Raw genomic sequence first — 57,671 nt, 5'->3', positions numbered from 1 at the left:
GACCCTTCTGTCGCCTTCAGCGCCCACTCCAGCATCTGCACGTTCATCGCGGCATTCGGCTGGGTGAAGCTGTTTTCCACCTGACGATAAACCATCTCTTTACCCGCCACAGGCAGGCGCTCGTCTACGTAGTCCTGATCCAGCATGATTTTGGTTTTTGTCGCCCGGCCAATCAGGTGAACGTTGATGTTCTGCGCCCGTAGCGCATCGCGCAGCGCTTCTGCCTGCTCGCGCCACTCGTCGTTCAGGGCTTTGTGGTACAGCAGGGAAACAATCGCCTGATTGCTTTGCGTGGTCAGGTAGTCAATCTGGAACAGCTTGTTACGCAGCATCGGATTGTTGCGCACGCCGTCCATTATCAGCGTCATCAGCTGGTTGATAAGCTCACTCGCTGCCGGGAAGCTGTCCACGCGGATACGGGACTTCGTCTGCTGATCGAAAATGATGTGGTACAGGTCGTCACCGTCGTGCCAGATGCGGAATTCGGCGCGCATGCGGTAGTGGCTGACTGGAGAGCGGAACACCTCGGGAACGGGCGCGTTGAAAGGCGTCATCATACTTTGCAGGCGGACAACTTTTTCTGCCAGCTGCGCGTCGTACTGTTCTGTCGGGAGGTGTTCTGGGGTCATGATGCGTCCTGAGTGATAAAGAATTACGCGGCGATTGTAGGCATTGTTCAGGGGATGTCCAGATTTAATGGCCAATAGCTGTCTGGACATCCATACGTGTCTAATTGTAGCATTCTGTTTCCGGTCTCCTGAGAGTGAAAAGGGAATCCAGTGTAAATCTGGAGCTGACGCGCAGCGGTAAAGACTGGCGGGATGAGCGTTGTAGACACTGTGAAAATGGGAAGTCTTCATCCTTATATAGCCACCTAGCCCGAAGACCTGCCGGGATCACGTCGCATTTGGTTTCATCATCGCGTGCTATCGATGAGGCCTGCGGCATCCTTCTTATATTGTGGATGCTTTAACAATGATTAAAAAAGTATCGCTGTTGACGGCGTTGTCCGTCACGGCATTTTCGGGCTGGGCGCAGGATAGCGCAGACTCGTTGGTGGTGACGGCAAATCGTTTTGAACAACCGGCAAAAACTGTTCTGGCACCGACGTCCGTGGTGACGCGCGAAGATATTGAACGCTGGCAGGCCAGAAGCGTGGTGGAAATCATGTCACGTCTGCCTGGCGTGGATATCGCGCAAAGCGGTGGAATGGGCTCGAACTCTTCGACTTTTATTCGCGGAACGGAATCTCGCCATGTGCTGGTGCTGATTGACGGTATTCCTTTGAATAACGCCGGGATCAGCAACGTTCCCGATCTGAGCCAAATCCCGACCTCGCTGATTCAGCGTATTGAGTACATCCGTGGTCCGCGTTCGGCCCTGTATGGCTCCGATGCGATTGGCGGCGTGATCAACATCATCACCGGACGTGACAAGCCGGGTGCGGAAATCTCAGCGGGCGTCGGCTCTAAGGGTTATCAGACCTATGACGGCGCTTTCCAGCAGGTGCTGGATAAAACCAAAATCACCATGGCGGGTAACTACACCTATACCCGTGGTTTTGATATTGATGCCAAAGATGCTCCGCGCCAGCCGGACCGCGATGGCTTTATGAGTAAATCGCTGTACGGCTCTGTGGAACAGCAGATTACCGACAGCGTGAGCGGCTTTTTCCGTGGCTTTGGTTATGACAACCGCACCGCGTACGACGGTTACGATCACTACGACGACAACTTTATGGTGGATGGACGACCTGATACTCGCCAGCTCTATAGCCAGAACTGGGATACCGGTCTGCGTTACAACCAGGGGATTTTCCAGTCACAGCTGGTCGCGGGTTACGGTCGCAGTAAAGATCAGAACTATGATCCGAAGAAAGGGCGTTACGCTGATTCCGCCACCATGGATGACGTGAAGCAGTACACCACCCAATGGCTCAATACCGTGGAGGTCGGTCACGGCAACATTGGCGCAGGTCTGGACTGGCTAAAGCAGAAGACGCAGGCCGGAACGGGCTACCTGGATAAAGGTTACGAGCAACGCAATACCGGCGTGTTTGTTTCGGCAATGCAGCAGTTCAGCAGCGTGACGCTGGAAGCGGCGGCGCGTAATGACGACAACTCCAACTTTGGTAACCATGGCACATGGCAAACCAGCGCGGCGTGGGAGTTTGTGGATGGCTATCGCGTGATTGCCTCCTACGGTACCGCATTTAAAGCACCAACCATGAGCCAGATCCACAGCGCTTCTTACGGTAATCCGGACCTCAAACCGGAGGAGAGTAAACAGTGGGAAGGGGGCTTTGAAGGTCTGACGGGACCGGTCAACTGGCGTATCACCGGCTATCGCAATGACATTGATAATCTTATTAACAGCGATCCGCATACGTATCGTTACTACAACGTCGACGAAGCACGTATTAAAGGTGTGGAAGCGACGGCACAGTTCGATACTGGCCCGGTCGGACATCAGATTTCCTATGATTATGTCGACCCGCGTAATGCCAAAACCAACGAAGTACTGGCCCGCCGTTCTAAGCAGCAGGTTAAGTACCAGCTTGACTGGCAGGTATGGGATCTCGACTGGAACCTTGCCTACCGTTATCTGGGCACCCGCTATGATGTCGCGATTGATCCTGACACCTATTCGTCAGAACGCGTGAAAATGGGCGGTGTAAGCCTGTGGGATGTCGCAGTTTCGTATCCTGTCACCTCACACCTTACAGTTCGTGGTAAAATAGCCAACCTGTTCGATAAAGATTACGAGACAGTTTATGGCTACCAAACTGCAGGACGGGAATACACCTTGTCTGGCAGCTACACCTTCTAATCCGCGTCCCACCGTGCTGGTGTTTGATTCCGGCGTCGGTGGGCTTTCGGTCTATGATGAGATTCGGCATCTCCTGCCGGATCTCCATTACATCTACGCCTTCGATAACGTCGCTTTCCCGTATGGGGAAAAGAGCGAAGATTTTATTGTTGAGCGTGTAGTTGAAATCGTCACTGCGGTACAAAAACGCTATCCCCTTGCGCTGGCCGTCATCGCCTGTAATACGGCGAGCACCGTTTCTCTTCCCGCCCTGCGTGAAAAATTCCAGTTCCCGGTTGTGGGCGTCGTCCCTGCAATAAAGCCTGCCGCGCGTCTGACGGCGAACGGCATAGTGGGTTTGCTGGCAACGCGAGGCACGGTAAAGCGTCCTTATACCCGCGAGCTGATCGACCGTTTTGCTAACGAATGTCAGATTGCGATGCTGGGCTCGGCCGAGCTGGTGGAGATGGCCGAAGCGAAGCTGCATGGAAAGGCGGTATCACTCGACGAGCTGCGTCGTATTCTTCGTCCGTGGCTGCGGATGCCCGAACCTCCGGATACCGTTGTGCTGGGCTGTACCCACTTCCCGCTATTACAGGAAGAGTTATTGGAGGTGTTACCGGAGGGGACGCGCCTGGTGGATTCGGGTGCGGCTATCGCTCGTCGTACTGCCTGGCTGCTGGAACACGAAGCGCCGGATGCGAAATCTACCGATGCGAATATCGCGTTTTGTATGGCTATCACGAAAGAGACTGAGCAACTTTTACCCGTTTTACGCCGTTATGGCTTTGAAACGCTCGAAAAACTGGCGCTATAGCACGGTTTTGAGCAAAAAAGAGACGGTTGAAAGTTTTTTTTAAAAGAGGGGTTGTCAACGTCTGAGAACTCCCTATAATGCGCCTCCACTGACACGGAACAACGGCTTACAGGCCGCCGGGTTAGCGGGGTTCAGAGATGAACCCCAGCAGAGAAAAGCGAAAATAATCACTTGACTCTGAACGAGGAAAACGTAATATACGGGACCTCGCAACGGTGAGCGAAAGCCGCGTTGCACTGCTCTTTAACAATTTATCAGACAATCTGTGTGGGCACTCAAAGTGACATGGATTCTTAATGTCTTCGGACAATAAATGAATACCAAGTCTCTGAGTGAACATACGTAATTCATTACGAAGTTTAATTCACGAGCATCAAACTTAAATTGAAGAGTTTGATCATGGCTCAGATTGAACGCTGGCGGCAGGCCTAACACATGCAAGTCGAGCGGTAGCACAGGGAGCTTGCTCCTGGGTGACGAGCGGCGGACGGGTGAGTAATGTCTGGGAAACTGCCTGATGGAGGGGGATAACTACTGGAAACGGTAGCTAATACCGCATAACGTCGCAAGACCAAAGAGGGGGACCTTCGGGCCTCTTGCCATCAGATGTGCCCAGATGGGATTAGCTAGTAGGTGGGGTAACGGCTCACCTAGGCGACGATCCCTAGCTGGTCTGAGAGGATGACCAGCCACACTGGAACTGAGACACGGTCCAGACTCCTACGGGAGGCAGCAGTGGGGAATATTGCACAATGGGCGCAAGCCTGATGCAGCCATGCCGCGTGTATGAAGAAGGCCTTCGGGTTGTAAAGTACTTTCAGCGGGGAGGAAGGCGTTGTGGTTAATAACCACAGCGATTGACGTTACCCGCAGAAGAAGCACCGGCTAACTCCGTGCCAGCAGCCGCGGTAATACGGAGGGTGCAAGCGTTAATCGGAATTACTGGGCGTAAAGCGCACGCAGGCGGTCTGTCAAGTCGGATGTGAAATCCCCGGGCTCAACCTGGGAACTGCATTCGAAACTGGCAGGCTAGAGTCTTGTAGAGGGGGGTAGAATTCCAGGTGTAGCGGTGAAATGCGTAGAGATCTGGAGGAATACCGGTGGCGAAGGCGGCCCCCTGGACAAAGACTGACGCTCAGGTGCGAAAGCGTGGGGAGCAAACAGGATTAGATACCCTGGTAGTCCACGCCGTAAACGATGTCGACTTGGAGGTTGTGCCCTTGAGGCGTGGCTTCCGGAGCTAACGCGTTAAGTCGACCGCCTGGGGAGTACGGCCGCAAGGTTAAAACTCAAATGAATTGACGGGGGCCCGCACAAGCGGTGGAGCATGTGGTTTAATTCGATGCAACGCGAAGAACCTTACCTACTCTTGACATCCAGAGAACTTTCCAGAGATGGATTGGTGCCTTCGGGAACTCTGAGACAGGTGCTGCATGGCTGTCGTCAGCTCGTGTTGTGAAATGTTGGGTTAAGTCCCGCAACGAGCGCAACCCTTATCCTTTGTTGCCAGCGGTTAGGCCGGGAACTCAAAGGAGACTGCCAGTGATAAACTGGAGGAAGGTGGGGATGACGTCAAGTCATCATGGCCCTTACGAGTAGGGCTACACACGTGCTACAATGGCGCATACAAAGAGAAGCGACCTCGCGAGAGCAAGCGGACCTCATAAAGTGCGTCGTAGTCCGGATTGGAGTCTGCAACTCGACTCCATGAAGTCGGAATCGCTAGTAATCGTAGATCAGAATGCTACGGTGAATACGTTCCCGGGCCTTGTACACACCGCCCGTCACACCATGGGAGTGGGTTGCAAAAGAAGTAGGTAGCTTAACCTTCGGGAGGGCGCTTACCACTTTGTGATTCATGACTGGGGTGAAGTCGTAACAAGGTAACCGTAGGGGAACCTGCGGTTGGATCACCTCCTTACCTTAAAGAACCTGCCTTTGCAGTGCTCACACAGATTGTCTGATGAAAAACAGCAGTAAAAATCTCTGCAGGCTTGTAGCTCAGGTGGTTAGAGCGCACCCCTGATAAGGGTGAGGTCGGTGGTTCAAGTCCACTCAGGCCTACCAAACTCCTTTTAAAGGATGAGCGGTACAGAGATTGCAAAACGATGGGGCTATAGCTCAGCTGGGAGAGCGCCTGCTTTGCACGCAGGAGGTCTGCGGTTCGATCCCGCATAGCTCCACCATCTTTTACTGCAAACACAAGAAAACTTCAGAGTGAACCTGAAAAGGTGCACTGCGAAGTTTTGCTCTTTAAAAATCTGGATCAAGCTGAAAATTGAAACGACACATCTTAATGGTGTGTTCGAGTCTCTCAAATTTTCGCAATCAGAAGTGAAACATCTTCGGGTTGTGAGGTTAAGCGACTAAGCGTACACGGTGGATGCCCTGGCAGTCAGAGGCGATGAAGGACGTGCTAATCTGCGAAAAGCGCCGGCGAGGTGATATGAACCTTTGACCCGGCGATGTCCGAATGGGGAAACCCAGTGCAATTCGTTGCACTATCGTTAACTGAATACATAGGTTAACGAGGCGAACCGGGGGAACTGAAACATCTAAGTACCCCGAGGAAAAGAAATCAACCGAGATTCCCCCAGTAGCGGCGAGCGAACGGGGAGCAGCCCAGAGTCTGAATCAGCTTGTGTGTTAGTGGAAGCGTCTGGAAAGTCGCACGGTACAGGGTGACAGTCCCGTACACGAAAGCACACAGGCTGTGAACTCGAAGAGTAGGGCGGGACACGTGGTATCCTGTCTGAATATGGGGGGACCATCCTCCAAGGCTAAATACTCCTGACTGACCGATAGTGAACCAGTACCGTGAGGGAAAGGCGAAAAGAACCCCGGCGAGGGGAGTGAAAAAGAACCTGAAACCGTGTACGTACAAGCAGTGGGAGCACCTTCGTGGTGTGACTGCGTACCTTTTGTATAATGGGTCAGCGACTTATATTCTGTAGCAAGGTTAACCGTATAGGGGAGCCGAAGGGAAACCGAGTCTTAACTGGGCGTTAAGTTGCAGGGTATAGACCCGAAACCCGGTGATCTAGCCATGGGCAGGTTGAAGGTTGGGTAACACTAACTGGAGGACCGAACCGACTAATGTTGAAAAATTAGCGGATGACTTGTGGCTGGGGGTGAAAGGCCAATCAAACCGGGAGATAGCTGGTTCTCCCCGAAAGCTATTTAGGTAGCGCCTCGTGAACTCATCTTCGGGGGTAGAGCACTGTTTCGGCTAGGGGGCCATCCCGGCTTACCAACCCGATGCAAACTACGAATACCGAAGAATGTTATCACGGGAGACACACGGCGGGTGCTAACGTCCGTCGTGAAGAGGGAAACAACCCAGACCGCCAGCTAAGGTCCCAAAGTCATGGTTAAGTGGGAAACGATGTGGGAAGGCACAGACAGCCAGGATGTTGGCTTAGAAGCAGCCATCATTTAAAGAAAGCGTAATAGCTCACTGGTCGAGTCGGCCTGCGCGGAAGATGTAACGGGGCTAAACCATGCACCGAAGCTGCGGCAGCGACGCTTATGCGTTGTTGGGTAGGGGAGCGTTCTGTAAGCCGTTGAAGGTGTGCTGTGAGGCATGCTGGAGGTATCAGAAGTGCGAATGCTGACATAAGTAACGATAAAGCGGGTGAAAAGCCCGCTCGCCGGAAGACCAAGGGTTCCTGTCCAACGTTAATCGGGGCAGGGTGAGTCGACCCCTAAGGCGAGGCCGAAAGGCGTAGTCGATGGGAAACAGGTTAATATTCCTGTACTTGGTGTTACTGCGAAGGGGGGACGGAGAAGGCTATGTTAGCCGGGCGACGGTTGTCCCGGTTTAAGCATGTAGGCGGAACGATTAGGTAAATCCGGTCGTTTTTTAACGCTGAGGTGTGATGACGAGGCACTACGGTGCTGAAGTAACAAATGCCCTGCTTCCAGGAAAAGCCTCTAAGCATCAGGTAACATCAAATCGTACCCCAAACCGACACAGGTGGTCAGGTAGAGAATACCAAGGCGCTTGAGAGAACTCGGGTGAAGGAACTAGGCAAAATGGTGCCGTAACTTCGGGAGAAGGCACGCTGATATGTAGGTGAAGCCCCTGCGGGTGGAGCTGAAATCAGTCGAAGATACCAGCTGGCTGCAACTGTTTATTAAAAACACAGCACTGTGCAAACACGAAAGTGGACGTATACGGTGTGACGCCTGCCCGGTGCCGGAAGGTTAATTGATGGGGTTAGCGGTAACGCGAAGCTCTTGATCGAAGCCCCGGTAAACGGCGGCCGTAACTATAACGGTCCTAAGGTAGCGAAATTCCTTGTCGGGTAAGTTCCGACCTGCACGAATGGCGTAATGATGGCCAGGCTGTCTCCACCCGAGACTCAGTGAAATTGAACTCGCTGTGAAGATGCAGTGTACCCGCGGCAAGACGGAAAGACCCCGTGAACCTTTACTATAGCTTGACACTGAACACTGGTCCTTGATGTGTAGGATAGGTGGGAGGCTTTGAAGCGTGGACGCCAGTCTGCGTGGAGCCGTCCTTGAAATACCACCCTTTAATGGCTGGTGTTCTAACGTAGACCCGTGATCCGGGTTGCGGACAGTGTCTGGTGGGTAGTTTGACTGGGGCGGTCTCCTCCCAAAGAGTAACGGAGGAGCACGAAGGTTAGCTAATCCTGGTCGGACATCAGGAGGTTAGTGCAATGGCATAAGCTAGCTTGACTGCGAGAGTGACGGCTCGAGCAGGTGCGAAAGCAGGTCATAGTGATCCGGTGGTTCTGAATGGAAGGGCCATCGCTCAACGGATAAAAGGTACTCCGGGGATAACAGGCTGATACCGCCCAAGAGTTCATATCGACGGCGGTGTTTGGCACCTCGATGTCGGCTCATCACATCCTGGGGCTGAAGTAGGTCCCAAGGGTATGGCTGTTCGCCATTTAAAGTGGTACGCGAGCTGGGTTTAGAACGTCGTGAGACAGTTCGGTCCCTATCTGCCGTGGGCGCTGGAGAATTGAGGGGGGCTGCTCCTAGTACGAGAGGACCGGAGTGGACGCATCACTGGTGTTCGGGTTGTCATGCCAATGGCACTGCCCGGTAGCTAAATGCGGAAAAGATAAGTGCTGAAAGCATCTAAGCACGAAACTTGCCCCGAGATGAGTTCTCCCTGACCCTTTAAGGGTCCTGAAGGAACGTTGAAGACGACGACGTTGATAGGTCGGGTGTGTAAGCGCAGCGATGCGTTGAGCTAACCGATACTAATGAACCGTGAGGCTTAACCTTACAACGCCGAAGATGTTTTGGCGAAGAGACAAAACAATCAAATTTCAGCTTTGATACAGATTAACAGAATTTGCCTGGCGGCTTTAGCGCGGTGGTCCCACCTGACCCCATGCCGAACTCAGAAGTGAAACGCCGTAGCGCCGATGGTAGTGTGGGGTCTCCCCATGTGAGAGTAGGGAACTGCCAGGCATCAAATTAAGTAGTAAGCCGGTGCATAAATCCGGTGTTTACAGCAGTCTTCGGTGGAGCGGTAGTTCAGTCGGTTAGAATACCTGCCTGTCACGCAGGGGGTCGCGGGTTCGAGTCCCGTCCGTTCCGCCACTTATTAAGACATTAAGCCTGCCTTTTTGGCAGGCTTAATGGCAAAAAACTTTAGGGGCGTAGCTCAGTTGGTAGAGCACCGGTCTCCAAAACCGGGTGTCGCGAGTTCGAGTCTCTCCGCCCCTGCCATATATAATCCTTTGCTTCGGCAAAGGATTTTTTTTGCCTGAAATCCTGCAAAAACGTCTCTTCTTAATATTCAGCCAGCATTCCTGCTGGCTGATGTATCAGTCCATTACATTGATTTTTAACAGATCTTTTATCTGTGCTTGCTTATCACTGTTTTGCAGCCAAATCGCATACAGCGGTCTGGTAAGCGTGGTGGAATCCATCACCGTATGCAGCCCCGCTTTAGCGTCTGCCCAGCGAACAGGTAACCAGGTACAACCTCTCAGCAAGGGCAGTTGCTGGCAGGCGATCTCCGCAGAGCTGGTTGTTAACTGTGGAACATCATCAGGTGCAATCAATCCAGTCTCATGCTGCTGAAAATCTGGCCCCCATTCCAGGCGCAAATAGGTCAGGTCTGCCTTCATCATCAAAGGCTCAGAGGCATAAAGCGCCAGACCAAACTGGCCTACAATCTGGCTGCTAAATTCGTCCATCTTGGGGGCTTCAGTTGTGATCAGAAGATCAAGCTGACGCTCATGAAGTTGCTTAACCAGCGACTGCCGTTGCGCAATTCTCGCTTCAAATTGCAGGTGGCCGTGTGAATGATACAGCCGGGTAAGCCACTGACTTAGCATACATTCCCACAGAGAAGCGCTGGCCCCTATCGAGAACTCATTATGCCTCGAAGTATGCGCCACCTCTTTACGTGCTGCCTGCCAGGTATTCATGAGCGTTTCTGCGTACGGCAGCAGTTTCTCACCGGCAGGCGTTAAGCGAATATTGTTGCGATGGCGGGTAAAAAGATTCACACCCAGTTGATTTTCCAGCTGTCGAATACGAAAACTGACTGCTGACTGCGTCAGGTAAAGGGCTTCAGCTGCTCGCCCAAAGTGGCGTGTTCTGCTCACTTCAAGGAAAGTTTTAAGCAATTCCGTATCCACATCTTTCTCCGCAAAATTATTTGTCGTTATGATTTAAATGTTTTGTTTTACACTCTGTCAAGCGTAACTAATACTCCGCGCCATAAATAGCTCGGCCAAAGAATTAGGAGCGTGTAGGATGGCGGAAAGCTTTACGACGACTAATCGTTTTTTCGACAATAAACATTATCCGCGCGGGTTCTCTCGTCACGGCGATTTCACCATCAAAGAAGCTCAACTGCTTGAGCGCCATGGTTATGCCTTTAACGAGCTGGATCTGGGTAAGCGTGAACCTGCAACCGAAGACGAAAAACAGTTTGTTTCTGTTTGCCGTGGTGAGCGTGAGCCTCAGTCTGAAGCGGAACGTGTGTGGATCAAGTATATGGCACGCATTAAGCGTCCAAAGCGCTTCCATACGCTGTCTGGCGGCAAGCCGCAGATGGAAGGTGCAGAAGACTACACCGAGTCTGATGACTAAGATGATAAGAAGGGGCTATGGCCCCTTTTTTTATGCTAGCAACTTCTGCAAATGCAGCAGCAAACGATCGATAGCGCGATAGCTCAGCGCCTCCTGCAAATGCTTTCTCTCAATGTCAGTGCACCCCTCCACGTCAGCAATGGTTCTGGCCACTTTTAGCAAACGCTGCCACGCACGTATAGACAGCCCAAAACGGGTCAACGTCTCCTCTAGCCATCCCGCATCCTCACTGTTAAGGGAACAAAACTGCCGGATCCCGGCATTATCCAGCCGCGCATTTAGCCTGTTCTGACGAGCATACTGCCGCGTCTGGGCCGCAATCACCCGCTCGCGTACATCCGCTGAGCTTTCACCCGTGATACCCGTCTGCCTGAGCAGACCCGGCGGAGGAAGGGGGATTTCGAGGGATAAATCGAAACGGTCGAGGAACGGGCCGGATAACTTACCCAGATAGCGCAACGTTTGCTCCGGCGTACAGCGGTTATGGTTGCCCTGGTAGTGGCCCGTGGGGCTGGGGTTCATCGCAGCGACCAGTTGAAACTGCGCGGGATAGCTTATTTTGGCCCGCGTGCGCGAGATATGTATTTCGCCAGATTCAATAGGTTCTCTCAGTGCATCCAGCACGCGGCGCTCAAACTCGGGCAGCTCATCGAGAAATAGAATTCCATTATGGGCCAGTGAGATTTCTCCCGGCCCGGGGATAGACCCGCCGCCGACCATTGCCGTCAGTGAAGCGCTATGATGCGGGGAACGAAAAGGGCGACGGCGCCACTGTTTTTGCAACGATGCAGAACTGATGAGGCTATATATGGCAGCGCTTTCCAGCGCTTCATGATTATTGAGCGGTGGAAGCAATCCACTCAACCTGCTCGCCAGCATCGTTTTCCCCGTACCCGGCGGGCCAATCAACAGAAGATTGTGTTCACCTGCGGCCGTAATCTCCAGCGCCCGTTTCCCTTGCTCCTGCCCCATAATCTCGCTGAGATCCTCCGGGACGTCGGTTATAACATCGTCACACTCCTCTGGCTCGGACAGTTCATGTCGTCCTTCCAGCCAGGCACAAACTTCCTGTAAATGTCCCGCGATGAGGCATCCTTTCTCGGCGATAAGACTCACTTCTGATGCGTTTTCATTTGCGACAATGATTTGCCGCCCGGCACGTATGGCCTCCAGCGCTCCTGATATCGCACCGGGAACGCCTCTTAACGCGCCTGTGAGCGCGAGTTCACCCACGAACTCATACGAGCCTAGCCTTGTCGTATTAAGCTGCTCAGAAGCCGCGAGAAGGGCAATTGCGATAGGTAAATCGTATCGTCCCCCCTCTTTAGGCAGATCGGCGGGAGCAAGGTTGATGGTGATCTTCTTCGCAGGGAAGGTATAACCGCTATTTATTATTGCGCTGCGAACGCGATCCCTGGCCTCTTTAACCGTCGTTTCAGGTAAACCGACAAGCGTGAGTCCGGGTAGCCCATTACTCAAATGAACCTCAACGGAAACAAACGGTGCCTTTACCCCGAGAGCCGCACGCGTATAAACAACTGACAGTGACATTTGCACTACCTCCTGGTGTGACTATGCCAGCGCCTTTTTTGTCTGTTTAGCGTCATTTTGCTGATTTACGCCGCCTGTTCAGAGATTTTAAGCGCACGCTGAAACAATTGCATAACCGTGGAAGCTTCCTCGCAGAATGTAAAAAGCCCCGTTTTGACGTTAAGAACTGCAGTAAAAAAATGAAAAATATTCATTTTCTAATTTCTTTATATAAAACAAAGATTTTAAGAAATATGATTCGCTGCCTAATCAAATCCGTCATAAATAAATCTTGTGTTTGATTTAAAAACTGTGATAACTCTTTAGGTATTCCTTCGAACAAGATGCAAAAAGAACTGAAAATGACAGCCCTTCTACGAGTGATTAGCCTGGTCGTGATTAGCGTGGTGGTGATTATTATCCCACCGTGCGGGGCTGCACTTGGACGAGGAAAGGCTTAGAAATCAAGCCTTAACGAACTAAGACCCCCGCACCGAAAGGTCCGGGGGTTTTTTTATGACTAAAAAACGCAAATGAGGAGCAGAGAATGACGACTAGCACAAAATTCTGTTTCTCCCGATTTATGACGGGGAACTAACTATGAATGGGGCACAGTGGGTAGTACATGCGTTGCGCGCGCAGGGAGTCGAGACAGTATTCGGTTATCCAGGTGGCGCAATTATGCCGATTTACGATGCACTGTATGACGGCGGCGTGGAACATCTCTTGTGCCGACACGAGCAGGGCGCAGTGATGGCGGCCATTGGCTACGCCCGCGCGACCGGCAAAACCGGCGTGTGTATGGCAACGTCAGGCCCGGGCGCAACTAACCTCATCACCGGCCTGGCTGACGCGCTGCTGGACTCTGTTCCCGTTGTTGCCATCACCGGGCAGGTGGCGTCTCCGTTCATCGGTACCGACGCTTTTCAGGAAGTCGATGTACTGGGTTTATCGCTGGCCTGCACCAAACACAGTTTCCTCGTTCAGTCTCTGGAAGAGCTGCCGCGCGTAATGGCAGAAGCGTTCGAAGTGGCCAGCTCAGGCCGTCCTGGTCCGGTTCTGGTCGATATCCCGAAAGATATCCAGGTTGCACCTGGCGATCTGGAACCCCACTTCTCCACCGTTGAAAGCAACGACGCGTTTCCGCATGCGGAAGTTGAAGAGGCCCGTCAGATGCTGGCTCAGGCGAAACAGCCGATGCTGTACGTCGGCGGTGGCGTCGGGATGGCGCAGGCCGTTCCCGCCCTGCGTGAATTTATCGCGGTAACGCAAATACCAGCCACCTGCACGCTGAAAGGGTTGGGTGCGGTAGATGCAGACTATCCGTACTATCTGGGCATGCTGGGGATGCACGGCACCAAAGCGGCAAACCTGGCGGTGCAGGAGTGCGATCTGCTCATCGCCGTAGGTGCCCGTTTTGACGACCGCGTCACCGGCAAGCTGAATACCTTTGCGCCGAACGCTAAAGTCATCCATATGGATATCGACCCGGCGGAGATGAACAAGCTGCGTCAGGCGCACGTTGCGCTGCAGGGCGATCTCAACGCGCTGTTACCGGCATTGCAGAAGCCGCTGGATATCAACGCATGGCGTCAGCACACCGCCGATATGCGCGCCGAGCACGCATGGCGTTACGATCACCCCGGCGAGGCCATCTACGCGCCGCTGCTGTTGAAGCAGTTGTCGGATCGCAAACCTGCTGATAGCGTCGTCACCACCGACGTCGGCCAGCACCAGATGTGGTCCGCGCAGCATATGACCTACACCCGCCCGGAAAATTTCATCACCTCCAGCGGGTTAGGGACGATGGGCTTCGGTCTGCCAGCAGCCGTTGGCGCGCAGGTCGCCCGCCCGAACGATACCGTTATCTGTATCTCCGGTGACGGCTCCTTCATGATGAACGTCCAGGAGCTCGGCACCGTTAAACGCAAGCAGTTGCCGCTGAAAATCGTCTTGCTCGACAACCAGCGTTTAGGGATGGTTCGCCAGTGGCAACAGCTGTTCTTCCAGGAGCGCTACAGCGAAACGACTCTCACCGATAACCCCGATTTCCTCACCCTGGCCAGCGCCTTTGGCATCCCTGGCCAGCACATCACCCGTAAAGATCAGGTTGAAGCGGCGCTCGACACCATGCTGAACAGCGATGGGCCTTACCTGCTTCATGTCTCAATCGATGAACTCGAGAACGTCTGGCCGCTGGTACCGCCTGGTGCCAGTAACTCACAAATGATGGAGAAATTATCATGATGCAGCATCAGGTCGCCGTACAGGCTCGCTTCAACCCGGAAACTTTAGAACGCGTTTTGCGTGTGGTGCGTCATCGTGGTTTTCAGATTTGCTCTATGAATATGGAGACAGCCACTGACGCCCGGAATATCAGTATCGAATTAACCGTTGCCAGCCCGCGGTCGGTCGACTTACTGTTTAGTCAGTTATCAAAGCTGGTAGATGTTGCCCATGTTGCCATCTGCCAGAGCACAACCACATCACAACAAATCCGCGCTTAAGCGTGACAGGACGAAAAAATGACGACAAAAAAAGCTGATTACATTTGGTTCAACGGTGAGATGGTTCGCTGGGAGGACGCGAAGGTCCACGTGATGTCCCACGCGCTGCATTACGGTACCTCCGTGTTTGAAGGCATCCGCTGCTACGATTCTCACAAAGGGCCAGTGGTGTTCCGCCATCGCGAACACATGCAGCGTCTGCATGACTCAGCCAAAATTTATCGTTTCCCGGTATCTCAGAGCGTTGATGAGCTGATGGAAGCCTGCCGCGACGTGATCCGTAAGAACAACCTCACCAGCGCCTATATTCGTCCGCTGGTCTTCGTGGGTGACGTCGGTATGGGCGTGAACCCGCCGGCCGGCTATACCACTGATGTGATCATTGCCGCGTTCCCGTGGGGTGCTTACCTGGGTGCTGAAGCCCTGGAGCAGGGGATCGACGCAATGGTCTCTTCCTGGAACCGCGTTGCGCCAAACACCATCCCGACCGCCGCGAAAGCGGGCGGTAACTACCTCTCTTCATTGCTGGTCGGTAGCGAAGCGCGCCGTCACGGTTACCAGGAAGGTATCGCGCTCGATGTGAATGGCTACATCTCCGAAGGCGCAGGTGAAAACCTGTTTGAAGTGAAAGACGGCATTCTGTTTACGCCACCATTCACCTCCTCCGCGCTGCCGGGCATCACCCGTGACGCCATCATCAAGCTGGCGAAAGACCTGGGTATCGAAGTGCGCGAGCAGGTGCTGTCCCGTGAATCCCTGTATCTGGCCGATGAAGTGTTTATGTCCGGTACCGCGGCTGAAATCACCCCGGTGCGCAGCGTAGACGGTATTCAGGTGGGCGAAGGCCGCTGTGGCCCGGTCACCAAACGCATTCAGAAAGCGTTCTTTGGCCTCTTCACCGGCGAAACAGAAGATAAATACGGCTGGTTGGATCAGGTTAATCACTAAGCATAAATTTGGGACGGCACGCACCGTCCCATTACATAGTCAGACGGGAGTCAATAAAGCATGCCTAAGTATCGTTCAGCCACCACCACCCACGGCCGCAACATGGCGGGTGCCCGCGCGCTGTGGCGCGCCACTGGAATGACCGACGCCGATTTCGGTAAGCCGATTATCGCCGTGGTGAACTCCTTCACCCAGTTCGTACCGGGCCACGTGCACCTGCGCGATCTGGGTAAACTGGTAGCCGAGCAAATCGAAGCCTCCGGCGGCGTGGCGAAAGAGTTCAACACCATTGCGGTCGATGACGGTATCGCGATGGGTCACGGGGGCATGCTCTATTCACTGCCGTCGCGCGAGCTCATCGCCGACTCCGTAGAGTACATGGTTAACGCCCACTGCGCCGATGCCATGGTCTGTATCTCCAACTGCGACAAAATCACCCCGGGGATGCTGATGGCTTCCCTGCGTCTGAATATTCCGGTGATCTTCGTCTCCGGTGGCCCAATGGAAGCGGGGAAAACCAAGCTCTCCGACAAAATCATCAAGCTCGACCTGGTCGATGCGATGATCCAGGGCGCGGACCCGAAAGTCTCTGACGAGCAGAGCGATCAGGTGGAACGCTCCGCGTGTCCGACCTGCGGCTCCTGTTCCGGTATGTTCACGGCGAACTCCATGAACTGCCTGACCGAAGCGCTGGGTCTGTCTCAGCCGGGCAACGGCTCGCTGCTGGCGACCCACGCCGACCGTAAGCAGCTGTTCCTCAACGCCGGTAAACGTATCGTTGAGCTGACCAAGCGCTACTACGAGCAGGATGACGCCAGCGCGCTGCCGCGCAGCATTGCCAGTAAAGCCGCGTTCGAAAACGCCATGACGCTGGATATCGCCATGGGAGGTTCCACCAACACCGTTCTGCACCTGCTGGCCGCCGCGCAGGAAGCCGAAATCGACTTCACCATGAGCGATATCGACAAGCTGTCCCGCAAAGTGCCGCAGCTGTGTAAAGTCGCACCAAGTACCCAGAAGTACCATATGGAAGACGTGCACCGTGCCGGTGGTGTAATCGGTATTTTGGGCGAGCTGGATCGCGCCGGGCTGCTGAACCGTGACGTGAAAAACGTGCTCGGGCTGACGCTGCCGGAATCGCTGGACCAGTTCGACGTGATGCTGACCAAAGACGACGCGGTGAAAAAAATGTTCCGCGCCGGTCCTGCCGGTATTCGTACCACGCAGGCCTTCTCCCAGGATTGCCGCTGGGACACGCTGGACGATGACCGCGCCGAAGGCTGCATCCGCTCGCTGGAACACGCATACAGCAAAGACGGCGGTCTGGCCGTGCTGTACGGAAACTTTGCGGAAAACGGCTGCATCGTGAAAACCGCAGGCGTGGACGACAGCATCCTGAAATTCACCGGTCCGGCGAAGGTGTACGAAAGCCAGGATGAAGCGGTAGACGCCATCCTTGGCGGTAAAGTGGTTGAAGGCGACGTGGTTGTCATTCGCTACGAAGGGCCGAAAGGCGGTCCGGGCATGCAGGAGATGCTCTACCCAACCACTTTCCTGAAATCGATGGGCCTCGGTAAAGCCTGCGCGCTGATCACCGACGGGCGTTTCTCCGGCGGCACTTCCGGCCTCTCTATCGGCCACGTTTCCCCGGAAGCGGCAAGCGGCGGCAACATTGCCATCATCGAAGACGGCGATCTGATCGAAATCGACATTCCGAATCGCGGCATTCAGCTCAAGCTGAGTGACCAGGAGATCGCAGCCCGTCGTGAAGCGCAGGAAGCGCGCGGCGACAAAGCCTGGACGCCGAAAGATCGCCAGCGCGAAGTCTCCTTTGCCCTGCGCGCCTACGCGAGCCTTGCCACCAGTGCAGATAAAGGCGCTGTACGCGATAAATCGAAACTCGGGGGCTAACGATGGCCGAGTCACAACCCTTATCCGCCGCCCCTGAGGGGGCGGAATATCTCAGGGCGGTGCTGCGCGCACCGGTCTATGAAGCCGTGCAGGTCACGCCCCTGCAGAAAATGGAAAAACTCTCTTCGCGCCTCGACAACGTCATTCTGGTGAAGCGCGAAGACCGCCAGCCGGTGCACAGCTTCAAGCTGCGCGGTGCCTACGCGATGATGGCCGGACTGACCGATGAGCAAAAAGCGCGCGGCGTGATTACCGCGTCGGCGGGCAACCACGCGCAGGGCGTGGCGTTCTCGTCTGCTCGTCTGGGGCTGAAAGCGCTGATCGTGATGCCGGTTGCTACCGCAGACATCAAAGTCGACGCGGTGCGCGGTTTCGGCGGTGAAGTATTACTCCACGGGGCTAACTTTGACGAAGCCAAAGCCAAAGCGATTGAGCTTGCGCAGCAGCAGGGTTTCACCTGGGTGCCGCCGTTCGACCACCCGATGGTGATTGCCGGGCAGGGCACGCTGGCGCTGGAGCTGCTGCAGCAGGATGCCCATCTCGACCGCGTCTTTGTTCCGGTGGGCGGCGGTGGCTTAGCCGCAGGCGTGGCGGTGCTGATCAAACAGCTGATGCCGCAGATCAAAGTCATTGCCGTGGAAGCGGAAGATTCTGCCTGCCTGAAAGCGGCGCTGGATGCCGGGCATCCGGTAGACCTGCCGCGCGTCGGGCTGTTTGCCGAGGGCGTGGCGGTGAAGCGTATTGGCGACGAAACCTTCCGCCTGTGCCGGGAATATCTCGACGATATCGTCACGGTGGATAGCGATGCGATCTGCGCGGCGATGAAGGATCTCTTCGAAGACGTTCGTGCGGTGGCGGAACCGTCCGGCGCTCTGGCGCTGGCGGGCATGAAAAAATACATCGCGCAGCACAACATTCGCGGCGAGCGTCTGGCGCACGTGCTTTCTGGTGCCAACGTGAACTTCCACGGTCTGCGCTACGTGTCCGAGCGCTGCGAGCTGGGCGAACAGCGGGAAGCGCTGCTGGCGGTGACGATTCCGGAAGAGAAGGGCAGCTTCCTGAAATTTTGTCAGCTGCTGGGCGGCCGTTCGGTGACGGAGTTTAACTACCGTTTTGCCGATGCCAAAGACGCCTGCATTTTTGTCGGCGTGCGTCTGAGCCGTGGCGTGGAGGAGCGTAAAGAGATCCTTAACCTGCTGCATGAAGGCGGCTATAGCGTAGTCGATCTCTCCGACGATGAGATGGCGAAGCTGCACGTGCGCTACATGGTCGGCGGGCGTCCATCGAAGCCGCTCAGGGAACGCCTGTTCAGCTTTGAGTTCCCGGAATCGCCGGGCGCGCTGCTCAAGTTCCTGCACACGCTGGGCACGCACTGGAACATCTCCCTTTTCCACTACCGCAGCCACGGTACCGACTACGGCCGCGTGCTGGCGGCGTTTGAACTGGGCGAGCACGAGCCGGATTTCGAAACGCGGCTGAACGAGCTGGGCTATGAGTGTCACGACGAAACCCATAACCCGGCGTTCAGGTTCTTCCTGGCAGGTTAGTGATTCGGCAATATCGTCCAGAACGCATCAATAAGCGGCTCATGCAGCCGCTTTTTTTGTGCGCACACGCCAAGCTCAAACGGCGTTTTCTCATCGCTGCGCTCCAGAATCATCACGCGATTGCGCACCGGTTCCGGGCTATTTTCCAGCACCACCTCCGGCAGCAGCGCCACGCCGCAGCCGAGCGCCACCATCGACACCATCGCCTCATGGCCGCTGACCGTGGCGTAAATCGACGGATTGCTGATTTTCTGGCGGCGGAACCACAGCTCAATACGACGGCGCACCGGCCCCTGATCGGCCATGATAAACGGTACCGTGGACCAGTCCGGTTTTTCCACCGACACCTGGTTACGCACCGGGCAGGGCAGGGCCGGGGCAATGAGTACCACCGCCAGATTCTCCAGCATGGAGAATGCCACCGCGCCCGGCAGGGTTTCAGGTTTCCCAGCAATGGCGAGATCCGCTTCGCCCGTCACCACTTTTTCCATTGCGTCGGAGGCATCGCCGGTGGTGAGCTTAATTTCAACCGACGGATGCGCCGCGCGGAAGCGGTCAAGGATGGGTGGCAGATGGCTGTAGGCGGCGGTCACGGAGCAAAAAATATGCAGCTCGCCGGAAAGTGACGGCCCCTGCTGGTCAATCGAGTGCCGCAGCTGCTGGTACTGCAGCAGCGTCTGCTGGGCAAAAATGCGTAGCTCTTCGCCCGCTTCCGTGAGGGTGACGGTGCGGTTGTCGCGCACGAACAGGGGCTGGCCGAGGTCTTCCTCAAGGCGCTGGATCTGGCGTGAAAGCGTGGAGGGGCTAACGTGCATCGCCCGGGCGCTGCGGCCAAAATGACGGCTTTCCGTCAGGTGCAGGAACATTTTCAGATCGCGTAAATCCACCGATTCCACTCCCTCTTTTTACATTGCAAAAATTGCAACATGACGTTGTGAATATATCAATTTCCGCAATAAATTTCCTGTTGTAATGTGGGTACATTCTCGCTGAAACGCGAACCGAACAATAAGACACACAACATCACGAGGTATCACCCATGGCTAACTACTTTAATACACTGAACTTGCGCCAGCAGCTGGCGCAGCTGGGCAAATGCCGCTTCATGGCGCGCGACGAATTTGCCGATGGCGCGAGCTACCTTCAGGGTAAAAAAGTGGTCATCGTCGGCTGTGGCGCACAGGGGCTGAACCAGGGCCTGAATATGCGTGACTCCGGTCTGGATATCTCCTACGCCCTGCGCAAAGAAGCGATTGCCGAGAAGCGTGCTTCCTGGCGCAAAGCGACCGAAAACGGCTTCAAAGTGGGTACCTACGAAGAGCTGATCCCGCAGGCGGATCTGGTAGTTAACCTGACCCCGGACAAGCAGCACTCAGACGTTGTGCGTTCCGTACAGCCGCTGATGAAAGACGGCGCGGCTCTGGGTTACTCCCACGGCTTCAACATCGTTGAAGTGGGCGAGCAGATCCGTAAAGACATCACCGTGGTGATGGTTGCACCGAAGTGCCCGGGTACCGAAGTTCGTGAAGAGTACAAGCGTGGCTTCGGCGTGCCGACCCTGATCGCGGTTCACCCGGAAAACGATCCGAAAGGCGAAGGCATGGCGATTGCCAAAGCATGGGCAGCGGCGACCGGCGGTCACCGTGCGGGCGTGCTGGAATCGTCCTTCGTTGCCGAAGTGAAATCTGACCTGATGGGCGAGCAGACCATTCTGTGCGGCATGCTGCAGGCCGGTTCTCTGCTGTGCTTCGATAAGCTGGTGGAAGAGGGTACCGACCCGGCATATGCGGAAAAACTGATTCAGTTCGGCTGGGAAACCATCACCGAAGCGCTGAAGCAGGGCGGTATTACGCTGATGATGGACCGTCTGTCCAACCCGGCAAAACTGCGTGCTTACGCGCTGTCTGAACAGCTGAAAACCATCATGGCACCGCTGTTCCAGAAACACATGGACGACATTATCTCCGGCGAATTCTCTTCCGGCATGATGGCGGACTGGGCGAACGACGATAAGAAACTGCTGACCTGGCGTGAAGAGACCGGTAAAACCGCGTTCGAAACCGCGCCACAGTACGAAGGTAAAATCGGCGAGCAGGAGTACTTCGATAAAGGCGTGCTGATGATCGCGATGGTGAAAGCAGGCGTTGAGCTGGCGTTCGAAACCATGGTGGATTCCGGCATCATCGAAGAATCAGCGTACTACGAATCACTGCACGAGCTGCCGCTGATTGCGAACACCATCGCCCGTAAGCGTCTGTACGAAATGAACGTGGTTATCTCTGATACCGCAGAATATGGTAACTACCTGTTCTCTTACGCCTGCGTGCCGCTGCTGAAAGAGTTTATGACTACTCTGCAGACTGGCGATCTGGGTAAAGCGATTGCAGAAGGTGCCGTGGATAACGCGCAGCTGCGCGATGTGAACGAAGCCATTCGCAGCCACCAGATCGAGAAAGTGGGTCACAAACTGCGTGGCTACATGACCGATATGAAGCGCATCGCGGTAGCGGGTTAACAACAGGGGCGGGCTGATGCCCTCACCCCGCCCCTCTCCCACAGGGAGAGGGTGCAAACATTAAAGGCCTTCTCTAAGAGAAGGCCTTGCTGTTTATTTCCGGTACAGCACTTTAATGATGTGATAACCAAACTGGGTATGCAGCGGGCCGGTTGGCTCCAGCACCGGGCAGGAGAACACCACTTTATCGAACGCCGGAACCATCTGACCCTGGCGGAACTCACCCAGATCGCCGCCGCGTTTGCCTGACGGGCAGATGGAGTGCTTCTTCGCCAGCTTGCCGAAGTCGGCACCGTTTTTAATCTGCTCCAGAAGATCTAAAGCCAGTTTCTCTTCTTTAACGAGAATGTGCACTGCTGCTGCTGTTTTTGCCATGATCGTGCCTTGAATAGGTTGAAATAAATCGGGGCGCAATATACCACGCGTCAGCGGCGATAAAGCACCTTAATGATATGGTAGCCAAATTTGGTTTTTACCGGGCCGTAGGGCTTCAGAAGCGGGCAGCTAAAGACCGCCTGATCGAACGGGCCGACCATCGCACCTTGTTGAAACTCGCCGAGATCCCCACCATTGCGCCCGGAAGGGCATTTAGAGTAGCGCTTCGCCAGATGATCAAAGCTGATGCCGCGCTCCAGCTTGGCCAAGATCTCCTGGGCCAGTTTCTCTTCTTTTACCAGAATATGCAGGGCTGCTGCGGTCTTTTTCATGGTTCTGCTCTACGGGTTAAACACGATTTCTCCACTTTATCATTAGCCGGTAAATCTGCGCCCGGCTTTCTGCTACAATCCACACCCCGTTCGAAGATTGAGCAACACTCCCATGCGTTTAAACCCTGGACAACAACAAGCGGTCGAATTCGTTACTGGACCATGCCTGGTGCTGGCAGGGGCCGGTTCGGGTAAAACCCGTGTGATCACCAACAAGATCGCCCATCTGATCCGCAACTGCGGGTATCAGGCGCGACACATTGCGGCGGTCACCTTTACCAATAAAGCGGCGCGTGAGATGAAAGAGCGCGTCGGTCAGACGCTTGGCCGTAAAGAAGCGCGCGGCCTGATGATCTCCACCTTCCACACGCTGGGGCTGGATATCATCAAACGCGAGTATGCGGCGCTGGGAATGAAGTCCAACTTCTCCCTCTTCGATGACACTGACCAGGTGGCGTTGCTCAAAGAGCTCACCGAGGGGCTGATCGAAGATGACAAAGTGCTGTTGCAGCAGCTGATCTCGACGATCTCGAACTGGAAAAACGATCTGATGACCCCGGCCCAGGCCGCGGCGATCGCCAAAGGCGAACGGGATCGGATCTTCGCCCACTGCTACGGTCTGTACGATGCGCATATGAAAGCGTGCAACGTGCTGGACTTTGACGACCTGATCCTGCTGCCCACGCTGCTGCTGCAGCGCAATGAAGAGGTGCGCGAGCGCTGGCAGAATAAAATCCGCTACCTGCTGGTGGATGAATATCAGGACACTAACACCAGTCAGTACGAGCTGGTTAAGCTGCTGGTGGGGAATCGGGCGCGTTTCACCGTGGTAGGCGACGACGATCAGTCAATTTACTCCTGGCGCGGCGCGCGTCCGCAAAACCTGGTGCTGCTGAGCAAAGATTTCCCGGCGCTGCAGGTGATTAAGCTCGAGCAGAACTACCGCTCCTCCGGGCGTATCCTGAAGGCAGCAAACATCCTGATTGCCAATAACCCGCACGTATTTGAGAAGCGTCTCTTCTCTGAACTGGGCTATGGAACGGAGCTGAAAGTGCTCAGCGCCAACAATGAGGATCATGAAGCGGAGCGCGTCACGGGCGAGCTCATCGCTCACCACTTCGTCAACAAAACAGAATATAAGGATTACGCGATCCTCTATCGCGGTAACCACCAGTCGCGCGTCTTTGAAAAGATGCTGATGCAGAACCGCATTCCGTACAAAATCTCGGGCGGTACGTCGTTCTTCTCACGGCCAGAGATCAAAGACCTGCTGGCTTATCTGCGCGTGCTCACTAACCCGGATGACGACAGCGCGTTTCTGCGTATTGTGAATACGCCAAAACGCGAGATAGGCCCGGCGACGCTGCAAAAGCTCGGCGAGTGGGCGATGACCCGCAACAAAAGTATGTTTACTGCCAGCTTTGACATGGGGCTGAGCCAGACGTTAACCGGGCGTGGCTATGACTCGTTAACCCGCTTCACCCACTGGCTCGGCGAAGTACAGCGTCTCGCGGAGCGCGAGCCGGTGGCGGCAGTGCGCGATCTCATTCACGGCATCGACTATGAGTCCTGGCTGTATGAAACCTCAGCCAGCCCGAAGGCGGCTGAGATGCGCATGAAGAACGTTAACCAGCTTTTCAGCTGGATGACCGAAATGCTGGAGGGCTCTGAAATCGACGAGCCTATGACCCTGACGCAGGTCGTCACCCGCTTTACCCTGCGCGACATGATGGAGCGCGGCGAGAGCGAAGAAGAGGCCGATCAGGTTCAGCTCATGACGCTGCATGCGTCAAAAGGGCTGGAGTTCCCGTATGTCTATCTGGTTGGTATGGAAGAGGGATTGTTGCCGCACCAGAGCAGCATTGATGAAGATAACGTCGATGAGGAGCGCCGCCTGGCCTACGTGGGGATCACCCGCGCGCAGAAAGAGCTAACGTTCACGCTGTGTAAAGAGCGCCGCCAGTATGGCGAACTCGTCCGCCCGGAGCCGAGTCGTTTCCTGCTGGAGCTGCCGCAGGATGACCTGATTTGGGAACAGGAGCGCAAAGTGATTACCGCGGAAGAGCGGATGCACAAGGGGCAGGCTAACGTGGCGAACATTCGCGCCATGCTGGCAAAAGCCAAAGAGAAAGGATAATCATGAGTAGCCGGGTAAGGCGAAGCCGCTACCCGGCAATGTTCAGCGTATTACTTTACTTCCAGCACCCAGTGCACATAGCTCTGCCACTGGCACTCCTGCTCGATCATCTCGGCCCCTAACGGGTGACGATCAATCCAGTTCTCCGGCAGCGTCAGCGAAAGCTTCTCGTCATCGGCCACAAGATTAATGGCTGGCAGCAAATCATCGCGGCGGCGGCTGGCAAACAGGATCGCCAGACGAAGCAGGCGGCACAGATGCTCGGCCACGCGCGGCGGTACGGCGTTTTGCTGATGCAAAGAGGAGAGATCGACGGCGTTGGTCTGGTTCAGCAGCAGCGTTGCCAGCAATTTTTTCTGCGCGGGCGTATAGCCCGGTAAATCCAGGTTTCGAACCAGATACGCTGCATGAGCCGGTGCCTGCTTAAAATCAATGCTCAGCCCCACTTCATGTAGCGCACAGGCGCTCAGCAGTAAATCCCGGCTCAGATGGTCAAGATCCCAGACGTTAGCGACCTGATCGGCGAAGCGTGACGCCAGCTGCGATACGCGTCCTGCCTGATCGATATCAACCAGAAAACGACGCTGAACGTTGCGCAGAGTACGGCTGCGGATGTCCTGATCGACCGACAGATGCAACATCCCATAGACCAGGCCTTCGCGCAGCGCGCCGCCGGCCAGGGTCATACACTGGATGTTCAGCTCGGTGAAAATGGCGATAAGAATAGCCAGCCCGCTCGGGAAGACCAGCGCGCGTTCGAGCGTCAGGCCTTCAATTTCCAGCTCTTCCAGGCGTCCGCACTGAATGGCGCGCTGTTTCAACTGCTGAAGCTTAGCAAGCGTAATCCGCTCGTCCATTCCCTGCGCCATCATGATTTCCTGCAGGGCCTGCACGGTCCCGGACGCACCCACGCAGACTTTCCAGCCGTGATAGCGCAGTTCATCCATGACCGGGCGTAATACCTCGCGCGCGGCGTTTTCCGCCTCGTCGAAGTTCTCTTTACCCAGATTACGATCGGTAAAGTAGCGCTCAAGCCAGGTCACGCAGCCCATCGAGAGGCTGAACAGCGACGTTGCCTGCGCGCCGGTGCCGGTCACAAGCTCGGTACTGGCACCGCCGATATCCACCACTAGGCGGCGATCGTCACCCCCCGTGGTGTGTGCAACTCCCTGATAAATCAGACGAGCTTCTTCTTCACCGCTGATAACCTGAACCGGGCAACCGAGGATTTCCTGCGCTCTGGCAATAAAATCAACGGCGTTAACCGCCAGGCGAAGTGTCGCAGTGGCGACGACGGTGATTTGGGCATGCGGGATATCCTGCAGACGCTCGGCAAAGAGTCGCAGACACTGCCAGCCACGTTCCATGGCTTCAGGTGAGAGGTGGTTATCGCTGCTCAGGCCCGCCGCGAGGCGGACCTTGCGCTTGATGCGCGTCAGCGTTTGTATGCTTCCCGCCACCTCGCGCACAACCAGCATATGAAAACTATTCGAACCGAGATCAATTGCCGCATAAAGCGAGGTGGAGCTGAGCATATTTTCTTAACCTGAACGACGACGATTACGCGGTGCGCCGCCTGAACGACGCGGACCATTGCCGGAGCGTGGGCGGGTTAGACGCTTAGGCGGCGGCAGTTCGCTTAACAGCGCTTCCGGATTGTATTTGCTCTGCGGGATAGAGTGACCGATATAAGTCTCAATGGCTGGGAGATTCAGCGCATACTCTTCACATGCAAGGCTAATAGAGTGTCCGCTTGCGCCCGCGCGACCGGTACGACCGATACGGTGTACGTAGTCTTCGCAGTCGTCTGGCAGATCGTAGTTAAAGACATGCGTCACGGCTGGAATGTGTAAACCACGTGCCGCCACGTCGGTTGCGACCAGAATATCGAGATCGCCACGGGTGAACTCTTCCAAAATACGCAGGCGTTTTTTCTGTGCGACGTCGCCGGTCAACAGGCCAACACGGTGACCGTCTGCAGCCAGATGGCCCCAGATGTCTTCACAACGATGTTTGGTGTTCGCAAAGATGATGGCGCGATCTGGCCACTCTTCTTCAATCAGCGTTTGCAGCAGACGCATTTTCTCTTCATTCGAAGGATAGAAGAGCTCTTCTTTAATGCGGTGACCCGTTTTCTGCTCAGGTTCCACTTCAACATATTCGGCGTTGTTCATCTGTTCGAACGCCAGTTCGCGTACGCGGTATGAGAGGGTTGCAGAGAACAGCATATTCAGACGCTGATTGGCCGGAGGCATACGGCGGAACAGCCAGCGAATGTCTTTAATGAAGCCGAGATCGTACATGCGGTCTGCTTCATCGAGCACCACAACCTGGATGGCACCGAGGTTAATGTGGTTCTGTTTGGCGTAATCGATAAGACGGCCGGTGGTACCGATCAGGATATCCACACCGCTTTCGAGCACTTTCAACTGTTTATCGTAGCCGTCGCCGCCGTAGGCCAGGCCTATCTTCAGGCCCGTAGCCTGCGCCAGGGGTTCAGCGTCTGCGTGGATCTGTACCGCCAGTTCTCGCGTCGGGGCCATAATTAGCGCGCGCGGCTGGTTAACTTTGCGGTCTGCAATCGCTGGGTGAGAAAGTAAATAATGAAACGTTGACGTTAAAAACGCCATCGTTTTGCCGGTACCGGTTTGCGCCTGCCCGGCAACATCGCGACCGGCCAGCGTCAGCGGCAGCGCGAGGGCCTGAATGGGCGTGCAGTTATGAAACCCTTTATTTTCAAGGGCTTCAATCACCTTCGGGTGCAGCGCGAAGTCGGAAAACTTCTGTTCTGTTAAATGTGTTTTGCTCATAGTGTGGTAGAATATCAGCTTACTATTGCTTTACGAAAGCGTATCCGGTGAAATAAAGTCAACCTTTAGTTGGTTAATGCGACATCAACACGTCGTTGGTGGAGACAAAACCAACGTACCAGGCTTATTCCTGTGGAGTTATATATGAGCGATAAAATTATTCACCTGACTGACGACAGTTTTGACACGGACGTACTTAAGGCTGACGGGCTGATCCTCGTCGATTTCTGGGCTGAATGGTGTGGTCCTTGCAAAATGATCGCCCCGATTCTGGATGAGATCGCCGACGAATATCAGGGCAAACTGACCGTTGCCAAGCTGAACATCGACCAGAACCCGGGCACCGCACCAAAATACGGTATCCGTGGCATCCCAACCCTTCTGCTGTTCAAAAACGGCGAAGTGGCAGCGACCAAAGTGGGTGCGCTGTCCAAAGGTCAACTGAAAGAGTTCCTGGACGCTAACCTGGCGTAAGGTTTCTCCGCTGTGCGTTCAGAGCTCCTGCCTAAATGATGTGGAACTCTGGACGCCCGGCTGAAGTCGTGCTAAGTTAGCTATGACTTCGTTTTAAACATATCTTGTTGTTTGAATCTTGTTTTACCCGATACTTCCCGTTGTTGACATGAACAGTGCGTGAAGTGGCTAAATTCCGGGCTTGTCGCTCAATCCGTCTTGTCGTTTCAGTTCTGCGTTCTTTCCCTGTGACCAGACAGCGAACAGACATGAGTTGATGGCCGCTAAACAGGCATGGATGACCCTGCCATACCATTCACAACATTAAGTTCGAGAATCACCCCGAGTTTAAGAACCCACACCATTATGAATCTTACCGAATTAAAGAATACGCCGGTTTCTGAGCTGATCACTCTCGGCGAAAATATGGGGCTGGAAAACCAGGCTCGTATGCGCAAGCAGGACATCATTTTCGCCATCCTGAAGCAGCACGCTAAGAGTGGCGAAGATATCTTTGGCGACGGTGTGCTGGAGATATTGCAAGACGGATTTGGTTTCCTCCGCTCTGCAGACAGCTCCTACCTCGCCGGCCCTGACGACATCTACGTATCCCCCAGCCAAATCCGCCGTTTCAACCTCCGCACTGGTGACACCATTTCAGGTAAGATTCGTCCTCCTAAAGAGGGTGAACGCTACTTTGCGCTGTTGAAAGTCAATGAAGTTAACTTCGACAAACCGGAAAACTCGCGTAATAAGATCCTCTTTGAGAACTTAACGCCGCTGCACGCGAACTCTCGCCTGCGCATGGAGCGTGGTAACGGTTCTACTGAAGACTTAACCGCGCGTGTACTGGATCTGGCATCACCAATTGGTCGTGGCCAGCGTGGTCTGATTGTGGCGCCGCCAAAAGCGGGTAAAACCATGCTGCTGCAGAACATCGCTCAGAGCATCGCCTATAACCACCCAGACTGCGTGCTGATGGTGCTGCTGATTGACGAACGTCCGGAAGAAGTGACCGAGATGCAGCGTCTGGTTAAAGGTGAAGTGGTTGCTTCTACCTTCGACGAACCGGCATCTCGCCACGTTCAGGTTGCGGAAATGGTTATCGAGAAGGCGAAACGCCTGGTTGAGCACAAGAAAGACGTGATCATCCTGCTCGACTCCATCACTCGTCTGGCGCGTGCCTACAACACCGTGGTGCCGGCGTCCGGTAAAGTCCTGACCGGTGGTGTGGATGCTAACGCCCTGCATCGCCCAAAACGCTTCTTCGGTGCAGCACGTAACGTGGAAGAGGGCGGCAGCCTGACCATCATTGCGACGGCGCTGATCGATACCGGTTCTAAAATGGACGAAGTGATTTACGAAGAATTTAAAGGTACAGGCAACATGGAACTGCATCTTTCTCGTAAAATCGCTGAAAAACGCGTCTTCCCGGCTATCGACTACAACCGTTCCGGTACTCGTAAAGAAGAGCTGCTCACCACCCAGGAAGAGCTGCAGAAAATGTGGATCCTGCGTAAAATCATCCATCCAATGGGTGAAATCGACGCAATGGAGTTCCTCATTAACAAACTGGCGATGACCAAAACCAACGACGATTTCTTTGACATGATGAAACGCTCGTAACGCAAATAAAGCCAGCAAACGCCACGTTTTTACGTGGCGTTTTTCTTTTATGGACTATACGCTAGTACCATCTACTCCCAATTTTGACCGGTCGGTGCGACAATAGGGCCGTTTCTGCAGCCAAAGAAATAATTGATTGAAAAATATACAAAGGGAGTTGTAAGAAGCCATCTTTATTACTTCTGAGGCTGTGGCTTCATGGTTATACTTCCGGGACTAACATTTGTTGAGAGCAATCCATTGTGAATCTATTCACCGCCGTTACTGAACTGATCAGTATTTTTTTATTCACAACCTGTTTTTTGTTCATTGCGCGCAAGGTGGCAAAACGAATAGGGTTGGTGGATAAGCCTAATTTTCGTAAACGCCATCAGGGACTTATTCCTTTAGTCGGCGGGATTTCTGTTTACGCAGGGATTTGCTTCACGTTTGGTATTGCTGACTATTATATCCCGCATGCCGCCCTCTATATTGCCTGCGCCGGTGTCCTGGTGTTAGTCGGGGCTCTTGATGACCGCTTCGATATCGCGGTGAAAATACGCGCCACCGTTCAGGCGGCCATTGGCGTGGTGATGATGGTTGTCGGCGGACTGTATCTGCGTAGCCTCGGCTATGTGTTTGGCCCGTGGGAGTTAGTTCTGGGTCCATTTGGCTTCTTCCTGACGCTCTTTGCCGTCTGGGCGGCAATCAATGCTTTCAACATGGTAGACGGCATTGACGGCCTGCTCGGTGGACTGTCATCCGTTTCTTTCGCCGCTATTGGCATTATCTTATGGTTTGATGGCCAGTACAGCCTGGCAATGTGGTGTTTTGCCATGATTGCCGCCATTCTGCCTTATATCCTCTTAAACCTCGGCGTGCTGGGCCGTCGCTATAAAGTCTTTATGGGGGACGCGGGCAGTACGCTGATTGGTTTTACGGTTATCTGGATCCTGCTTGAAACCACGCAGGGTCAAACCCACCCGATAAGTCCGGTAACCGCGCTGTGGATTATTGCCATTCCATTGATGGATATGGTGGCGATTATGTATCGCCGCCTGCGCAAAGGGATGAGTCCTTTCTCTCCAGACCGCCAACACATTCATCATCTCATCATGCGTGCGGGTTTTACTTCTCGTCAGGCGTTTGTGCTGATTACTCTGGCCGCTGCTATTTTGGCCGCAATTGGCGTAGCTGCAGAATATTCTCATATCATTCCTGAGTGGGTTATGTTGGCATTATTCTTGCTAGCATTTTTCCTGTACGGCTACTGCATTAAGCGCGCATGGAAAGTAGCGCGGTTCATAAAACGTATTAAACGCCGGATGCGTCGTAACAGTGGCAAAAACACAACATTAACTAAGTAAAACCGGGACTATGATGACTCAACCGTTGGCGGGAGCGAAATCAGTGGTAACTGAGAATGAACTGGATATTCGGGGTTTGTTTCGCGTGTTATGGGCAGGCAAACTTTGGATTGCGGGGATCGCGCTGGGTTTTGCACTGTTAGCGCTGGCCTATACGTTCTTTGCAAAACAAGAATGGAGCTCCACGGCAATCACGGACAAACCAACGGTTAACATGCTTGGGGGATACTATTCCCAGCAGCAATTCCTGCGAAACCTGGATATCAAAGCCAACCTCGCCACGCCAGATCAGGTCTCCGTTATGGATGAGGCTTATAAAGAGTTTGTGATGCAACTGGCTTCGTGGGATACGCGCCGCGACTTCTGGTCTCAGACGGATTATTACAAGCAGCGTCGGGTTGATAACACTAAAGCCGATGCCGCTCTGCTGGACGATCTGATTAACAATATTCAGTTTATGCCGGGCGATGCGCTGCGTAACGTGAACGACAGCGTCAAACTGATTGCAGAAACCGCGCCGGATGCTAACAACCTGTTGCGTCAGTATGTCGCGTTTGCCAGCCAGCGTGCCGCAAGCCATCTTAACGAAGAGCTTAAAGGCGCCTGGGCGGCTCGTACAATCCAGATGAAAGCACAGGTGAAACGTCAGGAAGAGGTGGCTAAAGCCATTTTCGCTCGTCGTGTTCATAATATTGAGCAGGCGCTGAAAATTGCGGAACAGCACAATATTTCCCGCACTGAGACGGACGTGCCGGCTGATGAGCTGCCTGATTCAGAGATGTTCCTCCTTGGCCGCCCCATGCTGCAGGCGCGCCTGGAAAACCTCCAGGCCGTCGGTCCTGATTTTGACCTCGATTACGATCAAAATCGCGCGATGCTCAACACGCTTAATGTAGGTCCTTCTCTGGACCCGCGTTTTCAGACCTATCGTTATTTGCGAACGCCTGAAGAACCTGTAAAACGCGATAGTCCGCGTCGTGCATTCCTGATGATTATGTGGGGGATTGTAGGCGCACTGACGGGCGCTGGCGTGGCGTTAACGCGTCGTCGCAAAAACTAAGAACGCCGTCTACGATGAAGGCTGCGGCCTTCATCGCCTAATCGAAGAGAATCGATGTGAAAGTACTAACCGTATTTGGCACCAGGCCGGAGGCCATTAAGATGGCACCTCTGGTTCATGCGCTGGCCAGCGATCCGGATATTGAAGCAAAAGTCTGCGTCACGGCCCAGCACCGTGAGATGCTCGACCAGGTCTTAACGCTCTTTTCCATCGTCCCGGATTACGACCTCAATATTATGAAACCGGGGCAAGGTTTAACGGAGATAACCTGTCGCATTCTGCAAGAGCTTAAGCCGATCCTGGAGTCATTCAAGCCTGACGTGGTGCTGGTACACGGTGACACCACCACTACCGTGGCGACAAGCCTGGCCGCGTTTTACCAGCGCATTCCTGTGGGGCATGTTGAGGCGGGTTTGCGTACCGGCAATCTTTATTCGCCGTGGCCGGAGGAGGCCAACCGCACGTTAACGGGCCATCTGGCGATGTACCACTTTGCGCCGACGGAAAATTCTCGTCAGAACCTGCTGCGTGAAAATATCGCCGATAACAAAATCTTTGTGACCGGCAATACGGTCATTGATGCATTAATTTGGGTGCGTGACCGCGTTCTGGCAAATAGCGATCTTCAGAAAGACCTCGCTGCCCGCTATCCATTCCTGCACAACGGCAAAAAAACCATCCTGGTCACCGGCCACCGTCGCGAAAGCTTTGGCCGGGGTTTTGAGCAAATCTGTCACGCGCTGGCTGAAATCGCTGCGCAAAATGACGATGTGCAAATTGTCTATCCGGTCCATCTCAATCCTAACGTCAGCGAGCCGGTCAACCGCATTCTGGGCCATGTCGACAATGTTCTACTGATTGAACCGCAGGACTACATGCCGTTTGTCTGGCTAATGAATCACGCCTGGCTGATCCTCACCGATTCCGGCGGCATTCAGGAAGAAGCGCCCTCTCTCGGCAAGCCGGTACTGGTGATGCGTGAAACGACCGAACGTCCGGAAGCCGTCAAAGCCGGTACGGTGCGTCTGGTCGGCACCAACGCGCAGCTCATCGTCGAAGAGGTCACGCGCCTGCTGCATGACGATGAAGCGTATCAGGCGATGAGCCGGGCCCATAATCCGTATGGAGACGGGCAGGCTTGTGGCCGTATTTTGCATGCACTTAAACACAATCGGGTATCGCTATGAGTTTTACTACCATCTCTGTCATTGGTCTTGGCTACATTGGCTTGCCTACTGCGGCCGCGTTTGCCTCTCGTCAAAAACAGGTTGTCGGTGTGGATATTAACGCCCGCGCGGTAGAAACCATTAACCGTGGCGAAATTCATATTGTGGAACCCGATCTGGATCGTGTGGTGAAAGAGGCGGTGGAAGGAGGCTTCCTGCATGCCAGCACGAAGCCCGTTGAAGCGGATGCCTATCTAATTGCAGTCCCAACCCCCTTTAAAGGCGACCACGAGCCCGACATGGCGTTCGTCGAGGCGGCGGCAAAATCAATCGCGCCTGTGCTGAAAAAAGGGGCGTTGGTAATCCTCGAGTCCACGTCTCCGGTGGGGGCGACTGAACAGATGTCGCAGTGGCTGGCCGAGGCCCGTCCAGACCTGAGCTTCCCACAGCAGGTTGGCGAGCAGGCGGATATCAACATCGCCTACTGCCCGGAGCGCGTACTCCCGGGCCAGGTCATGGTCGAACTGATTAAAAACGACCGCGTCATTGGCGGTATGACGCCAGTCTGTTCCGAACGTGCCAGCGCGCTGTATAAGATTTTCCTGGAAGGCGAGTGCGTGGTGACAAACTCCCGCACCGCCGAGATGTGCAAGCTCACGGAAAACAGCTTCCGTGACGTTAATATCGCCTTTGCGAACGAACTTTCACTTATCTGCGCCGATCAGGGAATTAACGTCTGGGAGCTGATTAGCCTGGCGAATCGCCATCCGCGTGTGAATATTCTCCAGCCAGGCCCGGGGGTGGGCGGACACTGTATTGCCGTCGACCCGTGGTTTATCGTGGCGCAGAATCCAGCGCAGGCGCGCCTGATTCGCACCGCGCGTGAAGTGAACGACAGCAAACCTCACTGGGTGCTCAATCAGGTCAAAACCACTGTAGCGGATTGTCTGGCAGAGAGCGGCAAGCGCGCTAGCGAGCTGAAAATTGCCTGCTTTGGTCTGGCATTTAAACCCAACATTGACGATCTGCGTGAAAGCCCGGCGATGGAAATTGTTGAGATGATTGCCGAATGGCACAAGGGTGAAACGCTGGTGGTTGAGCCGAATATCCATGAATTGCCGACAAAACTGGCGGGGCACTGCACGCTGACGGCGCTGGATGAAGCGCTTGCGACGGCGGACGTGCTGGTGCTGCTGGTGGATCACAAAGAGTTTAAAGCGACATCCGCTGATGCGGTGCGTCAGCAGTATGTAGTTGATACCAAAGGTGTCTGGCGTTGAACAGCCTGAACGGGGTACTCGAGCCCCTGCAGTGGGAGAGTACCTTTTTCAGTCTGCCGTCGGCCATCGTGCGTCTGAGCAATGACGCGCCGGTACTGACTGTACCGGATTTTACCGCCTGGCAACGGGTGCAGGCGAAGATCCCTGCGGAGCGTGCCGATCTGCTTGACGCGCTCCAGCAACACGGCTTTCAGCTGGTTGAAGGCGAGGTCGATCTTTCCATTACCCTCACCCGGCACGATGCGTCAGGCGCGGAAATTGCAACGGATCAGGACATCCCCGTGCTGCGTCAGATGGCGACCCAAGCGTTTGCGCAGAGCCGCTTTCGTGCGCCCTGGTATGCACCTGACGATAGCGGGCGTTTCTATGCCCAGTGGGTAGAGAATGCGGTTAAAGGCACCTTTGACCACGTCTGCCTGGTTTTCCGTGCAGGAGACGGTCAAATCAAGGGGTTCGTCTCGCTGCGTAAGCTCAACGAGCGCGAGGCGCGTATTGGCTTATTAGCCGGGCGCGGCATGGGTGAAAAACTCATGCAGGCGGCGCTGCACTGGTCGCAACAGCAACAGCTAGTGACGCTGCGGGTAGCGACCCAACTGGGCAACACCGCGGCGCTTAAACGTTATATTGCGAGTGGTGCCAACATCGACGCCACCGCCTACTGGTTATACAGGTGACAAGATGATTCCATTTAACGCACCACCCGTTGTCGGAACTGAACTCGACTATATGCAGTCTGCTATGGGCAGCGGCAAACTCTGCGGTGACGGCGGTTTCACCCGGCGCTGTCAGCAGTGGATGGAACAGCGTTTTCGCAGCGCCAAAGTGCTGCTGACCCCGTCCTGTACGGCATCGCTGGAAATGGCGGCACTGTTGCTGGATATCCAGCCTGGTGATGAAGTGATTATGCCGAGCTATACCTTCGTTTCCACTGCGAACGCTTTTGTCCTGCGCGGGGCGAAAATTGTCTTTGTGGATATCCGCCCGGATACCATGAATATTGATGAGACGCTGATTGAAGCGGCGATCACTGACAAAACGCGCGCGATCGTGCCGGTTCACTACGCGGGCGTGGCCTGTGAAATGGACACCATCATGGCCATCGCCAAAAAACATAATCTGTTCGTGGTGGAAGATGCCGCGCAGGGCGTGATGTCCACCTACAAGGGACGCGCGCTGGGCACTATCGGCCACATTGGCTGCTTTAGCTTCCACGAAACCAAAAACTACACGGCGGGCGGAGAAGGTGGCGCGACGCTGATTAACGACCGGGCTCTCGTGGAGCGTGCAGAAGTGATCCGCGAAAAAGGCACTAACCGCAGCCAGTTCTTCCGGGGTCAGGTAGACAAATACACCTGGCGCGATATCGGCTCCAGCTATTTGATGGCGGATCTGCAGGCTGCGTACCTGTGGGCGCAGCTGGAAGCGGCGGAGCGTATCAACCTTCAGCGTCTTTCCCTGTGGCAAACCTATTACGATGCGCTTGAGCCTCTGGCAAAAGCCGGGCGTATTGAACTGCCAACCATCCCGGCAGATTGCGTCCACAACGCGCATATGTTCTACATCAAGCTGCGCGATAACGACGACCGCAGCGAGCTCATCGCCTGGCTGAAAGAGGCCGAAATTATGGCGGTGTTCCACTATATCCCGCTGCACTCCAGTCCGGCCGGAGAAGCGTTTGGCACGTTTGCGGGTGAAGACCGCTACACCACTAAAGAAAGTGAGCGTTTGCTTCGCCTGCCACTGTTCTACAACCTCGCGCCCGTTAACCAGCGTACGGTGATTAATACCCTTCTGAGTTATTTCGGCTGATATGTCTCTGGCAAAAGCATCGGTGTGGACCGCCGCGTCCACGCTTGTAAAAATTGGCGCCGGGCTGCTGGTCGTCAAGCTGCTGGCTGTCTCATTTGGCCCCTCTGGCGTGGGGCTGGCGGGTAATTTCCGCCAGCTTGTCACCGTCCTTGGGGTGCTGGCCGGTGCCGGTATCTTCAACGGCGTGACCAAATACGTTGCGCAGTATCACGATGATGCGGCTCAGCTGCGCAGAGTGGTGGGCACCTCTTCGGCTATGGTCACGGGTTTTTCAACCCTGATGGCGATTGTCTTTCTGCTGGCGGCGGCACCCATCAGCCAGGGATTGTTCGGGCACACCCATTACCAGGGGCTGGTGCGTCTGGTCGCATTGGTTCAGATGGGGATTGCCTGGGCTAACCTGCTGCTGGCGCTGATGAAAGGGTTTCGTGATGCTGCCGGAAACGCGCTTGCGTTAATCCTGGGCAGCGTCATCGGCGTGATTGCCTATTACTTTTGCTATCGCCTGGGCGGCTATGAAGGCGCACTGCTGGGGCTTGCGCTGGTCCCGGCGCTGGTGGTTGTGCCTGCGGCATTTATGCTGATGCGCCGGGGCGTCATCCCTCTTAGCTACCTGAAACCGCAATGGGACAAGGTCCTTGCCAGCCAGCTGGGTAAATTTACCCTGATGGCGCTCATTACCTCCGTCACGCTGCCGGTGGCCTACGTGATGATGCGAAACCTGCTGGCAGCGCATTATAGCTGGGATGAGGTCGGGATCTGGCAGGGCGTAAGCAGTATTTCCGACGCCTATCTCCAGTTTATTACAGCTTCCTTTAGCGTTTACCTGCTGCCAACCTTATCGCGACTGACGTCCAGACAGGAAATAACGCGCGAGATTTTCCGATCGCTGCGCTTTGTGTTACCGGCCGTCGCGGCTGCCAGCTTTACCGTCTGGCTACTGCGCGATGTCGCCATCTGGCTGCTGTTCTCGGCGAAATTCATCGCCATGCGCGATCTCTTTGCCTGGCAGCTGGTGGGGGATGTGCTGAAAGTGGGTGCATACGTTTTCGGCTACCTGGTGATTGCAAAAGCGTCCCTGCGGCTGTATATCCTGGCGGAAATTAGCCAGTTTGCGTTACTGACAGCATTTTCGCACTGGCTGATACCCATGCACGGCGCGCTGGGGGCGGCTCAGGCTTACATGGCAACCTATATCGTTTATTTCGCTGCCTGTTGCGGCGTATTTTTATTGTGGCGTAAACGCGCATGACTGCACTGATTCACATCCTGGGATCGGACATCCCACACCATAACCAGACCGTTTTGCGGTTTTTCAACGACGAGCTGGCATCGGGTAATCCAGATGCGCGTGAGTTTATGGTTGCAGGTCAGGATAAGGGCCTGAGCGAGGCGTTTCCGGCGCTGACGATTCGCTTCTGGCCGGATAAGGCCACGCTGGCGAAGGCGGTTGTTGCCAAAGCGAAAGCCGACCGCGAGCAACGATTCTTCTTCCACGGACAGTTTAATACCGGGCTATGGCTGGCGCTTCTCAGCGGGGGGATTAAACCCTCCCAGTGCAGCTGGCATATCTGGGGAGCCGATCTTTACGAAGTCTCCCGAGGCTGGAAATTCCGTCTTTTCTATCCGTTGCGCCGCATGGCGCAGGGGCGCGTGGGCTGCGTTTTTGCTACCCGCGGCGATCTCAACTATTTTGCTAAACAGCACCCCAACGTGCGCGGCGAGCTGCTTTATTTCCCCACCCGCATGGATCCGGCGCTTAACGCCATGGCGAATGACACGGTGCGTGAAGGCAAACTAACGATCCTGGTGGGGAATTCCGGCGATCGCAGTAACGAACACGTCGCGGCACTCAGGGCGGTGCATCAGCAGTTCGGCGACACGGTGAACGTGGTGGTGCCGATGGGCTATCCCGCCAATAACGACGCTTACATAGATGAGGTTCGCCGACAGGGGCTTGCGCTGTTTAGCGCAGAAAATCTGCACATTCTCAGCGATAAGCTGGAATTTGAGGAATATCTCGCGCTGCTGAGAAAATGCGATCTCGGCTATTTCATCTTTGCCCGACAGCAGGGGATTGGCACGCTATGTCTGCTGATTCAGGCGGGGGTACCGTGCGTGCTAAACCGCGAGAACCCGTTCTGGCAGGACATGGCCGAGCAGCATATTCCCGTGCTGTTTACCTCAGACACGCTGAACGTCGAGGTGGTACGGGAAGCCCAACGCCAGCTCACGCTGGTGGATAAAAATAGCATTGATTTTTTCAGCCCGAATTATCTCACGCCGTGGCACCGCGCGCTGCGTATCGCTTCAGGAGACAAAGTATGAGTCAGTTGCAATTCAGCGGCTTACTGATTGTCTGGCTTCTGAGCACCCTGTTTATCGCCACGCTTACCTGGTTTGAATTCCGCCGGGTGCGCTTCAACTTTAACGTGTTCTTCTCGTTACTGTTTCTGCTGACCTTTTTTTTCGGCTTCCCGCTAACCAGCATTCTGGTGTTCCGTTTTGACGTGAGCGTCGCACCGCCGGAAATCCTGCTCCAGGCGCTTCTGGCGGCAACCTGCTTCTATGCCGTCTACTACGTCACCTATAAAACGCGTCTGCGTTCAGCGCAGGCTGCTGCCCCGCGTCGGCCGCTTTTTACCATGAATCGGGTGGAGACCCACCTGACGTGGGTGATGCTGATGACCATCGCCCTGGTCAGCGTCGGTATCTTCTTCATGCATAACGGCTTCCTGCTGTTTAAGCTCCACTCCTACAGCCAGATTTTTTCAGCCGAAGTCTCGGGCGTTGCGCTTAAGCGTTTCTTCTACTTCTTCATCCCGGCGATGCTGGTGGTCTTTTTCCTGCGCCAGGACAGCAAAGCGTGGCTATTCTTCCTGGTTAGCACCGTCGCGTTTGGCATCCTGACCTATATGATCGTGGGCGGCACGCGCGCGAACATCATCATCGCCTTCGCGATCTTCCTGTTTATCGGCATTATCCGCGGCTGGATCTCGCTCTGGATGCTGGTTGCAGCAGGCGCGTTTGGCATTGTGGGTATGTTCTGGCTGGCGCTAAAGCGCTATGGAATGAACGTGGCGGGAGATGAGGCGTTTTACACGTTCCTTTACCTGACGCGCGATACCTTCTCGCCGTGGGAAAACCTGGCATTGCTGCTGCAAAACTACGACAAGATTGATTTCCAGGGGTTGGCGCCGATTGTTCGCGACTTCTACGTATTTATCCCTTCCTGGCTATGGCCGGACCGGCCTGGCGTGGTGCTTAACACGGCAAATTACTTTACCTGGGAAGTGCTGAACAACCATTCTGGTCTGGCAATCTCGCCAACGCTGATTGGTTCCCTGGTGGTGATGGGAGGAGCGTGGTTCATTCTCCCCGGGGCGGTTGCCGTGGGGCTGATAATCAAGTGGTTCGACTGGCTTTACGTGCGTGGCAACGAAGAGAACAACCGCTATAAGGCCGCCATTTTGCACAGTTTCTGCTTTGGTGCCATTTTCAATATGATCGTTCTGGCGCGCGAAGGGCTGGACTCGTTCGTTTCGCGCGTGGTGTTCTTCATGGTTGTTTTCGGCCTCTGCCTGTTACTGGCCAAACTGCTGTACTGGCTGTTTGACAGCGCAGGGCTTGTGCACAGGCGCGAGCGGCAGGGCAGCACAACGCTGTCGCAAGTCTGAGTAAGGATAGTAATGACTGATAAAATTTCTGCACCGCGCTATGCGCTACGTGGCCTGCAGCTTATTGGCTGGCGCGACATGCAGCACGCGCTGGACTTTCTTTTCGCCGACGGCCAGATGAAATCCGGTACGCTGGTGGCGATCAACGCGGAAAAAATGCTGGCGGTTGAGGATAACGCGGAAGTCAAAAGCCTGATTGAAGCGGCGGAATTTAAATACGCGGACGGGATCAGCGTGGTCCGCTCTATCTGTAAAAAGTATCCTGACGCTAATGTATCTCGCGTGGCGGGGGCCGATCTCTGGGAGCAGCTTATGGCCCGCGCAGGTGAACAGGGCACGCCCGTGTTCCTGATTGGCGGGAAGCCGGAGATACTGGCCCAGACGGAGGAGAAACTGCGTCGTCAATGGAATGTTAATATTGTCGGCAGCCAGGATGGTTACTTCAAACCGGAAGATCGGCAGGCTCTGTTTGAGCGCGTTCGTGATAGCGGGGCGAAGATTGTCACCGTGGCGATGGGCTCCCCGCGCCAGGAGATCCTGATGCGCGACTGCCGTCTGGTCTGTCCGGATGCCCTCTACATGGGCGTCGGCGGTACGTACGACGTCTTTACCGGCCACGTTAAGCGTGCGCCCAAGGTCTGGCAAAATCTGGGGCTGGAGTGGTTGTACCGTCTGCTATCGCAACCGACGCGCATTAAACGACAGATCCGTCTGCTTCGCTACCTCGCCTGGCATTACACCGGGAAAATGTAATCAAAATGTAGCGCGATATGCTATTCGCGCTGCAACTCGCCTGCAAAACTGCTGATAATCTGTGCAATGCATTCATTTTTTTAATGCATCGTTTGCCATTTGGCAGATTTTAAGAAACCATTCGCTCCGTATTTTAGTACCCCTAAAAAACAATACCCGGTATTAAGCCGGGAAACAGCAAACACAATCGAGGATCTATGGCAGAGAAAAAACCGGAGCTACAGCGTGGGCTGGAAGCTCGTCATATTGAACTGATAGCGCTGGGCGGCACTATCGGCGTGGGCCTGTTTATGGGCTCCGCAAGCACGCTCAAATGGGCAGGCCCTTCCGTATTACTGGCGTACATTATTGCCGGGCTGTTTGTTTTCTTCATCATGCGTTCCATGGGCGAAATGCTTTTCCTGGAGCCGGTAACCGGCTCCTTCGCCGTTTACGCGCATCGTTATATGAGCCCGTTCTTCGGCTACCTGACGGCCTGGTCATACTGGTTTATGTGGATGGCGGTGGGCATCTCAGAGATCACCGCGATAGGGGTCTACGTCCAGTTCTGGTTCCCAGACATGGTCCAGTGGATACCCGCGCTCATTGCCGTGGGGCTGGTGGCGCTGGCCAACCTGGCTGCCGTGCGCCTTTACGGTGAGATTGAGTTCTGGTTCGCAATGATCAAAGTCACCACGATTATCGTGATGATTGTCGTCGGCCTGGGCGTGATTTTCTTCGGCTTTGGCAACGGTGGACACGCTATCGGCTTTGGCAATCTGACCGAAAACGGCGGCTTCTTTGCCGGCGGCTGGAAGGGCTTCCTGACGGCGCTGTGTATCGTTGTGGCCTCGTATCAGGGCGTGGAGCTGATCGGTATTACCGCCGGTGAAGCGAAAAACCCGCAGGTCACGCTGCGTAGCGCGGTGGGCAAAGTGCTGTGGCGTATCCTGATTTTCTATGTGGGCGCGATCTTCGTTATCGTGACCATCTTCCCGTGGAACGAAATTGGCACGACGGGTAGCCCGTTTGTTTTAACCTTTGCCAAAATTGGCATCACGGCAGCGGCGGGTATCATCAACTTTGTGGTCCTGACGGCAGCGTTGTCAGGCTGTAACAGTGGGATGTACAGCTGTGGGCGTATGCTCTATGCGCTTTCGAAGAATAACCAGCTGCCTGCGGTGATGAGTAAAGTTTCACGTGCCGGCGTGCCGGTGGCGGGTGTGGCGGTTTCCATTGCAATACTGCTGATTGGCTCTTGCCTGAATTACATTATTCCTAACCCGCAGCGCGTGTTCGTTTACGTTTACAGCGCCAGCGTGCTGCCGGGCATGGTGCCGTGGTTTGTTATCCTCATCAGCCAGCTGCGTTTCCGTCATGCGCATAAAAAAGCGATTGAAAGCCATCCGTTCCGCTCAATTCTGTTCCCGTATGCGAACTATTTGACGATGGCGTTCCTGATTTGTGTATTAATCGGGATGTACTTTAATGAAGATACCCGCATGTCGCTGTTTGTCGGGGTGATCTTCCTGGCGGCTGTGACGGCCGCATATAAGCTTTTTGGCCTGGGTCGCCGTGCCACCACGCAGAAAGTGGAGGAATAAGCGGCAAAATGTGCAAACCATAACCAAACGCGCATTTTTTTCAAAAAAGCACTAGACAGCGGGGACGGAGGTACGTAATATCCAGCCCCGCAACGGCGCTAAGCGCCCGTAGCTCAGCTGGATAGAGCGCTGCCCTCCGGAGGCAGAGGTCTCAGGTTCGAATCCTGTCGGGCGCGCCATTTTAGTCCCGGCGCTAGAGCTGCGGTGGTCTGAGAAGTAGTCAGTACCGCGTGAAAGAATACAGTGGTGGCTATAGCTCAGTTGGTAGAGCCCTGGATTGTGATTCCAGTTGTCGTGGGTTCGAATCCCATTAGCCACCCCATTATTTGAAAGAGTTGTGAATTGCGAAGGTGGCGGAATTGGTAGACGCGCTAGCTTCAGGTGTTAGTGTCCTTTGGATGTGGGGGTTCGAGTCCCCCCCCTCGCACCACGACTTTTTAAATGAATTGAACTAAAAATTCAAAAAGCAGTACATCGGCGAGTAGCGCAGCTTGGTAGCGCAACTGGTTTGGGACCAGTGGGTCGGAGGTTCGAATCCTCTCTCGCCGACCAATTTTGAACCCCGCTTCGGCGGGGTTTTTTGTTTTCTGAGATTCTTCATCCTTGTAGTCATTCCCCAACAACGTTCTTTTTCATTGTCGCAATCCAGAGACATTCAACTCATTGAAAGTTAAATGAATATTTATTTCTGGGTTTTGCTGTCTCCTCCTGGCGACATATGCCCGCCTTTTCCCGATACGTTGTAGAGCTTAAAACGGTGCTTAACAGCATAATTTCCTTTTATCTTAAAATGTTGCGTTATGTAAAAGTTCTGGCTGTCATGTTGGCACGTTACGTGCAATAATATGCGTGTAGATGCTCATTCCATCTCTTATGTTCGCCTTAGTGCCTCATAAACTCAGGAATGACGCAGAGCCATTTACGGTGCTTATCGTCCACTGACAGATGTCGCTTCGGCCTCATCAGACACCATGGACACAACGTTGAGTGAAGCACCAAATATGTTGTCTTACAGACCTGTTTTAACGCCTGCTTTTATAGCAGGCGTTTTTTTATGCCTTATTCCCGATACCGGCGCACGATCAGGGCAACCATCACCAGAGCCGTTGCGGAGACAGCATAGAGTGCCGCTACTGAGCCAAATCCGGCAGCCACTGCCGCTGCAATGCCGGTGAAGAGAGAGGCGCTGAGCGTTTGCCAGCGCCAGGCTTTCCCACTGGCTGACGCGGTTTGCGTAATATGAAAACTACTGAGAACGCCAAACGTCCCGGCCGCGAACAGAATATTCGAAGCCAGATGCGCGATAAAGATCGCCCCCAGCGCACATGCCATCCACCCGGACAACAACGGTAGCGTTCCATAAGCGGCCAGAAAGATGCCCAGACAAACGATGATGCGCGGTGTGCGAGCGGCGAAGCGCGTCAGACTCTCTTTTTTTAGCAGCATGGGGCCGCAAAGCTGTCCCATGCTCCTTGCAAAAAGCAGAGGCAGGGCAAGACCCGCCGCATCCTGAGGATGGATTTGCTGTGCCAGGGCCGGAAGCAGCGCCATGGCCGGTGAGCCAACGGCCGCCAGCGACGGCAGGATGAGCAGACTGCGTTTCTGCCGAACGGTCAACGTCCGCCAGCGTAATGCCGCAGGGGCTTCCTCTTCCTCGAGGGGCGGGAGTGAAGGCGCAGAAAACCGGCGTCCAGCCAGCCATAGCATGAGCAGTGATCCGAGAAAGCTGGCGGCATCAATGGCCAGCAGGGTAAACACGGACGTCTTCTGGAACAGCACCACGCCCAGACCTGTCCCTAATAATACCTGAGAAGCAAAAATCACATTTTCCAGACAGGTTGCAGCAGGCAGCTCTGCTTCGCTGAGACCGCGCTTAAAGAGCAACGTCAGCGCGGGCCAGCTCATCCCGCTGAGCAGCGCCTCGGTGGATTGCACAGCGAGCAATGCGGCAACGCTGTGGTAACCCACGCCAAGCAGGGGAAAGAGCAGGGCGAGCAGGCCCAGCCCTTCGGTCAGTATCAGCAGGGATATCGGAGAACAGCGTGAGCACAGCTTTTCGCCGATCGTACTGCCGATAAATCCCGGTATCGTAGCGAAAAGAAAAGCGAGTGTGAGCAGACCGGGCGGAGCTGACCACGCTAACAGCAAGCCGAAGACCACGATCTGGGTTAAGCCATTCCCCAGCGAAGAAAAGATAAAAGCACAGGCAAGCAGGCGCAGCCAGCGGTGGCAGCGCAGCGCTTCAATAAGCGCATACAAAAGCGAGTTCATGACGATTTCCTTCAAAAACGATTTAGTCCACGCTGCAGAAAGTGCGCGTGTGTGAAAAAAAGTTAATGAAAAGACATCGTTACATTGGCGGGTTCGTTTGCGGATACGGGTGTAAAGAATGTAGCAGGAGAAATGCGATAAAAAAAGGAGGCCATCTGGCCTCCTGATGAATTACTGCTGCGTACCGTTATTTTGCAGCGTCAGCAACAGCCCATCACGGCGCATGGCGGCCGCCTCTTCCGGCTTATGCTGCTTGTCCAGCGTATCGGCAAGCCACGCGTAGTCGAAGGCATCCGGACGCTGCTTCAGCGCCGCGCGGAAGGCGAGGCTTGCCTCCTGCCATTCGCCGTGCTTCATCAACGACTGGCCAAGCGTGCTCCACAACAGCGGGCGGTCACCAACGGTTTTAATCTGCTGGCGCAGCACTTTTTCTATTTGCTCAGGATTGTTGGTTTTCAGGCGCGGGATTACCATCACCAGGCGATCGTCGTACTGGCGCTTCAGACCGTCGAGGAGGATCTCCTGAGCCGTGTCGTGATCGTCACACTCAATGAGGTGTTCCGCCATTGCCACCTGCAGAGGAACCTGCTGGCGCGTTTTACGGCTCTGATTCTTCCACCACGTTTTCAGACCGTCGCTGCCCAGGTCAGCGCGCGCCTGATCCATCAGGCCAATCCACGCCAGACGCTGAAGCTCGTCACGATGTTCATCGTCGCCTACCTCGGCCTTCGCCATCGACGGAATGATGTCCAGCAGTGAACCCCAGGCGCCGGTACGAATATAGGCCTGCTCGGCAAGACGCAGCACTTCCGGATGACGTGGCGCGACTTCCAGCAGACGGTCGATACCGTGGCGAGCCGCGTGATTCTCATTGCGTGCCAGCTGCAGACGAACGCGCGTGATTTCCACCGGAATCGGGTCGCCGTGAGCCAGCTCAGCTGCCCGCTCCAGGTGCTGATTAGCTCGGGCTTCATCACCGCGCTGCTGCGCCGCTTCGGCCGCCAGCAGATAGTTCACTACCGGCTGTTCGGCGTGGTCGGCGTTTTTCGACATCAGCTTTTCAACCTGCTGATAGTCACCCTCGGCGAGCTTAAGCAGCGCCTGCTCGGTCTGTTTACGGGCGCGGCGGCGCTTACGGCCAACGAACCAGCCGCGCGTATGGGCACCGGTACGGAAAATACGGCGCAGGATCCACTCGATCGCAAACAGAACCACCACGGCGAGGATCAGAATGATCGTCAGACCCGTTACGCTAGTTTCAATGTTGTAGTTATCGGTCTGGATCAGGACGTAACCCTGATGACCCGCAAGCATAGGCCCGAGGACGATCCCGGCGATCAGCAGGATGAAGAGTAAGAGAACTTTTAGCATCATTACTCTCCTTGCGGTGCGCTTTCAGGCGCAGGAGCCGGAGCAGGTGCCGCTCCGCTCGTCTGCTCTGCAGGTACGCCCGGCTGCGCCAGAAGATTGCGTACGCGCGTCTGCATCAGTTTCTCCAGAATCGGCTGGCTGGCCAGCTTGTCCGGCACGTTCATGGTGATGTTCTGCTGGCTTAACTTATCAATGTCTTCGAGGAAGGCGGTGGTCGTCGCATCATCGGTGTTGTAGTAGGCGCGTACCCACGTTGAGACGTTATCAAGCGCCTGTTTATAGGTCTCTTCCTGATGACGCGGCACGGCCTGGGCCGCCACCAGCAGACGGGAACGAATGTTCTCGCGCAGATAGATGTCCTGGTTCGGCGCGAGCAGCGGTACGGCAGTTTCGTCGCGACGGCGGATCGTGATAAAGCTGTCCATAAAGTTCTGCCAGCTTTTTTGCAGGTTTATGCGCCATTCGCTCAGGGAACTGGAAAGCTCGGTACCGTCGGAATCCATCGGGGAGTCGTCGTCGTTGTTATCCGCCAGCTGCAGGTTATCAATCTGATTCGAAAGCTGATTCACTTTAAGGATAATGCCATCGTAATCCACCTGTGAGACGGCGGAGAGGCTGGCGATGTCTTCGGTAATCGCGCGACGAGCGGTGATAAGGCTTGGATCGTTCATGTCGGCCAGGCTTGCATCGGCGCTTTTCAGCAGTGCGGCGGCGGTGGTCACGTCCTGGTCGCTCCAGAGCTTACGTCCGGCGAGCTTCACCAGGAAGTCAGCCTGCGAGAGCAGCCAGGTTTTGGCATCGGTGCCGGAAATCGTGGCGACTTTCTGCTGTACTTCACCCAGCTGTTTAGTCAGCTCTTCCTGTTTGCCGTTCGCTTCGGCAAGCGCGGCGGCCTGCTGCTTAATCACGGCTTCCAGCTCGGTTTTCTGCGTCTCCTGCTCTTTTTGCAGGGCAGTGAGCTGATTCACCAGCGCGTCGCTGGTGGACGTCTGGTTAGCGCTCTGTTGTTTCACCAGCCCGTACAGGCCAACCCCCGCTGCCAGCGCAATGGCGATGGCAATCGCGCTCAGCGCGAGGCTCGTTTTGTTGCTGCTGTTTTTCTTCTCAGCGGTTTTCTCAGTCGTCTCTGGCTGTGGCGTCGTCTCCACAGTCTCCCTGGTCTCTTCAACCACGGCGGAGGATTTGTCGTGTTCCGTCATTATGGCTTCCCATTTGAGAGTTATTGTAATGCGCGCAGCAGCGCATCGTTGTCGGCGTTATCAGCGATCCGAATATCCTGCCAGCCCAGTTCCCGGGCCTGGTTCGCCAGACGCTCACTGACGACCAGAAGCCGACAGCGGAGTAACCAGTTTTCGCGATACCAAAGCGGTATCAGCGACCAAAGCTGTTGTAACATTTCACCGCTGGTGACCACCAGCGTATTAATGCCGCGCGCGTGCCAGCGCATCGCCTCTTCCGCGCCATCGTAGTGTTTTGCACAGCGCTGGTAGCACTCAATAAACGTCACGTTCGCACCGCGTTCACGCAGCGTTTCACCCAGCAGCTCGCGGCCACCGTTGCCGCGCAAAATGAGCGCACGCTTTCCGGCAATAGTTTGTAATTCAGGTAATTGTAGCAAGACTTCACTGATTTCCCGATCTAACGGGTAACGAACTTCCGCGCCGCTTACGGTATGCAGTGCCAGGGCCGTTGTACGACCAATCGCGAAATAGCAGGGGGCGGCTGGCCAGGCCAGGTCCTGCTGCTGCAGCTGAGCGTGGGCAAATTCCACGGCATGTTGCGACAGCGCAAACAGCAGGTCGCCGTCCTGAAGGGTATTCATCTGGTCGGCGAGCGCAGAGAGCTCCCGACCGGGGGAGAATTCAATGAGAGGAAAACTCCAGGCCACCTGCCCCAGTGCGCGCAGACGGCTCACTAACTGCTCTCCTGCGGGAGAAGGGCGGGTGACGAGAATACTCATGCAGGGGGTTCTCCGTTGTAAACGTCAGCCAGAATCTCGCGGGCGCCGTTATCCAGTAATTCTTCCGCCAGCGACACGCCAAGCTGCTCGGCATCTTGCGCTTTACCGCGACGTTCGCCGCGTACCATCTGCGAACCGTCCGGGGCGCCCACCAGCGCGCGCAGCCACAGTTCGCCATTCGTCAATTCAGCATAGCTGCCAATTGGAACCTGGCACCCGCCTTCGAGGCGGTTATTCATCGCCCGCTCCGCTTTTACGCGGGTAGCGGTCTCGTCATGGTTCAGCGGTGCGAGCAGTTCGCGGGTACGCGCATCGTTCAGGCGGCACTCGATGCCGACTGCACCCTGGCCCACGGCCGGCAGCGACAGCTCTGGCGGCAGCGCCACGCGAATACGTTCCTCCAGCCCAAGACGCTTCAGACCGGCAACGGCGAGGATAATGGCATCGTAATCACCGTTATCCAGCTTGCCCAGACGCGTGCCGACGTTACCGCGCAGTGAGCGGATGATCAGGTCAGGACGACGCTCCGCCAGCTGACATTGACGGCGTAAACTGGACGTGCCAACCACGCTACCCTCCGGCAGCGCGTCGAGCGAGTCGTAGTGGTTGGAGACAAACGCATCGCGCGGATCTTCGCGCTCGCAGATGGTCACCAGCCCCAGCCCTTCCGGGAACTCGACGGGCACGTCTTTCATCGAATGTACGGCGATATCGGCGCGGTTCTCAAGCAATGCCAGTTCCAGTTCTTTGACAAACAGGCCTTTGCCGCCCACTTTCGCCAGAGGCGTATCGAGGATCACGTCACCGCGCGTGACCATCGGCACCAGTTCGACGCGCAATCCACTGTGGCAGGCTTCCAGGCGCTGCTTCACATAATGTGCCTGCCAGAGCGCGAGAGGGCTTTGGCGTGTGGCAATTCTCAAAACATTGTCTAACATGCTTGTTACCGTCATTATCAATCGCTAACCATCCTAACATTGTTGACTCTGGGATGGCAGTTTTACGGTTGATGAGCGTGAGAGGGACAAGGCGGCGTATTCGTCAGCCAGAGCCGTATTCAGGAATTTACACGTACAGAACGGTGCTACACTTGTATGTAGCGCATCTTTCTTTACGGTCAACCGGCAAGGTGTTAAATTGATCACGTTTTAGACCATTTTTTCGTCGGTACCACCAAAAATGATAAGGGCGAAAAAGGGTAACGGTTATCTTTTTGAAATACTGCGGGTCCGCTGTTACTCGTGTTTTGAATAGCTTGCGACACCCGGAAACATCAGGCGATACGTCTTGTACCTCTATATTGAGACTCTGAAACAGAGACTGGATGCCATAAATCAACTGCGTGTGGATCGCGCGCTTGCTGCCATGGGCCCTGCTTTCCAGCAGGTATACAGTCTGCTGCCGACATTATTGCACTATCACCATCCGCTGATGCCTGGCTACCTTGACGGTAACGTTCCCCAGGGCATTTGCCTTTTCACGCCTGATGAAACCCAACAGCATTATCTGAACGAGCTGGAACTTTACCGCGGCATGCCGCCACAGGAATCTCCAAAAGGTGAACTGCCTATTACCGGCGTTTACTCAATGGGGAGCACCTCATCGGTAGGGCAAAGCTGTTCTTCGGACCTGGACATCTGGGTCTGTCATCAGTCCTGGCTCGATAACGACGAGCGTCAGCTACTGCAGCGTAAATGCAGCCTGCTGGAGAGCTGGGCGGCCTCGCTCGGCGTGGAAGTGAGCTTCTTCCTGATTGATGAAAACCGTTTCCGCCATAACGAAAGCGGCAGTCTGGGTGGTGAGGACTGCGGCTCGACTCAGCACATCTTACTGCTGGATGAATTTTACCGTACTGCTGTGCGCCTGGCCGGGAAGCGTATTCTGTGGAATATGGTCCCGTGCGAAGAAGAAGAGCATTACGATGACTACGTCATGTCGCTTTACGCGCAGGGCGTACTGACGCCAAACGAATGGTTGGACCTCGGCGGCCTCAGCTCTCTGTCAGCAGAAGAGTATTTTGGCGCAAGCCTCTGGCAGCTCTATAAGAGTATCGACTCACCGTACAAAGCGGTGCTGAAAACGCTGCTGCTGGAAGCCTATTCCTGGGAATACCCTACGCCGCGCCTGCTGGCGAAAGATATCAAGCAGCGTCTGCACGATGGGGAAATCGTCTCCTTCGGGCTGGACGCCTACTGCATGATGCTGGAGCGCGTGACCGAATACCTGAAAGCCATTGATGACACCACGCGTCTTGACCTGGTGCGTCGATGTTTCTATCTCAAAGTCTGTGAGAAATTGAGCCGCGAACGCGCCTGCGTGGGGTGGCGTCGTGAAGTGGTCAGTCAGTTAGTGAAAGAGTGGGGATGGGACGAAGCGCGTCTGTCCATGCTCGATAACCGGGCCAACTGGAAAATCGATCAGGTGCGTGAAGCGCACAACGAACTGCTCGATGCGATGATGCAAAGCTACCGCAACCTGATCCGCTTTGCGCGCCGTAACAACCTCAGCGTTTCTGCCAGCCCGCAGGACATCGGGGTATTGACCCGTAAGCTTTACGCCGCGTTTGAAGCTCTGCCGGGTAAAGTTACCCTGGTTAACCCGCAGATCTCGCCAGACCTGTCTGAACCGAATCTGACCTTTATCTATGTGCCGCCGGGCCGTGCAAACCGCACCGGGTGGTATCTTTACAACCGTGCGCCAAGCATGGATTCAATTATCAGCCATCAGCCGCTGGAGTATAACCGCTACCTGAACAAGCTGGTGGCCTGGGCCTGGTTTAACGGCCTGCTGACCTCGCGCACGCGCCTGTTTATCAAAGGCAACGAGGTGGTTGATCTTGCTAAGCTGCAGGAGATGGTCACGGATGTATCGCACCACTTCCCGCTGCGTCTGCCTGCCCCTACGCCGAAAGCGCTCTACAGCCCGTGTGAGATTCGCCATCTGGCGATTATCGTCAACCTGGAATACGACCCGACGGCGGCCTTCCGCAATCAGGTGGTTCACTTTGACTTCCGCAAGCTGGACGTCTTTAGCTTTGGCGAGCAGCAAAACTGCCTGGTAGGCAGTGTCGATCTGTTGTACCGCAACTCGTGGAACGAAGTGCGTACCCTGCACTTCAACGGCGAGCAGGCAATGATCGAAGCGCTGAAAACCATTCTTGGCAAGATGCACCAGGATGCCGCGCCGCCGGACAGCGTGGAAGTGTTCTGCTACAGCCAGCACCTGCGCGGTTTAATTCGCACCCGCGTGCAGCAGCTGGTTTCTGAGTGTATCGAACTGCGTCTCTCCAGTACCCGTCAGGAAACAGGCCGCTTTAAAGCGCTGCGCGTCTCCGGTCAGACCTGGGGACTGTTCTTCGAGCGCCTGAACGTGTCGGTACAGAAGCTGGAAAACGCCATCGAGTTTTACGGCGCGATTTCACACAACAAGCTGCATGGCCTGTCGGTGCAGGTGGAAACCAACCACGTTAAGCTCCCGCAGGTGGTGGACGGATTCGCAAGTGAAGGGATTATTCAGTTCTTCTTTGAAGAGTCGGGCGACGATGCCGGATTCAACATCTACATTCTGGATGAGACCAACCGCGCCGAGGTGTATCACCATTGTGAAGGCAGTAAAGAGGAGCTGGTGCGCGACGTCAGCCGCTTCTACTCCTCTTCGCATGACCGCTTTACCTACGGCTCAAGCTTTATCAACTTTAACCTGCCGCAGTTCTACCAGATTGTGAACGTCGACGGCCGTACGCAGGTGATTCCGTTCCGCACCCAATCCGTCACGCCTGCAGCGCCTGCCAATCAGGACACCGCCCCGCTGTTGCAGCAGTATTTCTCCTGAGCCTTTTCGCCGGGTGGCGCTTACGTTTACCCGGCCTACGGTTCTAGCCGTTGTAGGCCCGGTAAGGCGCAGCCGCCACCGGGCAAGAAAACTACCTGAAACTCACGTTCTCACCCGCCTGCGCGGTCGCCGCCTGTTCCAGCAGATCCCAGAACGGTACGCCGCTACGGTCGCAAACCCATTCCCCGTCTTTCAGATCGAAATGATAGCCGCCCTGTTTAGCGGCCAGCCACACCTGGTGAAGCGGCTCCTGGCGGTTAATAATAATTTTGCTGCCATTTTCGAAGCTCAGGGTCAGAATGCCGCCGTTGATTTCACAATCGATATCGCTGTCACCGTCCCAGTCGTCAAGACGCTCTTCGATGGTCATCCACAGGTTGTCGGCAAGGCGATGGAATTCACTGTCGTTCATGGTTTTGTTCCTGTTTTTCGTGATGCCGGCAGTATAACCCTAAATAATTCCCGTTGCAGGAAAGCGGCAAACTCTTGCTTTTGTGTCTTCTCCTGCGATGATAGAAACAGATTTGAACTTACGGGCAACTTTATAATGAAAAACGCTTTCCGAACGCTTGCCGTTCTCATCACGCTGTTTAGCCTGACTGGCTGCGGACTGAAGGGACCACTGTACTTTCCGCCTGCGGATAAAACCGCACCGCCGCCGACGAAACCGGTTAACAGCGGCATTGAGTCTACCACGCCAAATACTAACGACCGTGGCGACAACGGTGGCCCGACTCAGGTTAATCTCTGACGACAACGTTCTGTACCCGCGCAATGGAGCAAATGATGCAGTTCTCTAAAATGCATGGCCTTGGCAACGATTTTATGGTCGTCGACGCGGTAACGCAGAATGTGTTTTTCTCGCCTGAACTGATCCGTCGCCTGGCGGATCGGCATCTGGGCGTGGGGTTCGATCAGCTGCTGGTGGTCGAGCCACCGTACGATCCCGATCTTGATTTCCACTACCGTATTTTTAACGCGGACGGCAGCGAAGTTAACCAGTGCGGCAACGGCGCGCGCTGTTTCGCCCGCTTTGTCCGCCTGAAAGGGCTGACCAACAAGCGTGATATTCGCGTCAGCACGGCCAATGGTCGCATGGTGCTCAGCGTCACCGATGATGAGCTGGTGCGCGTGAACATGGGCGAGCCTAACTTCGAGCCCTCCGTCGTGCCGTTTCGCGCAAACAAAGCGGAAAAGACCTATATTATGCGTGCGGCCGAGCAGACAGTATTGTGCGGCGTCGTCTCAATGGGTAACCCACACTGCGTGATTCAGGTTGATGATGTGGAAACTGCCGCGGTCGAAACGCTCGGCCCGGTACTGGAAAGCCACGAACGTTTCCCGGAGCGCGCGAACATCGGTTTTATGCAGGTGGTGAAGCGCGAGCACATTCGCCTGCGGGTTTACGAGCGCGGCGCGGGTGAAACTCAGGCCTGCGGAAGCGGTGCCTGTGCTGCGGTGGCCGTGGGCATCTCCCAGGGGTTACTGGCAGAAGAGGTTCGCGTGGAATTACCGGGCGGTCGGCTTGATATCGCCTGGAAAGGACCGGGTCATCCACTGTATATGACTGGCCCGGCGGCACATGTCTATGACGGGTTTATCCATCTATGAAACAACCAGGGGAAGAACTGCAGGAAACAGTGACGGAACTGGACGACAGGGCTGTTGTTGATTATCTGCTGCGCAATCCTGAGTTTTTTATTCGCAATGCACGCGTGGTCGAAGAGATGCGTGTGCCGCATCCGGTTCGCGGGACCGTGTCGCTGGTCGAATGGCACATGGCGCGCTCGCGCAACCACATCAGCCAGCTTGAAGAGAACATGACGCTGCTGATGGAGCAGGCCAGCACCAACGAAAGCCTGTTCTATCGACTGCTGCATCTGCAGGCGCGTCTGGCGTCGGCGCACAGTCTCGACGAGTTCCTCAGCCGTTTCCACCGCTGGGCGCGCGAGCTGGGGCTGGCGGGCGCAACGATTCGTCTTTTCCCTGACCGCTGGCGCATCGGCGCGCCGTCGGGATTTACCCATCTGGCACTCAGCCGTCAGGCATTTGAACCGCTGCGCATTCAGCGTCTGGGGCATGATCACCACTATCTGGGGCCGCTTAACGGGCCTGAGCTGCTGGTGGTATTACCGGAAGCCAAAGCGATTGGCTCGGTGGCGATGTCGCTGATGGGGCGCGATGGCGATCTGGGCGTCATATTATTTACCAGCCGCGACGCGCATCACTACGAGCAGGGGCAAGCCACGCACCTGCTGCAGGAGATCGCCCTGATGCTGCCTGAGCTGCTGGAGCGCTGGATTGAGCGCGTATGATGGACGGACTGCTCGCCACTGACGTCTCGCGCTTTCTGCGCTATCTCGGCGTGGAACGTCAGCTTAGCCCCATTACGCTGCTTAACTATCAGCGTCAGCTTGATGCCATCATGCAGATTGCCGACGAGATCGGCCTGAAAAGCTGGCAACAATGTGACGCTGCGACGGTACGCGGGTTTGTCGTGCGTAGCCGTAAAAAAAATCTCAGCCCGGCGAGCCTGGCGCTCAGGCTCTCTGCGCTGCGCAGCTTCTTCGACTGGCTGGTCAGTCAGGGGGGCTTAAAAGCCAACCCGGCAAAAGGGATCGCCACGCCGAAGGCGCCGCGCCATCTGCCTAAAAATATTGACGTTGACGACGTAAACCGCCTGCTGGATATCGATCTGAACGATCCGCTGGCCGTGCGCGATCGCGCGATGCTGGAGGTGATGTATGGTGCCGGGCTGCGTCTGTCTGAACTCGTCAACCTTGATCTCAAGCATCTCGATCTGGAATCGGGCGAAGTGTGGGTAATGGGTAAGGGCAGCAAAGAGCGCCGCCTGCCGATTGGCCGCAATGCGGTCTCCTGGATTGAGCACTGGCTTGACCTGCGCGGGCTGTTTGGCTCCGACGAAGATGCGCTGTTCCTGTCGAAGCTCGGCAAGAGGATCTCGGCGCGTAACGTGCAGAAGCGCTTTGCGGAGTGGGGCATTAAGCAGGGGCTGAACAGCCACGTTCACCCGCACAAGCTGCGCCACTCCTTTGCGACACACATGCTTGAGTCGAGCGGCGATCTGCGCGGCGTGCAGGAACTGCTTGGCCACGCAAATCTGTCGACCACTCAAATCTATACCCACTTAGACTTCCAGCACCTTGCCTCGGTGTATGACGCGGCGCATCCACGCGCCAAACGGGGGAAATAATGCGTTTTTACCGCCCACTCGGTCAGATCTCAGCCCTGACGTTTGACCTTGATGACACTCTTTATGACAACCGCGAGGTGATCCTGCGCACCGAACAGGAGTCCCTGGCGTTTGTGCAGAACTACCATCCCGCGCTGAAGGCGATACAGAACAAGGACTTCCAGAAGCTGCGCCAGTCCCTGCGTGAGACCGAGCCGGACATTTACCACGACGTGACCGAATGGCGTCGTCGCGCGGTTGAGCAGGCGATGCTCAACGTGGGTCTGAGCACACAGGATGCTGCCATTGGGGCGGAAGCGGCCATGGAAAACTTCGCCAAATGGCGCAGCCGTATCGACGTGCCGCAGGAAACCCACGACACGCTGGCGAAGCTTGCCGAAAAGTGGCCGCTGGTGGCCATCACCAACGGCAATGCCCAGCCGGAGCTTTTTGGCCTGAGTGATTACTTCGAATTCGTGCTGCGTGCGGGTCCTCACGGGCGCGCGAAGCCGTTCAGTGACATGTACCATCTGGCGGCAGATAAACTTAACCTGCCGCTGGGTGAGATCCTGCACGTGGGGGATGACATGACCACAGACGTGGCCGGCGCCATCCGCTGCGGGATGCAGGCCTGCTGGATCAAGCCGGAAAATGCTGACCTGATGATCGCCTCCGATAGCCGTCTTCTGCCGCACGTGGAAATTTCACGGTTGGCATCCCTCACGACGCTGATATAATCATCAATTGTTCTGTATAAATTAACAGGGTTTTGGCGAATGCTATTCGCCTGCCCGACATGACGTGACGGTGCCAATGGACGTTTCTTACCTGCTCGACAGCCTTAATGACAAACAGCGTGACGCGGTTGCCGCCTCGCGCACCAACCTGCTGGTGCTGGCTGGAGCGGGCAGTGGTAAGACGCGCGTGCTGGTTCACCGTATCGCCTGGCTGCAGAGCGTGGAAAACTGCTCGCCGTACTCCATCATGGCGGTCACGTTTACCAACAAGGCGGCGGCAGAGATGCGCCACCGGATCGCGCAGCTGATGGGCACCAGCCAGGGCGGCATGTGGGTCGGTACCTTCCACGGCCTGGCGCACCGTCTGCTGCGGGCGCACCATATGGACGCCAACCTGCCGCAAGATTTCCAGATCCTCGACAGCGAAGACCAGCTCCGTCTGCTGAAGCGCCTGATCAAGGCGATGAACCTCGACGAGAAGCAGTGGCCGCCGCGTCAGGCGATGTGGTACATCAACGGTCAGAAAGACGAGGGGCTGCGCCCGCACCATATTCAGAGCTTCGGCAACCCGGTGGAGCAGACCTGGCAGAACGTCTACAAGGCCTACCAGGAAGCGTGTGACCGCGCCGGGCTGGTGGACTTTGCCGAACTGTTGCTGCGCGCCCACGAGCTGTGGCTGAACAAACCGCACATCCTGCAGCACTACCGTGAACGCTTCACCAATATCCTGGTGGACGAATTCCAGGATACCAACAACATCCAGTACGCCTGGATCCGCCTGCTGGCCGGGGATACCGGCAAGGTGATGATCGTGGGCGATGACGACCAGTCGATCTACGGCTGGCGCGGGGCGCAGGTGGAGAACATCCAGCGCTTCCTCAACGATTTCCCCGGCGCCGAAACCATCCGTCTGGAGCAGAACTACCGCTCGACCAGCAATATCCTCAGCGCGGCCAACGCCCTGATTGAAAACAACAACGGGCGTCTGGGTAAAAAGCTGTGGACCGACGGCGTCGACGGCGAACCGATTTCGATTTACTGCGCCTTCAACGAGCTCGACGAAGCGCGCTTCGTGGTCAACCGTATCAAAACCTGGCAGGACAACGGCGGCGCGCTGGAGCAGTGCGCCATTCTCTACCGCAGCAACGCCCAGTCGCGCGTGCTGGAAGAGGCGCTGCTGCAGGTGAGCATGCCGTACCGCATTTATGGCGGCATGCGCTTCTTCGAACGTCAGGAAATCAAAGATGCGCTGTCGTATCTGCGTCTGATTGCCAACCGTAACGACGACGCGGCGTTTGAACGCGTGGTGAACACCCCAACCCGCGGGATTGGCGACCGCACGCTGGACGTGGTGCGTCAGGCCTCGCGCGACCGCCAGCTGACGCTGTGGCAGGCGTGCCGCGAGCTGCTGCAGGAAAAAGCGCTCGCCGGACGTGCCGCCAGCGCATTGCAGCGCTTCCTTGAGCTGATTGACGCCCTCGCGCAGGAAACGGCCGACATGCCGCTGCACGTGCAGACCGACCGGGTGATTAAAGATTCCGGCCTGCGCACCATGTACGAGCAGGAAAAAGGCGAGAAGGGCCAGACCCGTATTGAGAACTTAGAGGAACTGGTCACGGCAACTCGCCAGTTCAGCTACAACGAAGAAGACGAAGACCTGATGCCGCTGCAGGCGTTCCTCTCCCACGCCGCGCTGGAAGCGGGGGAAGGGCAGGCGGATACCTGGCAGGATGCGGTTCAGCTCATGACCCTGCACTCCGCCAAAGGACTGGAGTTCCCGCAGGTGTTCATCGTCGGGATGGAAGAGGGGATGTTCCCAAGCCAGATGTCGCTGGATGAAGGCGGCCGTCTGGAAGAGGAACGCCGTCTGGCCTACGTGGGCGTGACGCGCGCGATGCAAAAGCTGACGCTGACCTATGCGGAAACCCGTCGTCTGTACGGGAAAGAGGTCTATCACCGTCCGTCGCGCTTTATCGGTGAACTGCCGGAAGAGTGCGTGGAGGAGGTGCGTCTGCGGGCAAGCATCAGTCGTCCTGTCAGCCATCAGCGCATGGGATCGCCGATTGCGGAAACCGACACTGGCTACAAGCTGGGCCAGCGCGTGCGTCATTCGAAGTTTGGCGAAGGCACCATTGTGAATCTGGAAGGCAGCGGCGAGCACAGCCGCCTGCAGGTGGCGTTCCAGGGGCAGGGGATCAAATGGCTGGTGGCGGCCTACGCGAAGCTGGA

46 protein-coding genes, 8 tRNA genes, 3 rRNA genes and 1 riboswitch (2 of these 58 running past the window's edge) are annotated in these 57,671 nt (G+C 55.5%); of the genes, 43 read left to right on the top strand and 14 right to left on the bottom strand.

Features of this window, described 5'->3' with window-relative positions:
* Window positions 1–629 carry the 5' portion of a tRNA (uridine(54)-C5)-methyltransferase TrmA gene (gene trmA, locus KGP22_RS21670; RefSeq protein WP_111963978.1) on the bottom strand. 472 nt of this gene lie to the left of the window's left edge, so the window shows 629 of its 1,101 coding nt (coding positions 1–629); it begins with the start codon at window positions 627–629; the stop codon falls past the left edge of the window.
* A gap of 104 nt (window positions 630–733) precedes the next feature.
* A riboswitch (cobalamin riboswitch) is annotated at window positions 734–910 on the top strand.
* 65 nt (window positions 911–975) lie between these two features.
* Here trmA and btuB point away from each other — a divergent pair.
* The 9 genes from btuB to KGP22_RS21625 all read left to right on the top strand — a co-directional run bounded on the left by btuB (window position 976) and on the right by KGP22_RS21625 (window position 9,337).
* Window positions 976–2,829 (top strand): TonB-dependent vitamin B12 receptor BtuB, encoded by a 1,854-nt coding sequence (gene btuB / locus KGP22_RS21665; RefSeq protein WP_149367367.1) that lies wholly within the window; start codon window positions 976–978, stop codon window positions 2,827–2,829.
* Window positions 2,774–3,625, top strand: coding sequence for a glutamate racemase (gene murI, locus KGP22_RS21660; RefSeq protein WP_023309660.1), 852 nt, complete (start codon window positions 2,774–2,776; stop codon window positions 3,623–3,625). The genes btuB and murI overlap by 56 nt, the downstream gene beginning before the upstream one ends.
* A gap of 381 nt (window positions 3,626–4,006) precedes the next feature.
* Window positions 4,007–5,546 (top strand): 16S ribosomal RNA (locus KGP22_RS21655).
* 69 nt (window positions 5,547–5,615) lie between these two features.
* Window positions 5,616–5,692 (top strand) — tRNA-Ile (locus tag KGP22_RS21650).
* A 43-nt stretch (window positions 5,693–5,735) separates the two neighbouring features.
* A tRNA-Ala gene (locus KGP22_RS21645) sits at window positions 5,736–5,811 on the top strand.
* Window positions 5,812–5,981: 170 nt separating this feature from the next.
* Window positions 5,982–8,887, top strand: a 23S ribosomal RNA gene (locus tag KGP22_RS21640).
* Window positions 8,888–8,960: 73 nt separating this feature from the next.
* A 5S ribosomal RNA gene (rrf, locus tag KGP22_RS21635) occupies window positions 8,961–9,076 on the top strand.
* Together the 16S, 23S and 5S rRNA genes with 4 tRNA genes alongside form the textbook arrangement of a ribosomal RNA operon.
* 55 nt (window positions 9,077–9,131) lie before the next feature.
* Window positions 9,132–9,208, top strand: a tRNA-Asp gene (locus tag KGP22_RS21630).
* Between the two features lie 53 nt (window positions 9,209–9,261).
* A tRNA-Trp gene (locus KGP22_RS21625) sits at window positions 9,262–9,337 on the top strand.
* A gap of 98 nt (window positions 9,338–9,435) precedes the next feature.
* Here KGP22_RS21625 and hdfR read toward each other — a convergent pair.
* Window positions 9,436–10,257 (bottom strand): HTH-type transcriptional regulator HdfR, encoded by an 822-nt coding sequence (gene hdfR / locus KGP22_RS21620; RefSeq protein WP_111963500.1) that lies wholly within the window; start codon window positions 10,255–10,257, stop codon window positions 9,436–9,438.
* Between the two features lie 118 nt (window positions 10,258–10,375).
* Here hdfR and KGP22_RS21615 point away from each other — a divergent pair, with 118 nt between their 5' ends.
* Entirely contained in the window at window positions 10,376–10,714 is a 339-nt protein-coding gene (locus tag KGP22_RS21615; RefSeq protein WP_008501577.1) for a DUF413 domain-containing protein, read from the top strand.
* Between the two features lie 30 nt (window positions 10,715–10,744).
* Here KGP22_RS21615 and KGP22_RS21610 read toward each other — a convergent pair whose 3' ends face one another.
* Window positions 10,745–12,265 carry a YifB family Mg chelatase-like AAA ATPase gene (locus KGP22_RS21610; RefSeq protein WP_223580745.1) on the bottom strand — a complete coding sequence of 507 codons (1,521 nt, stop codon included), beginning with the start codon at window positions 12,263–12,265 and terminating at the stop codon, window positions 10,745–10,747.
* Between the two features lie 341 nt (window positions 12,266–12,606).
* Here KGP22_RS21610 and ilvL point away from each other — a divergent pair, with 341 nt between their 5' ends.
* The 7 genes from ilvL to ilvA all read left to right on the top strand — a co-directional run bounded on the left by ilvL (window position 12,607) and on the right by ilvA (window position 19,157).
* Entirely contained in the window at window positions 12,607–12,705 is a 99-nt protein-coding gene (ilvL, locus tag KGP22_RS21605) for an ilv operon leader peptide (RefSeq protein ID WP_001311244.1), read from the top strand.
* 86 nt (window positions 12,706–12,791) lie between these two features.
* Complete coding sequence (gene ilvX / locus KGP22_RS21600) at window positions 12,792–12,842, top strand: peptide IlvX (RefSeq protein WP_166792073.1); 51 nt, start codon at window positions 12,792–12,794, stop codon at window positions 12,840–12,842.
* 2 nt (window positions 12,843–12,844) lie between these two features.
* Window positions 12,845–14,491, top strand: coding sequence for an acetolactate synthase 2 catalytic subunit (gene ilvG, locus KGP22_RS21595; protein WP_223580743.1), 1,647 nt, complete (start codon window positions 12,845–12,847; stop codon window positions 14,489–14,491).
* Window positions 14,488–14,751 (top strand): acetolactate synthase 2 small subunit, encoded by a 264-nt coding sequence (gene ilvM / locus KGP22_RS21590; RefSeq protein WP_024907956.1) that lies wholly within the window; start codon window positions 14,488–14,490, stop codon window positions 14,749–14,751. Before ilvG ends, ilvM begins: the two co-directional genes overlap by 4 nt.
* 18 nt (window positions 14,752–14,769) lie before the next feature.
* Window positions 14,770–15,699 carry a branched-chain-amino-acid transaminase gene (gene ilvE / locus KGP22_RS21585; protein ID WP_127732610.1) on the top strand — a complete coding sequence of 310 codons (930 nt, stop codon included), beginning with the start codon at window positions 14,770–14,772 and terminating at the stop codon, window positions 15,697–15,699.
* Between the two features lie 60 nt (window positions 15,700–15,759).
* Window positions 15,760–17,610: a dihydroxy-acid dehydratase gene (gene ilvD / locus KGP22_RS21580; protein WP_115877001.1), complete on the top strand. Its 1,851-nt coding sequence runs from the start codon at window positions 15,760–15,762 to the stop codon at window positions 17,608–17,610.
* Window positions 17,611–17,612: 2 nt separating this feature from the next.
* Window positions 17,613–19,157, top strand: a complete 1,545-nt coding sequence (ilvA, locus tag KGP22_RS21575) for a threonine ammonia-lyase, biosynthetic (RefSeq protein WP_039267211.1) — start codon at window positions 17,613–17,615, stop codon at window positions 19,155–19,157.
* On the opposite strand, the gene ilvY is transcribed toward ilvA, so the two are convergent.
* A complete protein-coding gene (gene ilvY / locus KGP22_RS21570; RefSeq protein ID WP_111963506.1) occupies window positions 19,154–20,044 on the bottom strand; it encodes an HTH-type transcriptional activator IlvY in 891 nt (296 codons plus the stop codon). The two genes, ilvA and ilvY, sit on opposite strands and share 4 nt — an antisense overlap.
* Before the next feature lie 152 nt (window positions 20,045–20,196).
* Between ilvY and ilvC the strand changes: the two genes are divergently transcribed.
* Complete coding sequence (ilvC, locus tag KGP22_RS21565) at window positions 20,197–21,672, top strand: ketol-acid reductoisomerase (protein ID WP_021242831.1); 1,476 nt, start codon at window positions 20,197–20,199, stop codon at window positions 21,670–21,672.
* A gap of 93 nt (window positions 21,673–21,765) precedes the next feature.
* Here the strand turns inward: ilvC and ppiC (KGP22_RS21560) are convergent, their stop codons facing one another.
* Window positions 21,766–22,047, bottom strand: coding sequence for a peptidylprolyl isomerase PpiC (gene ppiC, locus KGP22_RS21560; protein ID WP_023309650.1), 282 nt, complete (start codon window positions 22,045–22,047; stop codon window positions 21,766–21,768).
* 50 nt (window positions 22,048–22,097) lie between these two features.
* The gene (gene ppiC / locus KGP22_RS21555) at window positions 22,098–22,379 is read right to left on the bottom strand and encodes a peptidylprolyl isomerase PpiC (protein ID WP_004886860.1); all 282 of its coding nucleotides are present in this window, start codon (window positions 22,377–22,379) and stop codon (window positions 22,098–22,100) included.
* A 112-nt stretch (window positions 22,380–22,491) separates the two neighbouring features.
* Between ppiC (KGP22_RS21555) and rep the strand changes: the two genes are divergently transcribed.
* Complete coding sequence (gene rep, locus KGP22_RS21550) at window positions 22,492–24,516, top strand: DNA helicase Rep (RefSeq protein ID WP_115877002.1); 2,025 nt, start codon at window positions 22,492–22,494, stop codon at window positions 24,514–24,516.
* 50 nt (window positions 24,517–24,566) lie between these two features.
* Here the strand turns inward: rep and gppA are convergent, their stop codons facing one another.
* Entirely contained in the window at window positions 24,567–26,051 is a 1,485-nt protein-coding gene (gppA, locus tag KGP22_RS21545; RefSeq protein WP_115877003.1) for a guanosine-5'-triphosphate,3'-diphosphate diphosphatase, read from the bottom strand.
* A gap of 6 nt (window positions 26,052–26,057) precedes the next feature.
* Window positions 26,058–27,326, bottom strand: coding sequence for an ATP-dependent RNA helicase RhlB (gene rhlB / locus KGP22_RS21540; protein ID WP_111963512.1), 1,269 nt, complete (start codon window positions 27,324–27,326; stop codon window positions 26,058–26,060).
* A 144-nt stretch (window positions 27,327–27,470) separates the two neighbouring features.
* On the opposite strand from rhlB, the gene trxA reads away from it, so the two are divergent.
* The 17 genes from trxA to KGP22_RS21455 all read left to right on the top strand — a co-directional run bounded on the left by trxA (window position 27,471) and on the right by KGP22_RS21455 (window position 42,631).
* Window positions 27,471–27,800, top strand: coding sequence for a thioredoxin TrxA (gene trxA, locus KGP22_RS21535; protein ID WP_006179218.1), 330 nt, complete (start codon window positions 27,471–27,473; stop codon window positions 27,798–27,800).
* A 345-nt stretch (window positions 27,801–28,145) separates the two neighbouring features.
* Window positions 28,146–29,405: a transcription termination factor Rho gene (gene rho, locus KGP22_RS21530; RefSeq protein ID WP_008501566.1), complete on the top strand. Its 1,260-nt coding sequence runs from the start codon at window positions 28,146–28,148 to the stop codon at window positions 29,403–29,405.
* Between the two features lie 242 nt (window positions 29,406–29,647).
* Window positions 29,648–30,751 carry a UDP-N-acetylglucosamine--undecaprenyl-phosphate N-acetylglucosaminephosphotransferase gene (gene wecA, locus KGP22_RS21525; protein ID WP_111963514.1) on the top strand — a complete coding sequence of 368 codons (1,104 nt, stop codon included), beginning with the start codon at window positions 29,648–29,650 and terminating at the stop codon, window positions 30,749–30,751.
* Window positions 30,752–30,764: 13 nt separating this feature from the next.
* Entirely contained in the window at window positions 30,765–31,811 is a 1,047-nt protein-coding gene (gene wzzE / locus KGP22_RS21520) for an ECA polysaccharide chain length modulation protein (RefSeq protein ID WP_111963515.1), read from the top strand.
* 56 nt (window positions 31,812–31,867) lie between these two features.
* On the top strand, window positions 31,868–32,998 hold the full coding sequence (gene wecB / locus KGP22_RS21515) for a UDP-N-acetylglucosamine 2-epimerase (non-hydrolyzing) (RefSeq protein ID WP_133295332.1): 1,131 nt from the start codon (window positions 31,868–31,870) through the stop codon (window positions 32,996–32,998).
* The gene (gene wecC, locus KGP22_RS21510) at window positions 32,995–34,257 is read left to right on the top strand and encodes a UDP-N-acetyl-D-mannosamine dehydrogenase (protein WP_223580741.1); all 1,263 of its coding nucleotides are present in this window, start codon (window positions 32,995–32,997) and stop codon (window positions 34,255–34,257) included. Before wecB ends, wecC begins: the two co-directional genes overlap by 4 nt.
* Window positions 34,254–34,931, top strand: a complete 678-nt coding sequence (gene rffC / locus KGP22_RS21505) for a dTDP-4-amino-4,6-dideoxy-D-galactose acyltransferase (RefSeq protein WP_223580739.1) — start codon at window positions 34,254–34,256, stop codon at window positions 34,929–34,931. The genes wecC and rffC overlap by 4 nt, the downstream gene beginning before the upstream one ends.
* Before the next feature lie 4 nt (window positions 34,932–34,935).
* On the top strand, window positions 34,936–36,066 hold the full coding sequence (gene rffA, locus KGP22_RS21500; protein ID WP_023309640.1) for a dTDP-4-amino-4,6-dideoxygalactose transaminase: 1,131 nt from the start codon (window positions 34,936–34,938) through the stop codon (window positions 36,064–36,066).
* A gap of 1 nt (window position 36,067) precedes the next feature.
* On the top strand, window positions 36,068–37,318 hold the full coding sequence (gene wzxE, locus KGP22_RS21495) for a lipid III flippase WzxE (protein ID WP_115877008.1): 1,251 nt from the start codon (window positions 36,068–36,070) through the stop codon (window positions 37,316–37,318).
* Complete coding sequence (locus KGP22_RS21490) at window positions 37,315–38,394, top strand: TDP-N-acetylfucosamine:lipid II N-acetylfucosaminyltransferase (RefSeq protein WP_143345653.1); 1,080 nt, start codon at window positions 37,315–37,317, stop codon at window positions 38,392–38,394. Before wzxE ends, KGP22_RS21490 begins: the two co-directional genes overlap by 4 nt.
* On the top strand, window positions 38,391–39,743 hold the full coding sequence (gene wzyE / locus KGP22_RS21485; protein ID WP_223580737.1) for an ECA oligosaccharide polymerase: 1,353 nt from the start codon (window positions 38,391–38,393) through the stop codon (window positions 39,741–39,743). Before KGP22_RS21490 ends, wzyE begins: the two co-directional genes overlap by 4 nt.
* A 12-nt stretch (window positions 39,744–39,755) precedes the next feature.
* Window positions 39,756–40,496, top strand: a complete 741-nt coding sequence (wecG, locus tag KGP22_RS21480) for a lipopolysaccharide N-acetylmannosaminouronosyltransferase (protein WP_223580735.1) — start codon at window positions 39,756–39,758, stop codon at window positions 40,494–40,496.
* A gap of 197 nt (window positions 40,497–40,693) precedes the next feature.
* Window positions 40,694–42,079 (top strand): amino acid permease, encoded by a 1,386-nt coding sequence (locus KGP22_RS21475; RefSeq protein ID WP_111963524.1) that lies wholly within the window; start codon window positions 40,694–40,696, stop codon window positions 42,077–42,079.
* Between the two features lie 102 nt (window positions 42,080–42,181).
* Window positions 42,182–42,258, top strand: a tRNA-Arg gene (locus KGP22_RS21470).
* A gap of 67 nt (window positions 42,259–42,325) precedes the next feature.
* Window positions 42,326–42,401: transfer RNA gene (locus KGP22_RS21465), tRNA-His, on the top strand.
* Window positions 42,402–42,423: 22 nt separating this feature from the next.
* Window positions 42,424–42,509, top strand: a tRNA-Leu gene (locus KGP22_RS21460).
* Between the two features lie 45 nt (window positions 42,510–42,554).
* Window positions 42,555–42,631, top strand: a tRNA-Pro gene (locus KGP22_RS21455).
* Between the two features lie 507 nt (window positions 42,632–43,138).
* Here the strand turns inward: KGP22_RS21455 and KGP22_RS21450 are convergent.
* The 5 genes from KGP22_RS21450 to hemC form a co-directional block, all read right to left on the bottom strand.
* Window positions 43,139–44,350 carry an MFS transporter gene (locus tag KGP22_RS21450; RefSeq protein WP_149367407.1) on the bottom strand — a complete coding sequence of 404 codons (1,212 nt, stop codon included), beginning with the start codon at window positions 44,348–44,350 and terminating at the stop codon, window positions 43,139–43,141.
* Window positions 44,351–44,521: 171 nt separating this feature from the next.
* Window positions 44,522–45,721, bottom strand: coding sequence for a protoheme IX biogenesis protein HemY (gene hemY, locus KGP22_RS21445; protein ID WP_223582503.1), 1,200 nt, complete (start codon window positions 45,719–45,721; stop codon window positions 44,522–44,524).
* Window positions 45,722–45,723: 2 nt separating this feature from the next.
* Window positions 45,724–46,920: a uroporphyrinogen-III C-methyltransferase gene (hemX, locus tag KGP22_RS21440; protein WP_223580733.1), complete on the bottom strand. Its 1,197-nt coding sequence runs from the start codon at window positions 46,918–46,920 to the stop codon at window positions 45,724–45,726.
* A 20-nt stretch (window positions 46,921–46,940) separates the two neighbouring features.
* Window positions 46,941–47,681 carry a uroporphyrinogen-III synthase gene (gene hemD, locus KGP22_RS21435; protein WP_223580731.1) on the bottom strand — a complete coding sequence of 247 codons (741 nt, stop codon included), beginning with the start codon at window positions 47,679–47,681 and terminating at the stop codon, window positions 46,941–46,943.
* The gene (gene hemC, locus KGP22_RS21430) at window positions 47,678–48,619 is read right to left on the bottom strand and encodes a hydroxymethylbilane synthase (protein WP_223580728.1); all 942 of its coding nucleotides are present in this window, start codon (window positions 48,617–48,619) and stop codon (window positions 47,678–47,680) included. The genes hemD and hemC overlap by 4 nt, the downstream gene beginning before the upstream one ends.
* Window positions 48,620–48,968: 349 nt before the next feature.
* Between hemC and cyaA the strand changes: the two genes are divergently transcribed.
* Window positions 48,969–51,512, top strand: a complete 2,544-nt coding sequence (gene cyaA, locus KGP22_RS21425) for a class I adenylate cyclase (protein WP_143345648.1) — start codon at window positions 48,969–48,971, stop codon at window positions 51,510–51,512.
* A 91-nt stretch (window positions 51,513–51,603) separates the two neighbouring features.
* Here the strand turns inward: cyaA and cyaY are convergent, their stop codons facing one another.
* Window positions 51,604–51,924, bottom strand: a complete 321-nt coding sequence (cyaY, locus tag KGP22_RS21420) for an iron donor protein CyaY (protein ID WP_111963531.1) — start codon at window positions 51,922–51,924, stop codon at window positions 51,604–51,606.
* 135 nt (window positions 51,925–52,059) lie between these two features.
* Between cyaY and KGP22_RS21415 the strand changes: the two genes are divergently transcribed.
* The 6 genes from KGP22_RS21415 to uvrD all read left to right on the top strand — a co-directional run.
* Window positions 52,060–52,263, top strand: coding sequence for a lipoprotein (locus tag KGP22_RS21415; RefSeq protein ID WP_024907980.1), 204 nt, complete (start codon window positions 52,060–52,062; stop codon window positions 52,261–52,263).
* A gap of 35 nt (window positions 52,264–52,298) precedes the next feature.
* Window positions 52,299–53,123, top strand: a complete 825-nt coding sequence (dapF, locus tag KGP22_RS21410) for a diaminopimelate epimerase (protein WP_008501545.1) — start codon at window positions 52,299–52,301, stop codon at window positions 53,121–53,123.
* A complete protein-coding gene (locus tag KGP22_RS21405; protein ID WP_111963533.1) occupies window positions 53,120–53,827 on the top strand; it encodes a DUF484 domain-containing protein in 708 nt (235 codons plus the stop codon). The genes dapF and KGP22_RS21405 overlap by 4 nt, the downstream gene beginning before the upstream one ends.
* Window positions 53,824–54,726: a tyrosine recombinase XerC gene (gene xerC / locus KGP22_RS21400; protein WP_136196061.1), complete on the top strand. Its 903-nt coding sequence runs from the start codon at window positions 53,824–53,826 to the stop codon at window positions 54,724–54,726. The genes KGP22_RS21405 and xerC overlap by 4 nt, the downstream gene beginning before the upstream one ends.
* Entirely contained in the window at window positions 54,726–55,442 is a 717-nt protein-coding gene (gene yigB, locus KGP22_RS21395) for a 5-amino-6-(5-phospho-D-ribitylamino)uracil phosphatase YigB (protein WP_223580726.1), read from the top strand. The genes xerC and yigB overlap by 1 nt, the downstream gene beginning before the upstream one ends.
* A 76-nt stretch (window positions 55,443–55,518) precedes the next feature.
* On the top strand, window positions 55,519–57,671 hold the 5' portion of the coding sequence (gene uvrD, locus KGP22_RS21390) for a DNA helicase II (RefSeq protein WP_032646073.1). 10 nt of this gene lie beyond the right edge of the window; 2,153 of the gene's 2,163 nt are visible here — the first part of the coding sequence; its start codon is at window positions 55,519–55,521; its stop codon lies beyond the right edge, outside the window.

Source organism: Enterobacter sp. JBIWA005, assembly GCF_019968805.1.
In the GTDB taxonomy this organism is placed as follows: Bacteria; Pseudomonadota; Gammaproteobacteria; order Enterobacterales; family Enterobacteriaceae; genus Enterobacter; species Enterobacter vonholyi.
The sequence above is the reverse complement of the archived record's forward strand: the minus strand, read 5'-3'. Positions and strand labels throughout refer to the sequence as shown.

Bases quoted from the DNA above. Each gene is read 5' to 3' on its own strand.
- rffA (WP_023309640.1), top strand. From the start codon at position 34,936: ATGATTCCATTTAACGCACCACCCGTTGTCGGAACTGAACTCGACTAT.
- wzzE (WP_111963515.1), top strand. From the start codon at position 30,765: ATGACTCAACCGTTGGCGGGAGCGAAATCAGTGGTAACTGAGAATGAA.
- rep (WP_115877002.1), top strand. From the start codon at position 22,492: ATGCGTTTAAACCCTGGACAACAACAAGCGGTCGAATTCGTTACTGGA.
- ilvM (WP_024907956.1), top strand. From the start codon at position 14,488: ATGATGCAGCATCAGGTCGCCGTACAGGCTCGCTTCAACCCGGAAACT.
- dapF (WP_008501545.1), top strand. From the start codon at position 52,299: ATGCAGTTCTCTAAAATGCATGGCCTTGGCAACGATTTTATGGTCGTC.
- ilvE (WP_127732610.1), top strand. From the start codon at position 14,770: ATGACGACAAAAAAAGCTGATTACATTTGGTTCAACGGTGAGATGGTT.
- rhlB (WP_111963512.1), bottom strand. From the start codon at position 27,326: ATGAGCAAAACACATTTAACAGAACAGAAGTTTTCCGACTTCGCGCTG.
- hemX (WP_223580733.1), bottom strand. From the start codon at position 46,920: ATGACGGAACACGACAAATCCTCCGCCGTGGTTGAAGAGACCAGGGAG.
- ilvD (WP_115877001.1), top strand. From the start codon at position 15,760: ATGCCTAAGTATCGTTCAGCCACCACCACCCACGGCCGCAACATGGCG.
- btuB (WP_149367367.1), top strand. From the start codon at position 976: ATGATTAAAAAAGTATCGCTGTTGACGGCGTTGTCCGTCACGGCATTT.
- KGP22_RS21450 (WP_149367407.1), bottom strand. From the start codon at position 44,350: ATGAACTCGCTTTTGTATGCGCTTATTGAAGCGCTGCGCTGCCACCGC.
- wecG (WP_223580735.1), top strand. From the start codon at position 39,756: ATGACTGATAAAATTTCTGCACCGCGCTATGCGCTACGTGGCCTGCAG.
- KGP22_RS21490 (WP_143345653.1), top strand. From the start codon at position 37,315: ATGACTGCACTGATTCACATCCTGGGATCGGACATCCCACACCATAAC.
- ppiC (WP_004886860.1), bottom strand. From the start codon at position 22,379: ATGAAAAAGACCGCAGCAGCCCTGCATATTCTGGTAAAAGAAGAGAAA.
- KGP22_RS21610 (WP_223580745.1), bottom strand. From the start codon at position 12,265: ATGTCACTGTCAGTTGTTTATACGCGTGCGGCTCTCGGGGTAAAGGCA.
- cyaY (WP_111963531.1), bottom strand. From the start codon at position 51,924: ATGAACGACAGTGAATTCCATCGCCTTGCCGACAACCTGTGGATGACC.
- KGP22_RS21475 (WP_111963524.1), top strand. From the start codon at position 40,694: ATGGCAGAGAAAAAACCGGAGCTACAGCGTGGGCTGGAAGCTCGTCAT.
- trxA (WP_006179218.1), top strand. From the start codon at position 27,471: ATGAGCGATAAAATTATTCACCTGACTGACGACAGTTTTGACACGGAC.
- wzyE (WP_223580737.1), top strand. From the start codon at position 38,391: ATGAGTCAGTTGCAATTCAGCGGCTTACTGATTGTCTGGCTTCTGAGC.
- wzxE (WP_115877008.1), top strand. From the start codon at position 36,068: ATGTCTCTGGCAAAAGCATCGGTGTGGACCGCCGCGTCCACGCTTGTA.
- KGP22_RS21405 (WP_111963533.1), top strand. From the start codon at position 53,120: ATGAAACAACCAGGGGAAGAACTGCAGGAAACAGTGACGGAACTGGAC.
- hemC (WP_223580728.1), bottom strand. From the start codon at position 48,619: ATGTTAGACAATGTTTTGAGAATTGCCACACGCCAAAGCCCTCTCGCG.
- ilvG (WP_223580743.1), top strand. From the start codon at position 12,845: ATGAATGGGGCACAGTGGGTAGTACATGCGTTGCGCGCGCAGGGAGTC.
- hemY (WP_223582503.1), bottom strand. From the start codon at position 45,721: ATGCTAAAAGTTCTCTTACTCTTCATCCTGCTGATCGCCGGGATCGTC.
- KGP22_RS21615 (WP_008501577.1), top strand. From the start codon at position 10,376: ATGGCGGAAAGCTTTACGACGACTAATCGTTTTTTCGACAATAAACAT.
- yigB (WP_223580726.1), top strand. From the start codon at position 54,726: ATGCGTTTTTACCGCCCACTCGGTCAGATCTCAGCCCTGACGTTTGAC.
- ilvA (WP_039267211.1), top strand. From the start codon at position 17,613: ATGGCCGAGTCACAACCCTTATCCGCCGCCCCTGAGGGGGCGGAATAT.
- xerC (WP_136196061.1), top strand. From the start codon at position 53,824: ATGATGGACGGACTGCTCGCCACTGACGTCTCGCGCTTTCTGCGCTAT.
- KGP22_RS21415 (WP_024907980.1), top strand. From the start codon at position 52,060: ATGAAAAACGCTTTCCGAACGCTTGCCGTTCTCATCACGCTGTTTAGC.
- ilvC (WP_021242831.1), top strand. From the start codon at position 20,197: ATGGCTAACTACTTTAATACACTGAACTTGCGCCAGCAGCTGGCGCAG.
- murI (WP_023309660.1), top strand. From the start codon at position 2,774: ATGGCTACCAAACTGCAGGACGGGAATACACCTTGTCTGGCAGCTACA.
- rho (WP_008501566.1), top strand. From the start codon at position 28,146: ATGAATCTTACCGAATTAAAGAATACGCCGGTTTCTGAGCTGATCACT.
- wecC (WP_223580741.1), top strand. From the start codon at position 32,995: ATGAGTTTTACTACCATCTCTGTCATTGGTCTTGGCTACATTGGCTTG.
- ppiC (WP_023309650.1), bottom strand. From the start codon at position 22,047: ATGGCAAAAACAGCAGCAGCAGTGCACATTCTCGTTAAAGAAGAGAAA.
- ilvL (WP_001311244.1), top strand. From the start codon at position 12,607: ATGACAGCCCTTCTACGAGTGATTAGCCTGGTCGTGATTAGCGTGGTG.
- hemD (WP_223580731.1), bottom strand. From the start codon at position 47,681: ATGAGTATTCTCGTCACCCGCCCTTCTCCCGCAGGAGAGCAGTTAGTG.
- gppA (WP_115877003.1), bottom strand. From the start codon at position 26,051: ATGCTCAGCTCCACCTCGCTTTATGCGGCAATTGATCTCGGTTCGAAT.